Annotated in this window: 38 protein-coding genes; 23 read left to right on the forward strand and 15 right to left on the reverse strand. The window is 66.6% G+C overall.

The genetic code is table 11. The features are described 5' to 3' along the window. The first annotated feature begins 310 nt into the window (after positions 1-310). Positions 311-2,308, forward strand: coding sequence for an exodeoxyribonuclease V subunit alpha (gene recD, locus H9658_RS17935; protein ID WP_191826402.1), 1,998 nt, complete (start codon positions 311-313; stop codon positions 2,306-2,308). A gap of 74 nt (positions 2,309-2,382) precedes the next feature. Here the strand turns inward: recD and H9658_RS17940 are convergent, their stop codons facing one another. The 3 genes from H9658_RS17940 to H9658_RS17950 form a co-directional block, all read right to left on the reverse strand. Next, complete coding sequence (locus H9658_RS17940; RefSeq protein ID WP_003466273.1) at positions 2,383-2,691, reverse strand: type II toxin-antitoxin system RelE/ParE family toxin; 309 nt, start codon at positions 2,689-2,691, stop codon at positions 2,383-2,385. Then, positions 2,688-2,873, reverse strand: coding sequence for a hypothetical protein (locus H9658_RS17945; RefSeq protein ID WP_080627620.1), 186 nt, complete (start codon positions 2,871-2,873; stop codon positions 2,688-2,690). Before H9658_RS17945 ends, H9658_RS17940 begins: the two co-directional genes overlap by 4 nt. A gap of 197 nt (positions 2,874-3,070) precedes the next feature. Continuing rightward, entirely contained in the window at positions 3,071-3,403 is a 333-nt protein-coding gene (locus tag H9658_RS17950) for a hypothetical protein (protein WP_191826403.1), read from the reverse strand. 183 nt (positions 3,404-3,586) lie between these two features. On the opposite strand from H9658_RS17950, the gene H9658_RS17955 reads away from it, so the two are divergent. Further along, entirely contained in the window at positions 3,587-4,219 is a 633-nt protein-coding gene (locus H9658_RS17955; RefSeq protein ID WP_191826404.1) for a DUF805 domain-containing protein, read from the forward strand. Between the two features lie 225 nt (positions 4,220-4,444). On the opposite strand, the gene H9658_RS17960 is transcribed toward H9658_RS17955, so the two are convergent. Both H9658_RS17960 and H9658_RS17965 read right to left on the reverse strand, forming a co-directional pair. Further along, positions 4,445-6,283 carry a tetratricopeptide repeat protein gene (locus H9658_RS17960; protein WP_191826405.1) on the reverse strand — a complete coding sequence of 613 codons (1,839 nt, stop codon included), beginning with the start codon at positions 6,281-6,283 and terminating at the stop codon, positions 4,445-4,447. A 131-nt stretch (positions 6,284-6,414) separates the two neighbouring features. Further along, complete coding sequence (locus tag H9658_RS17965; protein ID WP_225210077.1) at positions 6,415-6,861, reverse strand: HIT family protein; 447 nt, start codon at positions 6,859-6,861, stop codon at positions 6,415-6,417. 257 nt (positions 6,862-7,118) lie between these two features. Between H9658_RS17965 and H9658_RS17970 the strand changes: the two genes are divergently transcribed. From H9658_RS17970 to H9658_RS17980, 3 genes are all read left to right on the forward strand, one after another. Beyond that, positions 7,119-7,583, forward strand: a complete 465-nt coding sequence (locus H9658_RS17970) for a hypothetical protein (RefSeq protein ID WP_191826406.1) — start codon at positions 7,119-7,121, stop codon at positions 7,581-7,583. A 35-nt stretch (positions 7,584-7,618) separates the two neighbouring features. Further along, positions 7,619-8,725: an N-acetylmuramoyl-L-alanine amidase gene (locus H9658_RS17975; RefSeq protein ID WP_225210088.1), complete on the forward strand. Its 1,107-nt coding sequence runs from the start codon at positions 7,619-7,621 to the stop codon at positions 8,723-8,725. A gap of 248 nt (positions 8,726-8,973) precedes the next feature. Further along, complete coding sequence (locus H9658_RS17980) at positions 8,974-9,954, forward strand: hypothetical protein (RefSeq protein WP_191826408.1); 981 nt, start codon at positions 8,974-8,976, stop codon at positions 9,952-9,954. Between the two features lie 103 nt (positions 9,955-10,057). Here H9658_RS17980 and H9658_RS17985 read toward each other — a convergent pair whose 3' ends face one another. Beyond that, a complete protein-coding gene (locus H9658_RS17985; protein WP_191826409.1) occupies positions 10,058-10,366 on the reverse strand; it encodes a type II toxin-antitoxin system RelE/ParE family toxin in 309 nt (102 codons plus the stop codon). Next, a complete protein-coding gene (locus H9658_RS17990; protein WP_191826410.1) occupies positions 10,363-10,617 on the reverse strand; it encodes an antitoxin in 255 nt (84 codons plus the stop codon). The genes H9658_RS17985 and H9658_RS17990 overlap by 4 nt, the downstream gene beginning before the upstream one ends. Positions 10,618-11,111: 494 nt before the next feature. Here H9658_RS17990 and H9658_RS17995 point away from each other — a divergent pair, with 494 nt between their 5' ends. Together H9658_RS17995 and H9658_RS18000 are read left to right on the forward strand one after the other, a co-directional pair. After that, complete coding sequence (locus H9658_RS17995) at positions 11,112-12,149, forward strand: hypothetical protein (protein WP_191826411.1); 1,038 nt, start codon at positions 11,112-11,114, stop codon at positions 12,147-12,149. Positions 12,150-12,404: 255 nt separating this feature from the next. Beyond that, positions 12,405-13,844 carry a J domain-containing protein gene (locus H9658_RS18000; RefSeq protein ID WP_191826412.1) on the forward strand — a complete coding sequence of 480 codons (1,440 nt, stop codon included), beginning with the start codon at positions 12,405-12,407 and terminating at the stop codon, positions 13,842-13,844. A gap of 112 nt (positions 13,845-13,956) precedes the next feature. Here H9658_RS18000 and H9658_RS18005 read toward each other — a convergent pair whose 3' ends face one another. Next, complete coding sequence (locus tag H9658_RS18005; RefSeq protein WP_191826413.1) at positions 13,957-17,811, reverse strand: hypothetical protein; 3,855 nt, start codon at positions 17,809-17,811, stop codon at positions 13,957-13,959. Positions 17,812-18,332: 521 nt separating this feature from the next. Here H9658_RS18005 and H9658_RS18010 point away from each other — a divergent pair. Next, positions 18,333-18,941 carry a hypothetical protein gene (locus tag H9658_RS18010; protein ID WP_225210078.1) on the forward strand — a complete coding sequence of 203 codons (609 nt, stop codon included), beginning with the start codon at positions 18,333-18,335 and terminating at the stop codon, positions 18,939-18,941. 101 nt (positions 18,942-19,042) lie between these two features. Here H9658_RS18010 and H9658_RS18015 read toward each other — a convergent pair whose 3' ends face one another. Further along, a complete protein-coding gene (locus H9658_RS18015; RefSeq protein WP_191826415.1) occupies positions 19,043-19,288 on the reverse strand; it encodes a helix-turn-helix domain-containing protein in 246 nt (81 codons plus the stop codon). A 111-nt stretch (positions 19,289-19,399) separates the two neighbouring features. Here H9658_RS18015 and H9658_RS18020 point away from each other — a divergent pair, with 111 nt between their 5' ends. Beyond that, complete coding sequence (locus H9658_RS18020; protein WP_191826416.1) at positions 19,400-19,729, forward strand: hypothetical protein; 330 nt, start codon at positions 19,400-19,402, stop codon at positions 19,727-19,729. Beyond that, positions 19,722-20,078, forward strand: a complete 357-nt coding sequence (locus H9658_RS18025; protein WP_191826417.1) for a SymE family type I addiction module toxin — start codon at positions 19,722-19,724, stop codon at positions 20,076-20,078. The genes H9658_RS18020 and H9658_RS18025 overlap by 8 nt, the downstream gene beginning before the upstream one ends. A gap of 272 nt (positions 20,079-20,350) precedes the next feature. On the opposite strand, the gene H9658_RS23040 is transcribed toward H9658_RS18025, so the two are convergent. Beyond that, on the reverse strand, positions 20,351-20,605 hold the full coding sequence (locus H9658_RS23040; RefSeq protein WP_225210079.1) for a hypothetical protein: 255 nt from the start codon (positions 20,603-20,605) through the stop codon (positions 20,351-20,353). A 331-nt stretch (positions 20,606-20,936) separates the two neighbouring features. Between H9658_RS23040 and H9658_RS18035 the strand changes: the two genes are divergently transcribed. Beyond that, positions 20,937-21,581 carry a DUF2306 domain-containing protein gene (locus H9658_RS18035; protein WP_225210089.1) on the forward strand — a complete coding sequence of 215 codons (645 nt, stop codon included), beginning with the start codon at positions 20,937-20,939 and terminating at the stop codon, positions 21,579-21,581. Positions 21,582-21,827: 246 nt separating this feature from the next. On the opposite strand, the gene H9658_RS18040 is transcribed toward H9658_RS18035, so the two are convergent. The 3 genes from H9658_RS18040 to H9658_RS18050 form a co-directional block, all read right to left on the reverse strand. Beyond that, positions 21,828-23,090 carry a lipase family protein gene (locus tag H9658_RS18040; protein WP_191826419.1) on the reverse strand — a complete coding sequence of 421 codons (1,263 nt, stop codon included), beginning with the start codon at positions 23,088-23,090 and terminating at the stop codon, positions 21,828-21,830. A 597-nt stretch (positions 23,091-23,687) separates the two neighbouring features. After that, positions 23,688-24,119 carry a hypothetical protein gene (locus tag H9658_RS18045; protein ID WP_191826442.1) on the reverse strand — a complete coding sequence of 144 codons (432 nt, stop codon included), beginning with the start codon at positions 24,117-24,119 and terminating at the stop codon, positions 23,688-23,690. 615 nt (positions 24,120-24,734) lie between these two features. Continuing rightward, positions 24,735-25,625 (reverse strand): type II toxin-antitoxin system RelE/ParE family toxin, encoded by an 891-nt coding sequence (locus tag H9658_RS18050; RefSeq protein ID WP_191826420.1) that lies wholly within the window; start codon positions 25,623-25,625, stop codon positions 24,735-24,737. Between the two features lie 298 nt (positions 25,626-25,923). On the opposite strand from H9658_RS18050, the gene H9658_RS18055 reads away from it, so the two are divergent. From H9658_RS18055 to H9658_RS18080, 6 genes are all read left to right on the forward strand, one after another. Further along, entirely contained in the window at positions 25,924-26,472 is a 549-nt protein-coding gene (locus H9658_RS18055) for a DUF1905 domain-containing protein (protein ID WP_191826421.1), read from the forward strand. A gap of 117 nt (positions 26,473-26,589) precedes the next feature. Beyond that, positions 26,590-27,972, forward strand: a complete 1,383-nt coding sequence (locus tag H9658_RS18060) for an MFS transporter (protein ID WP_191826422.1) — start codon at positions 26,590-26,592, stop codon at positions 27,970-27,972. Positions 27,973-28,111: 139 nt separating this feature from the next. After that, positions 28,112-28,714 (forward strand): GTP cyclohydrolase I FolE, encoded by a 603-nt coding sequence (gene folE / locus H9658_RS18065; protein ID WP_191826423.1) that lies wholly within the window; start codon positions 28,112-28,114, stop codon positions 28,712-28,714. Positions 28,715-28,745: 31 nt separating this feature from the next. Continuing rightward, complete coding sequence (locus H9658_RS18070; RefSeq protein WP_191826424.1) at positions 28,746-30,215, forward strand: DUF3375 domain-containing protein; 1,470 nt, start codon at positions 28,746-28,748, stop codon at positions 30,213-30,215. Further along, positions 30,202-30,888: a DUF4194 domain-containing protein gene (locus H9658_RS18075; protein ID WP_191826425.1), complete on the forward strand. Its 687-nt coding sequence runs from the start codon at positions 30,202-30,204 to the stop codon at positions 30,886-30,888. The genes H9658_RS18070 and H9658_RS18075 overlap by 14 nt, the downstream gene beginning before the upstream one ends. A gap of 112 nt (positions 30,889-31,000) precedes the next feature. Beyond that, the gene (locus H9658_RS18080) at positions 31,001-34,888 is read left to right on the forward strand and encodes an ATP-binding protein (RefSeq protein WP_191826426.1); all 3,888 of its coding nucleotides are present in this window, start codon (positions 31,001-31,003) and stop codon (positions 34,886-34,888) included. Positions 34,889-35,034: 146 nt separating this feature from the next. On the opposite strand, the gene H9658_RS18085 is transcribed toward H9658_RS18080, so the two are convergent. Next, positions 35,035-35,808: a sulfite exporter TauE/SafE family protein gene (locus H9658_RS18085; protein WP_179570522.1), complete on the reverse strand. Its 774-nt coding sequence runs from the start codon at positions 35,806-35,808 to the stop codon at positions 35,035-35,037. Between the two features lie 98 nt (positions 35,809-35,906). On the opposite strand from H9658_RS18085, the gene H9658_RS18090 reads away from it, so the two are divergent. The 6 genes from H9658_RS18090 to bphP all read left to right on the forward strand — a co-directional run bounded on the left by H9658_RS18090 (position 35,907) and on the right by bphP (position 45,079). Further along, positions 35,907-36,299 (forward strand): YchJ family metal-binding protein, encoded by a 393-nt coding sequence (locus H9658_RS18090; RefSeq protein ID WP_191826427.1) that lies wholly within the window; start codon positions 35,907-35,909, stop codon positions 36,297-36,299. A 78-nt stretch (positions 36,300-36,377) separates the two neighbouring features. Beyond that, complete coding sequence (locus tag H9658_RS18095) at positions 36,378-38,093, forward strand: GGDEF domain-containing protein (protein WP_191826428.1); 1,716 nt, start codon at positions 36,378-36,380, stop codon at positions 38,091-38,093. A gap of 264 nt (positions 38,094-38,357) precedes the next feature. Beyond that, positions 38,358-40,523, forward strand: a complete 2,166-nt coding sequence (locus H9658_RS18100; protein ID WP_191826443.1) for a lytic murein transglycosylase — start codon at positions 38,358-38,360, stop codon at positions 40,521-40,523. Positions 40,524-41,121: 598 nt separating this feature from the next. Continuing rightward, on the forward strand, positions 41,122-42,378 hold the full coding sequence (locus H9658_RS18105) for a TCR/Tet family MFS transporter (RefSeq protein WP_191826429.1): 1,257 nt from the start codon (positions 41,122-41,124) through the stop codon (positions 42,376-42,378). A 200-nt stretch (positions 42,379-42,578) separates the two neighbouring features. Beyond that, positions 42,579-43,178, forward strand: a complete 600-nt coding sequence (locus tag H9658_RS18110) for a biliverdin-producing heme oxygenase (RefSeq protein WP_191826430.1) — start codon at positions 42,579-42,581, stop codon at positions 43,176-43,178. Then, the gene (bphP, locus tag H9658_RS18115) at positions 43,175-45,079 is read left to right on the forward strand and encodes a bacteriophytochrome BphP (RefSeq protein WP_191826431.1); all 1,905 of its coding nucleotides are present in this window, start codon (positions 43,175-43,177) and stop codon (positions 45,077-45,079) included. Before H9658_RS18110 ends, bphP begins: the two co-directional genes overlap by 4 nt. 22 nt (positions 45,080-45,101) lie before the next feature. On the opposite strand, the gene H9658_RS18120 is transcribed toward bphP, so the two are convergent. Further along, a complete protein-coding gene (locus tag H9658_RS18120; protein ID WP_191826432.1) occupies positions 45,102-46,280 on the reverse strand; it encodes a benzoate/H(+) symporter BenE family transporter in 1,179 nt (392 codons plus the stop codon). Between the last annotated feature and the right edge of the window lie 453 nt (positions 46,281-46,733).

The raw sequence follows: 46,733 nt of genomic DNA on the forward strand, positions 1-46,733 counted from the left end.
CATCGCAGCGGCACGCTAAGTCCCCTCGACCACGCCTTCAAAGCCGTCGACGCCCTGTCCGCCGGCGCCGCGCTCGAACCCCTCTCCCCCCGGGAGAGGGGTTGGGGTGAGGGTACGTCCGCCCACGGAGCCCCCACCCCGTGAACCGACCCAAGCTCCTAGCCGCCCTCCATCGCAGCGGCACGCTAAGTCCCCTCGACCACGCCTTCAAAGCCGTCGACGCCCTGTCCGCCGGCGCCGCGCTCGAGCCCCTCTCCCCCCGGGAGAGGGGTTGGGGTGAGGGTACGTCCGCCCACGGAGCGCCCACCCCGTGAACCAGCCCAACCTCCTGGCCGCCCTCCACCGCAGCGGCACCCTGCGCACGCTCGACCACGCCTTCGCCCAAACCCTGAGCCGCCTGGACGCAGAAACCCCCGACCTGGTCCTGGCCGCCGCCGCCCTGGCCTCCCTGGCCGTCGCCAGCGGCCACGCCGGCCTGGACCCCGCCCACGCCAACGTCCTGCTGGACCCGCGCGACGGCCCGCCGCCGCAACTCCCGGACCCCACCGACTGGCACCGCGTCCTGGCCGCCTCGCGCTGGATCGCCCAGCCCGCGCCCGAAGAACCGGCGGCTGCCGACTGCCCGCTGGTGCTGGAACACGGCCTGCTCTACCTGCGCCGCTACCGCGAATACGAGCGCCGCCTGGCGCAGGGCCTGCGCCGCCTCGCCGCGCAACCGCTGCCGCCCTTCGACGTCGCCGCACTCGCCCCGCTGTTCGCACAGTTGTTCCCAAAGGCAGGTGTTTCCCCGCTCCCATCGGAAGAGGGTGCCCGAAGGGCGGGCGAGGGTACGTCCGCCCCCGACCACCCCACCGACCGCCAAGCCCAAGCCGCTGCACTCGCCCTGCGCCGCGCCCTGCTGCTGGTCACCGGCGGCCCCGGCACCGGCAAGACCACCACCATCGCCCGCCTGCTGCTGCTGCGCATCGCGCAGGCGAGCACGGCCACCGCCCCGCGCATCGCCCTGGCTGCCCCCACCGGCCGCGCCGCCGAACGCATGGCCGAGAGCCTGCGCGCGGCGGTGACACGCGCGCTCGACCACGGCATCGACCCGGCCCTGGCCGCCGCGCTACCCGCCGGCGCCAGCACCCTGCACCGCCTGCTCGGCGTGATCCCCGACCTGCCGCGTTTCCGCCACGACGCCGACAACCCGCTGCCGTTCGACCTGATCGTGGTCGACGAAGCCTCCATGGTCGACCTGCCGCTGATGTGCAAACTGGTCGAAGCCGTCGCCGACGGCACCCAACTGATCCTGCTCGGCGACGCCGACCAGCTGCCCTCGGTCGAAGCCGGCGACGTGCTCGCCGCCATCCTGCAGGCCGCCGGCCCCGGCGATGCCCTGCAGCCGGACGACGCGCAAGCGCTGCACCCGCTGCTCGGCCATACCCCCAGCGACACGCACAGCGGCGGCCTCGCCGGCCACCGCGTGCACCTGCTGCGCGGCTACCGCCAGGCGCAAGGCTTCGCACTCGCGCCACTGGCCGACGCCGTACGCGCCGGCGACACCGACACCGCGCTCGCCCTATTGCGCAGCGGCGAACTGGCCGGCGTGCACTTCCACGAAGACAGCGAGGACCCGCTCGCCACCCGCCGCGACGCCCTGCTCGCGCACTGGCGCGCCCTGGCCGACGCCGAAGATCCGGCCGCCGCCCTGCGCGACGCCGCCCGCCTGCGCCTGCTCACCGCCGTACGCGCCGGCGCGCACGGCGCGCGCGGCCTCAACGCCCGCATCGAACAACTGCTGGCCGACAGCGGCGCCGGCGCGCGCCGCCTGGGTGCGGCCTCGCCCTGGTTCCACGGCCGCCTGCTGCTGATCACCGAAAACAGCTACCGCCACGGCCTGTTCAACGGCGACGTCGGCATCTGCCTGCGCGACGCGCAAGGCGCCCTGGTGGCCTGGTTCGAAGGCGAGGGCGACGGCCAGGTCCGCGGCTTCCACCCCGCCGCGTTGCCCGCGCACGAAAGCGCCTTCGCCATGACCGTGCACAAGGCGCAAGGCAGCGAGTTCGACGACGTCTGGCTGCAACTGCCGAGCCGCGATGCGCGCGTGCTCAGCCGCGAACTGGTCTATACCGGCATCACCCGCGCGCGGCAGCGCCTGCACCTGGCCGCCAGCGAAACCGTGCTGCGCGCCGCGTTGGCACGGCACGCCGCGCGGATCTCGGGGTTGGCGTGGCGGTTGGGTAGGGTGGAACAGGTTTCTGCATCGCCGTCGTTAACACTTCAAACAGAAGGCCAGCCGTTCCCCGTCCAAGGCGCATTGTTCTAACCTATTCGGGTGAGCCACAACGTTGATCTGATCCGCGTGCCGCAAGCGTTATGGAAACACTCTCATCGCACAGATCAGCCGGCTTCCCACGGCGGACGGGGCATCAGCGACAGGTCGCGCGCGCCATGCACGATGGCGAGAATTTCGACAACTGCCGCGTGCGAGCGATAGATGATGCGGTAACTCTGGAAAAGCAACTCGCGCACTGCAGGGTTGCCGGCCTCAGGCACTTCTCGGCCGCGCTCGGGGAACGCTTGCAGCGACTCCGCTGCGTCGATGAGGCGATTGACGAAGAGGTCGGCGTAGAAAACGCTGTCGTGGGCGACATAGTCGCGGATGGCTTGCAGGGAATCGACGGCAGGTTCGGTCCAGACGATGTTCATCGGTCGAGAGCGAAGCGCCTTCTGACTTCATCATGCGGTACCACACGACCTTCTTCGGCTGCACGCAAGCCTTGTTCGATCTTCTGGCGAACGTAGATTTCGTACATCAGGTCGTCCCAACTGGCCTGTTCCGGCAGGCTGCGCACTAGCTGTTCGGCTTCGGTTTTCATGCTGTTGGGCATGGGTGTGCTCCGCTACAGGGACAGGCCTACTTTAGCGAAGAACGGCAGAGGGGAGAAATGGAGCCCCGGCGCAGTTAGCCGCGTTACCCGAGGCACACCCGTCGCACGGTGCTCCATCGCGACGCGTGGAGCCGCCGCGCCGGCCCTAGAGGCAGCGGCGCGGCGTTCTTTCCAGGCCTAGTGCCCGGGTGACGCGCTCACTTGCCCGGAACGCGCTGGTACTCGTCGCTGCCGGTGCGCAGGTGGCCATTGGCCTGGTCGATGGCGAAGTTCACCGTTTCGCCGTCGTTGGAGACCTGCAGCACGTCGTCCTTGTAGATGGCCGGGTAGCTCTCGGTCTTGGGCTTGCGGCTGAAGAACCGCGGCGTGGTGTTGCGCACCATGAAGGACTCGCCGTTGCGCTCGATGTCCATCGTGTCGTCCTGCGACTGCACGTTGACCCAGTGGCCGACGAACTTCTCGCCCTCCACCTTGGCGCAGCCGGTCATCAGCATCGCCGCGGCCAGCGCGGCACCCATCCACTTCGTCATTTCCAGCGCTCCGGTATTGAAGTCGGGGCAAGGATGCGCAGTGCTGGATGTATGGGAGGTCAAAATGCCGGGAGCACGCCGCCCGCCGCCCATGGCACTGTGCCGAACAGCAAGGCCGGCCGCCCTGCCATCCCGTCGGCCTCGTCCACGGCACGCCCGACGGCGCATTGTCGGGATCCTGTCGTGCCCGTGTCGCACCGCCGTCGTCACGGGAGGGCGCGATGCGGCAGGATGATGGCTGCACCCAAGCCCGATGCCGAGACGCCCATGTTCCTCGATGCTGCCCGACTGCGCGCGCTGCGCACCGCCCGCCACTGGTCGCAGGAGCAGCTGGCCACGCTGAGCGGCCTGAATCTACGCACCATCCAGCGGCTCGAATCGGGCGCCAAGGCCTCGGCCGAGTCGGTGCAGGCGTTGGCGGCCGTGTTCGAGGTGCCTGCGGAGCGCCTGCTGGCGGACCGCTCGACGCCTGGCCAACCGGCCCTCGGCGCGATCCGCGAGGGCGTACTGCGTGGTCTGGACTTCGGCGGCACCACCGCGCGGACGGATTTCTGGTGGTTCGCGCTTGCCGTGGCCATGCTGCTGGCCTTCGCGCAACTGCTCGCCGACGCGACCGGGCCGCTGCCGGCGCAGTTGGCCGGCCTGCTGGTCCTGCTGCCCTGGCTTGCGGCCTGCACCCGCCGCCTGCGCGACGCGGGACTCAGCCCGTGGTGGCAGCTGATCAGCCTGGCGCCGGTCGCAGGCATCCTGGTCCTTCTCTACCTGCTGACTTATCCGACCAAGCAGGGCGAACCAGGCAAGGCGGTGACGAACTGAGCCGGTATCGCCGGCAGATGGGCATCGCCACGTCGTGACCCGGGCGAGGTCGGCTGGTGGCGGGCGGTGAACCTGACCGGGCGTCGTCCCATCATCGCCCGATGCGTCCCGCGGGAATGGCGACCCCATGTGCCAGGCCGCGGATGGCCGGCGAGTTGGCGCTGATTGATCGCCATCGGCGCGCGGAGGAATGGCCTGCGTTTCCATTGCACCAGCGCGGCGCCTTCACTGCCGGGCTTGCTGGCGCGCCTCGATCAATTGCGGACGCTCGGGGCGGTCCGCGCGCTGCGCCATGGCCAGCAGCTTCTGGAAATAGACGTGGGCCTTGGCGCCGTCGCCCGCCTGCCTGGCCGACGCAGCCGCGCCGTACAGCGACCAGAAGCGGTTGGGCTCCTGCACGAGCGAGGCTTCGAACGCCGTCAGCGCTTCGGCCGGTTGATTCTGGGCCAGCAACATCTCGCCCAGCATTTCCCGGGCCGGTGCCAGCGGGCCGGGCGTGACCGAGGCCAACTGCGTCTTGTCCTCCAGATCGGCCGCCTGGCGCATGCCCGTCAGCGCGTCGGCGACATGCCCTTCCTGCAGCGCCAGGATCGCGGCCACTTCCCGCCGCTGAATATCCGTCTGCTCGGCCCAATAGTCCTCGCCCTGCTTGGCCAACGTGGCGTGGAGTTGGTCCAGCGACGCGATCGCCGCGCGTGCGCCGTCGCCGTCGTTCAGATGCGCCGCGCCCAGGCCGCGGGCGAAATAGGTGATCGAATCGGCATAGGGAAAGCGGCTCGGCACGGGTGCGAGTTTGGCCGCCTGCGCCCAATCGCGGCGCTCCAGTGCGTAGCGCGCCGGAATCGCGGCGCGGGCGAAATAGGCGGCCGAGGCCGGCGCCGCGCCGTTCGCCTTGGCCGGATCGAACCGCGCGAAGACCTGCGCCGACGCCTCGGCCAATTGCCCGGCGGCCCGATCCTGCCCGGTTTGCAGATAGCCATAGATCATGTAGTCGCTGGCATGCAGTTCGTCGGCCGGCTGGCCTGCGGCCCGCGCCGACGCGGCCGAGGCCCGATTGGTGTCGATGGACGCCTGCCAGTCGCCGATCCGGGTGAAGGTATGCGAGGGCATGTGCAGCGCGTGCGGCGTGGAGGGCGCGATCGCGCCGTAGCGCTTCGCGGCGGCGGCGGCGCGCGATGCCAGGGCCGGCTCGTCGTAGGCGTGGATGATGTAGTGGGCCAGGCCGGGATGATCGGGATACTTGGCGAACAGCGTCTCCAGGATTGCGCCGGCCTTCAGCTGTTTCGCATAGGTCTTGTCGGTGGGATCGGCGGCCGCTGCCAGCGCCAACGCGTAGAAAATGCGCGCTTCGATGTCCTTGGGGTAGGCGGCGGCCAGCCGCGCCATCGCCTGCTCGTAGGCCAGGGCGCGCGTGTCCTGGTCCAGACGGTCGGCGTCCACATACAGATGCGCCACCGCCTCCAGATAGGCCTGCTCGCGCGGGGTCTTGGCCTTCAGCGCCCGCCCCGCGTTGACCGCGTTCAACCCCTGCTGCAGTTGCGCGGGAGATTTGAACCCGGCGAACGGATTGCTCCAGCTACTCAACGCGATGCCCCAATAGGCGATGGCGCAGCCGGGGTCGGCCTCCAGCACCGCGCGATAACCCTCGATCGCCGGGCCGAACTGGAAGGAGTGCATCAACGCCACAGCACGATCGAACCGCGGCTGCGCCGCCGCATTGCACGAGGTCGCGAAGCTGACGCTGCCCAGCCGCTCCATCGCGGCATGGTCGTGTATGGGGTCGTGGGCCGATGCATCGGCCGCAACCACGATGGCCAGGAGGGATGCGACAACAAAGCGTTTGGCGCTCATGACACCTGGCCGTTGAGAGACGGAGCTCGCTGCATCTTTCCCCTGTCCTGTTCGAAAGTCCATCGCGATGCGCCTGGCAGGCAGCAGCGCCGACCCCGCAGTGCGCACATCGGGGGCGGAGCACCGGAGCGCGCGCAAAACCCGCTCCTGGCGCATTGCCATCACGTCGAAACTGGCGGCAACCGGCCACGGGAAGAGCGCGCTGCGGGACACGTGGCCCGCCGGTTACCGAGGAGGCACGCCCTGCGCGGCGTCAGCCGGCGAGCGGCGTCACCGCGTAGCCATGATGTTCCAGCACGCGCCGGCACAGCGACACGAAGTCCGGCACCACCAGGGCGGGCACGCTACGGCAAAGCAGCCCGGAGACGTGCGGCCAGCGCAATGCGTTGCTCGGTGGCGTAGCGCACTTTCTGCCCCCCATACAGCCCGTCGTTCGTGTAGCGCGGGAACACGTGCAGATGGTAGTGCCACACATCCTGATTGCCGGCCGGCCCGTTGTGTTGGCGCGTGGAGATGCCTTCGCAGCCGAAGGCCGCCAGCATCGCGTGCGCCAAGCGCCGCGTGGCGCGGAAGACTTCGCGGCCCAGCTCGTCCGGCATGTCCAACACGTTCTCGTAGTGGCCACGCGGGATCACCAGGCAGTTGCCTTGGATGCCGGCGTAGTGGTGCGTCGGCACCAAGGCGAACACGTTGGCATCCACCAGGACAACGGCCGATTCCGGCGCAGGCGAGGGCAGCGTGGCGGCGATACCGCAGAACGGACAGTCGTACCCGGGGGGAGCGTGCTGCATGAGGCGCAACGGCGAAGAGAACCCACTGTGGGGCGGGAGCGGATTCTGGGGCGCGACTTGGCGACGCGTCAATCGGGCAACGCGGTTTTGGAGGCTACAATAATTACGTAACGAATCACGCTTTCTGATCATGCGCTAGACACGACAGCATCTTCTACTTACTCTTTCAACCAAGGGTGGATCCAAAGCAAGGCATGGCTTAAAAAGTAAGTATCGGATGCCTCGCTTCTCAAGGAAGTTCTCAAGGAGAGTAAAAGATGAAACTCAGGACAAACCCGAACCGGCTTACATTTCTATTGACTGTCGCTCTTTCCTTACTGGCCGCCCCTGGAGCTTCGTTTGCACAACGATATGCACCAGCATCAGACGGAGTCAGCACATCGCAATTGAGCGCAATCGATAAAGCGGGTATTGAGAAGTCATTATCTGAGGAGCTCCAGAAAACGGCTGCGCAGGTTGCGAAGGTGCCAGGGCAGAAGAAGTTCAATATGTCCGCTCGACTTTCACCAAAGAAAAGCTTGCTTCAAATTGATCTTGGCAAAGATGCCATCCCGGATCAAAACGGGGCTGACTACGAAGAACAATGCAGCCTCTTCATCGAAGCTGCACGACCACTCCTGGTTGGAATTGTGAGTGTGGAAAGCTACGAGTGCACGTTCGGCGGAAAGGATATCTATTTTTATCATCCAGAGGCCAGCATTCCAGCCCCAAAAAAAAACTAACCGCTCCTAGCCAAGAAGATCCACTACCGCTCGTGATGCTCTCTGCAGGGCATGGTCTTTATCTAGACTACCCAGTTGGAAAGCCGACAGTTTGGCTTCCACAGCGCCCATTGCCGTCAAACGGGATCACTGAGGACTTCATTACACCCGGATACGTGAGTGAAATTAGCTCAGCACTTACCGAGCGTGGCTCTCAGGTAGCCATAGTCAAGCCAAGATCGGACTCCACGGCAATTCACACGCCTTCAGGTGAGCCTTGGTGGAAAGTCTCTGCGAAGTACAATTTACAGAGTATATTGCCTACTCACGGAGCCGACATTTGGGACACGCTCCCCTACGACACTTCTAAGCTGCGGGAGTACAATGAAGATATCCGGGCAAGACCACTTTACGCAAATTATCTAGGTGCTGATTATCTGGTCAGCATTCACACAAATGCCGGAACTAACACGGCATCTCGCGGAACTACCGGTTGGTATCACAACGGTGATTACGCAGAACCAAGTCGCTTATTGACCAGTAACATACTTTGCTCGATGAAGGAAATTATTCAGGCGAATTCAACGTATGCAAATTGGACCATCGATACTGTACCGCGCGGTGTGACAAATAAAGGTGAAAATACTCTTGCGCGCCTCCCTGCGACAATTATCGAAGTTGCATTTCATACAAACGCGGATGATGCAATTGCCCTGCAAGATGCAACATTCCGCACCTTGGCCGGTAAAGGCATCGCCAAGGGAATTGAAATCAACAAGGACGGAAAAACGTGTTCCAAGTTCAAGATTGATTCCATTCCGGCTTCAACTGGCCCCCAAGGCTCTCAGGTGCCATATAAAGTCAATTATTCTGGGAACCCCACATTTCCCGTGACCATGTACTTCGAGCCTGTTAAATGCGCTCCAGGTTGGACCTGCCAGACGGGTACGCGGACAACCACGTCTACATCATCGCCGCTCACTTTTCAGTTCAGTTGCGGAAGCGGTACTGATGCGTCGTCAACCTCAGTCTTTAAGCGCTGGCTGGTAGATGCCGATGGTGTAAAGACAGATCCTGTTGAGGCAACTCACACTTGTGTTAAGTCGAGTTCAAAGACAACGCCACTCATCAACGATGGCATGGCTGAGGCTACGCAACTCTAAGAGCTATTTTTTCTTATACCTACGTAAGATTTTCCTATAGCGACCTCTTCGCTGTAGGACGAAAGTGCACTTGGGATGTCTAGCCACCTTGTGTTGTCAGGGCGATGGCGGTTTCACCGCTCGGAAGCTATGTGCTGACACTCAAAAGCCGCCGGGCGCGCACCGGCGGCTTTTCTATTAGCCTGTATCCTTATGCCAGGGGGCTTCTACGCATTGGGCCAGTAGGAAGTGAAGGCTAGAATCGCCAGATGGCCACATTGCATCAGCTTCCAAAGCCCGAGATTGCGCATCCGTTTGTCTGGCGTCCTGGCGACGGGCTGAATTCCGGCTGTGTCCAACGCATGCGCCATCAGGTGCGCCGCCCTGCACATCCGATGGGCGAAGCGTGGTTCATGGGTGAAGAGCGGCGCATGTTCGATTTCCTTCTGGCTGATCTTGAATGCTTCTCGCTCGAGGAGCTGCGCGTACCGCTTGAGGAAATCGCTTCCGGAAATTCCAGCTTCGGCCCCAGGGACGAGTGGACCAATTGGTATCGCTACTTGTTGGCTCGGCTCGTTCCCCGCCACTTGGAACAGTCGTTCGACAGCTTATATCAGCACCTCGTCACGGCGTTCATGGCCGTGCATCCGCGCGGTATCGATGAGCCATACCCTGGGTTCGCCGACGATGCGAGGCAGACGTTGGGCCGCTGTCTGATGGACCCCGCTCGCTGGGCAGGAGAGCGGCTGGCGGTCTCTGCGCCGGAGGATCCGTTCACGGGTGGGGAGCGCATGGCGTGGAGCGTGGCGTGTGGCGACTTCTCGGCAGGCATGTTCTTCTGTGCGAAGTACTTGGCCAACCACGAACTCGCTGACTGGCTCGATTCGGTATTCGCCATCCGTTGCCCGCTATGGACCACGCAGTTGTATGGCTGGTTATTAGCCGCCCATCCTTTACTGTCGGGGCGTGTGGTGGAACTGGCCGATCTAGATTCCGGTACGCCAGCAGAGGTTCTGTGGCATGGAGCGCACACGTTGAAGGGCGATTTCTCGGGCGTCTACGAGCCAGAGCCGCCACCACTGCCATTCTTGTCACCGGATCGCTGTCAGGCGGTACTGGCCGGTGTGCGCAGGCACGTGTCGGAGGCAAGCTATTTCGCCTGGCTCGATGCGATCAAGCCCTACGTCTACTTGGACGCGCTGCTTGGCAGCATGCCGAGTCGCTTTGCCGAAACTTTCGATATCGACTAGAAGCTCCGCTTCTGTCCGAAGCGGAGCGGGGCAACGGCCACAGGACGTGAACTTGACCCCGTTTACCCGGCCTGGATGGCCCGACGGTGGCCTGGAAGTGGAACTACAGCCTATCGGCCAGGCGAGCCATCAAGTCCATGCGTTCGTGAAAGATCGCCACGATCAACGCCGGGGCGTTCTCACGTGGCAAGCAGAAGACGTAGTGGTGTGCGCAGTGCGCCACCCGCAGCGCCGGGTAGAGCGCGCCAAGCTCCTTGAAAGGTCCGTCACCCTCTGCGAGGCGAGCAATGCCCTGTTCCAGGTCTGCGACGTACCGCCGCACCTGTGGTTCGCCCCAGCGTTGCATCGTGTAGCGGACCACCCCACGCAGATCGGCCTCCGCCGCCTCGGTGAGGACGTAGCGCTTGCTCAAACGCGGCGGCCCTCGGCCAGTTCCTCATCGAGAATGTCGCCGACGCTCTTGGCGGATACCTTGCCCGCAAGTCCCTCGTCGATGCGCGCTCCCAACACGGCTTTCAATTCCTGCCACGTCTGATCGGCGTCCACATCGCCGGGGAACAAGCGTTCGAGCGCGTATTGCTTGATGGTCTTGCCCTGCAAAGCGGCCAGCGCCTTGAGGCTCTGGTGCTGCTGATCGCTGAGATCGATGGTCAACCGGCTCATGGAGGCCTCCAAAAACACACAAACCCACATTAGCACATGGGGGTTCAGTACCTATCGACAACCACCCTGCTGCTGGCCGACAGGCTCTGGTGGCCCATCGCCGGGGCACTGGCCATCGCCTTCCTGTCGTCGCATGCATCCGCGGCTTCCAGCGGCACTATCTGAATGCGTTCCACCAGCCCGTGATGCAGGGCGGCACTTGGTTCGGCAGCCTAAGCGTGCGACTCGATCTGCATAGCGGACTGGCAGCTGAAAGTGGTGGGGTCGTTTGCGTAAGCGCATTCTGACCCCCGTGTGTCAGTTAGTTCTGGGCCAGGTGTTGATAGTGCATGCGCAACTCCACTTGGTGATGTAGCAGCTCAGGCTACGACAGCTGACCCGCTACCGTTTGGGAACATCGCGCCTCACGGGAAAATTCACCTGGGCTCAAGATAATTTTTGAACCGCCGCTAACGTTCTGTTGATCCAGTATTTGCATAATCCACGAGATTTAAATGAATAAGACTATACACAGCGTGTACCTGGTATTGGTAACGACATTTTTGATGCTGGCCACCGTTGAGGCAGCAGAAGCACCTTTAGACCTGCAGCAAAAAGCACGCTTGCGTCTCTTTGCATCCAGCGATACCCGCATAAGTCTGCGGACAAACGCAAGCAAGTCTGGAGCGGGTGAGCTGGTTACATTAGAGGACCCAAGAGCCAGGGGAAATCGCTGGTTTATGCATCAAGAGGAAAATGTATCAATTGGTATGCCCGAAACGCTGGCCACTCAGCAGTTGGATGAAAGCGTTCGTGTCAAACCTTACTACCGCGAGTTCTGGCTTGCACCAGGCCAACTCGTCAACGTATACGCGGATCTCAATGGGCACGCGAAGTGCGTGCCTGCCGAGCAAGCCCGCTTACCGGAGAGGGAGAGAAAAATCTCTTTGCCGCCCAATGTTGGCTGGACTCCAGAGCCAGGAATTGACTATGAGATGGAATTGATAGTCGAGGGCGGCCGGTGCAAAGTGGATGTAAGGCAAGTCTTGCAGGGCGGGCGCACGATACCTCTGCCCCGCGAGATTGAACGTGAGCGCTTACGCGAGAACGACTATAAAGTAGTAGGGCCGCACTTATTCGTGTTCCTACTCAAGCCCGGTAGCGTCTTCTATCGCGTTGTGGGCGAGTCGAAAGACTTGCAAATGATGGTAGATGGTCCTAAAGACGCTGACTTCTTTGAGACGAGCATGCGTGAAGTCGCGACAAAAGGTGCGCAGGCCTGCATCGTGCTACCAAGCTACGACTACGAGAGTCCACTACTTGCACGGCTTAAGCACGTAATGGACGAAGGTGGCGACACGTTTCCCGCTATCTACGAAAGAGAGGCTGGTTTGCGTCAGGCTATGAAGATGGAGGACGACATGCCAACGACGTTTGCGGCGGCAGCATCCTATTGCCAAATAGCAGCACTTGTCGCTTTTCGCCAACTGCCTCCCCAGATTCCTGGAAAAGTTACACCGCAGTCATCGCAAGGTGACGTGCCAACCCATTGAGATGAGCAACGGGGATGGGTTGAGCCACGCCGGTTTTGTGGCAAATGGGGGGCGAGCGCCAGAGATGGATGCATGGAACGCCCAAACCCTGGATGTGCAACCAGCGCTATGCCAGCATGTCCATGCGGGATTCACATCCAATAGCCAGGCAGGGGGCATGGCGATGCAGCAGGACAGGGAGCGTTGCGGCCGGTGCCGGCAGCGGGGGTGCACCGTGGCGCGCCATGGCGCCGGCCGGTGCGGGCGGAGTGGCGCATGAACCGCACGCAGCTCGCCGCGCTGGAGCGGCTCGGCGTGGCGCAGGACGCCGACGAATCCGCGATCAAGCGGGCCTATGCGCGCCTGTTGAAGCTGCACCGTCCGGATACCGACCCGGCCGGATTCCAGGCGCTGCACGAGGCCTATCAACATGCCCTGGCGTGGCGCCGCCAATCCGGCGGCAGCGTGGAGCCGCGCGACGCCGTCGCGGTGATCCAGGCACCTGCCGTGCTGGAACAGGCACCACCGCCGCGCGACGCCATGGGCGAGGTGCCGCTGCCACTCGCGCCATCGCCACCGGCGCCACCGCGTGCGCAGGCACCCCGAGAGATGCCGCTGCCCGCGGCGCCACCACCCCGGGAGGCGCCCTGCGATCCGCACGCAGTAGCCCTGGAGGTCGTCTCGCACGCCGTCGACGGCACCGCGGCCGCGCTGCAGCACTGGCTCGAGCAACATCCCGTGATGTGGTCGCTGGGCGACAAGGTGCGCGTGGGCCAGGCCGCGTTCGGCCTGCTGGAGCAGGAGCCCCGGCCCATCGAGAACACCCGGTTCGACGTGCTGCAGCGGTTCTTCGAGTGGGATGCGATCGGCGGCAACGTGCACCCGCTCCAATTGGAAGATGTACGGCACAAAGCCCATGTTTCCTGGAAGCTGAACTCGCCGGCATCGAACAATGCCCACAGCTGGAGGTTGAACAAAGATCTCCAGCACCTGTCGCGCCCGTTCAAATGGCGCAGCGCACTGTTCAATGCGCTGCCGATGGGCGAGGCGGATCGAATCTGCAGCTTGCTGGACATAACGCTGGCTGTGCCAGATGGAACGCCGGTTCCCCCCATCGACGAACGCAACCAGGAATTCTGGCGGGCTGCCGCCGATCCCAGCCGGTTCACCCTCGACAGGACGATGGTCTACGCCGCGCGCTGCGTGTTGGTCACCGCCATTTTCTCGACGCTGGTCGTCCCAATACTGGTCATCCGTGCCGCGCCGTCCACCTTGTTGGATGTCGCGCTGCACGCCGTGCTGGCGTGGCTCTATGTGAGCGCCGCCGTGGTCGCCTGTGCGGCTGCCGTCGAGCTATGCCAATGGCAGATGTTGCCGGATGCCGCCGTGCGGCATGGGCGCTGGGCGCATCGGCTGTGCATTCCCATCCTGTCGGTAACCACGCTACTACTGGCCGACAAGCTCTGGTGGCCCTTCGCTTGGGGACTGGCGATCACCTTGCTGATCGCCTCGTGTATCCGCGGCTTCTATCGGCACTATCTGCACCCTTTTCATCAACCCGTCTGGCGAGCCGCGCCGTTCCTGCTACTGGCCTGCTTTGTCTCGGTGAATTCGCGCGTGATCGAAATTCCGTTGGTCGTGGCGATGCTGTACTGGCTGTTGGATGTCGGGCGGCAGGTGGTTCGGCAGCGCAAGCGTTTGGCGCGATCCGCCTAGCGGGCGGCTAGTTGAAAGTGGCGAATGTCGCCCGCGTAAGTGCACACTGACCCCAGCTTTCGCCGGAGAGAAGTGCACTCTGACCCGGCCTCCAGATCCTGGCTTCCGCCGGCTACAAGGAAATTCGATCTTCTGCTGCTCGCTGGTCGTGCCACTCTGCATGGCGAATCCACTGCTTTGCATTAGCTCGAAGTAAGCGGGCTGTGCGAGGCCACATCGAAGCTAGTTGCTTCGCAGCCTCTTCGGACGCCGCCGCCAACTCTCGCTCCGGGCTTCCGCTTCCATCCGAGGGTCGCCAATGCGCGCCCCGCTTATTGAATAGCTCGAGAACGATACCCGACTCCATTTCCTCGTTCTCCAACTTCTCAATCACCAAGCGCACCTGCCGACACGGCCAGATACCATCATCACGATCTTCAGGCGCATATGCCAAAAGCTTACCTATCTCGCTGGCCGCAACCTTGCCTCTGCGCACCTCCTGGGCAGCATCCAATACAGCACCGACCCAGTTCAGAATAGCTTCCGCATCTAGCTCTCCATCGCTGTTCTTCCAAGGAAGCACGCGCCAGGAATCCAGAAGCTTATAGGCGCTAGAAGCTTTAGCGCGCGCGAGCTCAAGCTCCCCAGCGCCCTTAGCGTGCTGAGCATCTTCAGACTCGTCCACCCCAATTTTTGCTTCGGAACGATACAGATCGCTCAAGACCTCGACAAAGAAGGCGGGTGACTCCGCCATGTATTGATGAAGCGCAAGCTCTTGTGTCGCTCCGTGGCTATGCAAGGCTGGGAGCCAGCTATACTCCAGTTGTAGAAGACGATTACGGTCGGCATCTTCGCGATCACGGAGCTCGTTGAACACTTCCCGCAGCCAGTAGCTGCTTAGTAGGCCTGCATTTCCGGGTTTCGTGGCAATGCTTTCCAAGGCGCCAGCAAGTAGATCAAGCAGCAAAGCAGTCTCGAATTTACTTCGACGGCCGCCGACGAATTCGATCAGCGAAACGCTTCTACCGTGTCGCATGAGTTCGCACACAAAATCGCGTACTAGATCATCGTCCGGTGTACGCACATACACGTCTCTATGGCACCAATATTCGGCCTGAACGTCTTCCGGCAACTCGTTTACTAGATCAAGAAGCTCTCGCGTGTCCCCCCAAGGCACCACTAGTGAAGCGACCTGAGCCGCGCTTGCTCCACCTTCCTTGGCGAACTGAAGGATCTCAAGTCCCCAAAGGGTGCCTAGGCTGCTAACGCTATTGGCTAAAACACAAGCACCCAGCCACGCAACGGCACTACTTCTATCAAGCGAAGTCAATGCGATCTGGCGCCATTGATCCGCATTGCACACCCGCATGATTGAAGGGAGCATGGTCTGCGGAAACTGAACTCGTGTAGCAAAGTCGATCAGCTCCTCTACACCCAAGGCCACAACATCGCGAATAGCAGCGTCACGCTCGGCCAATACACGCTCTTGAAGTGAATCAAATGTTTCGTCCGGCCGTTGTCTTTCCGGCATGTGCTGTTCGAAAAGGGCTTGATGTAGAACCAACGGGTCTGACGGCGCAAACAAGTCAGCGACCCGATCTATAGGATCAAGAGCTTCACTTGGCATGGCCCATTCTGCGTCCGCATATGACCTGTGCTTGTCCACGAGGCTGCGTAGCCCTCGCCAAAGCGCATGGCCAGTACCTGCCTCAAAAAACGCTTCTCGACGCGATTCAACGAGATTGATGTACTTGCTGGAGGCCTGTGGAGGCATGGATTTCGTGGCCGCCTCAATAACAGCTACCCACTTTGAAGGATCTATACCGGCCTCTTGTGATGCCATGTCTATGATGAACTCATGATCCCGCCGAATCGAACCGTAAGTCGTGACAGCGCGCTCCGATGCCCCGAAGTCTCTCCACTCAGGCTCAGAAGTGCCAAACGAAATGTCCTCCTCTCCGGGTAGTAGCTTGCTGATAAGAGCCCATGCGACATCTGGAACCATCTTGCAAACTCTATCTAGCACCCGATGACGAATCGCGGATGCCGCGTTTGTGTGTAAACTCCAGGGCAAGAAAATTTGAACGAGCGACTCAATGGGTCGATTCGATAGCCTGCCACCCGGATCGATCGCCGCCAATCGTGCCAGCAGCAAGGCCACACGCGACAATCTCTCTGGATCCCACGCAAGAACTTCGAGCGCTCGTAACATGCCCAAGTAATAGACGTGCCCAAACATTGCATCGTCTCCGCCCTCAAAGATGGGCAACAACAGCGACGGATCAGTCGCTAGCAAGCCTTCGAGAGCTGACAGAAAAGGATCTGGCGCAGCTTCTGCGAGGGCCGGCAGAAGCGGGTCCAAACTCGCAAGCATTTTGTAGTCGTCTGCGAGGCCGGGAATTTTCCTCAAGACGTCATTTACGAAATTCTGCGCCGAGAAGTCAGTAATGTAATTAAGGTTATCTTCATTAATTGCGATCAGTCGTAATATCTCTGAAAGGCCTGAGCGAAGAGATTGCGACCAAGCTCGCGACTTGCCATAAATGTTCGCGTAAGCCCGCTGATCTAAAGGCATGTCAAGCGCGGGATCTAGCTCCGAGAGAACTCTGACGGCGGCATCGCTAAAGCGGTTTAGCTCAATCTTACCGATGGCGCGATGTTCGATGCTCAACTGCCAGATGTCAGCTGGCGCACTGAGCGCCGTCACCGAACCTTCTCTTAAAACGGGTGCATCGTCGATCCGGAGCACATCCAAGATCGCGTCATCAACATTCTGATAGTCAGAAGCGCCCGCCAATTCCTTCAAAATATCTTGATCATGAACATTGTCGTGCGCGTATGCTCCCGCGAGAATGATTCCTGAGAGGTTCTTCAGGGTCGTTCGACTTGCCCAAACAGGCTGTTCCGAATGTGCTCCATCATTCTGGCGACGGAAGATCGAGACGCTAGAGTGGCACGCAGCTGCCAGCTTCTTGGCACGAGCCTCATCCATATCATTTGCAACGAGGATATCGACAAAACTTTGTCTTGATGCGCGTGGAAGCGCGATCAACTGACTATTGCCCGACTTCGCATGTGATGTCCCATAACAGGTAATTACAGCATGGCCATAATTAGAAAGCTCCTGCGCGACATCATTCGCGGCATTAACGGTCACAACAACAAGCTTCAGACCTTTTACTAGGAGTTGCGATTTAGAGCTTGGATCGGCGATCACGACAGTCTTTGCTAGCAACGCGCCTCTCATTGGATCGCCTTCATTCATGCCGAGCAGCGCAGCTGCCACAAACGAAACAGCCTCCCTTGGGCTATCAGCTTTAACCCGCGTCAACTCTGCGCTCAATGCTGCTTTCCGAACCTTCTCGGCCGCCGCGTCACGATTAGCTAGCAGTAAATCAACGGGAATGACGGGAGATGCACTGTTCAGAAAGCTGGCTAATGTCCCCTCAACGTCTCTCATGTCCGCTGAGGCCTTATACATCTTTAAAGCTAGCCAACTTCGAACAGACGGCTGACTATCCAGCCAGTCCTCAAGGGAGTCGGCATCGAGAATTTTAACATCCCTCCACACTCCTCTATCGCGTAGCGAAGATTCCAGCTGGGCGATGCTTCCAGCTTTCGTTGCATTGACCCTACGAAGGCTCACCGCAACATAGACGATTTCAGCGCGCACCTGGCCTGCATAGTCGTCGTGGTCGCTTGGCCCACTGCGCTTGTCGAAGTCTGAGCGTATCTTCTGTGCAGCTTGGTCATTAGTGCCCACCTCCCACAGTGAGAGACCGGCAGGAATGTAAGGGGGCATGGGGGCAGCTTGCACAATCCCATCAACGCCCGGCCGGAAAGTTGACTCTCCGCTTGGGAAGTAGACGCCGGTCACCTCAGGACTTGTCGCACGAATCAGCCTTCGCAACAGCTCTGGCAGCAAGTCCCTTGCTAGATGTGTGTTCGCGAACTGCTCCAACTCTTCCGCTGTGATCTTCACTGCCATCTCTTCGCCTATATTTTTGCTGTCGTGTCATCCGCATTGATTGAAACTGTGAAATCAACCAGCAACTGATGCGAATTGGCTATCCCGGCCCACTACGCTTCGAGAACTAGCTACACCCCCACGAAGCCTCACTAGCTAGCTGATTGGTCTTACAGACTAATGGTCCATGCCCAGTGCATGACCGCTTGACACCCTTCGTGCCGCTTGATCTTAGTCCCGCTACGCCAAGCTAACAACAGGTCGTAGAACGGACCCAAAGCGGCCACGGCAGTGTCGCGGGACACGCTGGTGCGAGCGAGGTCGGCTTGGATCAAGAGCCATCGCTCATGCTTACTGGATGAATCGACAGACGGCAGCGCCACAGGCACTATATGTGGATGGATCTCCGTCAGCAGCATCTCAAACGGTACCTCCGCGATATCCTGGGCGATGACCAAGTAGATCTGTTCCGATTCAGCCTAAGATCCCTGTGCGATCGGATTGACTACGCTCAGTACCACCTCGATGAGGCGATGAGGTTGATGTCGCCTTATACCTTAGGCGACGGCCCTCAGCCCGGCGATGACCCTCAGCCCTTCAAGACGGCCATTACGCAAACTGCTGCTCATGTGCTTGGCTGCCTACAAAGTCTCCATGCCTGCGCAGACATATGCGCGCACGTCGCATACTTCGGTCTCGGTCTAAACCTTGAGCTAAAGCCAATCGAAGAGCACCGCATTAGTATGCGTACCATTTTAGTGCGGATCGCGGACGATGCGGTTTCTCAGGCGCTACGGAATCTGGTGGAGAATTCTGAGTTCGAATATCTGGAAGCAATAGTGAACCGTTCGAAGCACCGATCCGTAATTTACACTGCTTATACCTTCGAACACAGGAGTTTGGCGGACGAGCAATCTTGGCACGGCGTCGTGCTTTGGCGCTTTGAGCGGCTCGGGAAGGCCTACCCAGTGCGACGTTCGGAAGAATTTCTAACTGCAGAACTCGACCGTCAGCGCTCTGCACTAATTGTGGTCTCCGCGGCCCTTGAGGAACACCTGCATGCCAAGTGGAATGAGCAGAAAGAGCTCCACGAAGCAAGAGGCGAGCGATGGCCTCCAACAAGGAAAGCGAACGATGGTGAGAATGCCTGATCCCAGGCGGCCATTAAGAGATGTCAGCTATCGCTCATAGGCGGACGTGTTGGCACATGCAGAAACGGTCAGCTCGTTACGATCTGCGCGTGGGGCGGCTGTTAGTGCACTTCCCGTTCGAATTGAGCGACGAACGTCGTGAGCGTTGATCCGCAGGCATTGCAGAAATCCCGCAACTGGAGAAGATCCATCCGGCGCTCGCCTCGCTCGACGTCACTGACATAGGACTGCGGACGGCCCAACGCCGCGCTCAGACCAACTTGGGTCAGCCCGGCAGAAAGACGAAGGTCGCGCAGCATTTGCAGCAAAACCGCATAGTCCTTCTTGTGAATCGACTTGGTTGGCATGTCTGCAAGCTTTGAGGCCCGCAACAAATCTATATCCCCTTTTCAAATATCCGAAAACGGGATATTCTGGAGCTGCGGACACCCCGTTCGCCCACGTCGAGGACGGATGCCATGACGACTTCGAAAGCCCGCACCACCGCCGCATTGCGGCACACCGCGCCAGCGGCCACGCTGCCCAAGCAGGAAGAGCCCTTCACCTTCGGCGTCACCCTGCAGCAACTCGACCAGTTCCACGCGCTGTTGCGCACCATCACCGCGCAGAGCGACATGGTGGCGGTGTGCAGCGGGGCGCCGCTGGACGACAAGAGCGTGTCGATCCTGGGCGAGAGCATCTTCACGGCCGCCCGCGCGGTGCGCGGGATCGTGGACGAGATCCACGCACAGCGGCTGTGCGGCGATGGCCTGGCGCCGGTGTCGCACGGGGAGCCGCGCCATGCGTAAGCCGCCTTCCCGCACAGCCGCCTCCTCGCGCAAGCGTGCGCCGCGCCAGACAGCGCAATTTCGCGACTGGACCATCGTGGAGCCGACGCTCACGCCGATGCTGACGCCCGAGCAGATCGCCGCCGAACTTGCCGCCGAGGAGGCCCGCACGCCGCGCGCGCCCCGTCGCCGGCGCCCGCCGCAGCGCTGCAAGATGGGCTACGGCTATTACCCGGCCAGCAACCAGGTGGTGCCGTCGCTGCGCCTGCGTGGGCGCTGGCTGGAACAGTTGGGCTTTGCCATCGGCAGCACGCTACGCATCGAGGTGCGCGCCGGCGAACTGGTGGTGCGGGTGAATGGTGCGGAGTGACGCGGTAGGCGGCCAGCGCATGCGAGGCCGCTGCAGGGTTTGCAGGATGGGCTTGGGGAGCGGGGTTGCCGCTGCTCCTCCGTGCCTCGCCCTTCCCTACCGTTTGCGTTGCGCTTCTGAACGGCCAACGCCGTTCATCCTCGCGCTAAGGAGCCCGCTCCGCCATCAGATCAGGGACGGGGCCACGACGCTGACTGTATGCCCAAGCGCCAGTTCGCTGATTGACCGCTGTTCAAGGAAGTCCATCCTTTCACACGCGATGCATAACGCAGTCAACGTGTGCCTTCTATCCGCTGGATGGCAAGCCTGATGGACTTTTGACTCGTGTCATTGCCGATCATTGTCGTGGCGCCAGCCTCGGCTTCTGCGGCATGCAAACTTGGCAGCGCTATCGTGGCCCGCTTCCCCATCGCGCCAAGAATCCGAACTGCCCTGAATCTTTTTGCATATTTCTCGTTTTTCAACAGTTCCGCGATTGCCAAGATCGCGCTGTCATCGATCTTTTCCGATAGTTCGGATTCGTCCATTTCATAAATTTTGTCAAAATAATCATCTAGTCTTTCGTAGCACGACGTTTCGGGGTTGCGAGGCTTCTCGCAGAAACTTGCAGAAGTGGCCAAGAGGTCCGCGAAGACAGGGGTGGAACTTCTTTCGGAAGCGCCAGCGCTTCCCGAGACGATCAAGGCAAGTAGAACTAGATGGACTGTCATTGCTCTCATGGCCAGCTCAGGCAAAGGTGCAATCGACATGCTAGCGTTTCTATGCCGAGAGCAGGCAGGCCGAAGGAGCGGGGAAATGCGGGTCGATCCGATACGCGAGGGTGTCGCGGTGCCGCGCGGCAGGCCTGCCGCCCGCGTGATGTGGGCGCTGCTGTGGCTGGCGCTGGCCGCGTTCGCGGCCGAGTTCGTCCGTCACGTGTATCTGAAATATGCAGCGCTGGATTCGCCGGCCTATGCGATGTTCCTGACCCGCCGCGGCTGGCTGTGGTGCCACCTGGGGGGCGGCGCGGTCGGCCTGTTGCTCGGCGCGCTGCAGTTCGCGACGCAGCGTTGGCGGCGTTGGCCGCGGCTGCACCGCTGGGTGGGGCGGGTCTACTTCGCCGGTATGGCGGTGGCGATGGTCGGGGCGGTCGGCTTGATCGCCACGTCGCCGGCGCCGCTGTCGATCCGGCTGGCGTTTTCCGTGACGGCGCTGGTGTGGCTGGTCACCGCGTCGATGGGGTTGCTGGCGATCTTGCGCGGCCAGGTGCTGCGCCACCAGCGCTGGATGGTGCGCGCCTATCTGGCGACGCTGGCCCCTGTGCTGTTCCGGCTGGCGCTTCCCACGGCCATCGGGTTGGGCATGACGCCATCGCCCGGCCTGATCGCGCTGTTGCTGTGGGCCAGTTGGATGGTGCCGTTGCTGTTGTATGCGGTTGGTGGTGCGGTGGTGCATGTGCTGCGCGGTGGCATGCAGGCAGCGCCGGTTGCGGGAGCTGCCCGCATCGGGGGCGATGCCGGTTGATCGAGGCGCGCGTGCTGGGAGTGCGGTGGTGCGTCGTGCTTGCGCGGAAGGTCCGCGCCTTGTTGGTCCGCTTTCGCGACACGCCGGTTCGGCCACACCCGCTAGCCGCGATGCGCGATCGCCGCATTCCGCGCGGCCATCGCCCCGGACGCTGCCGCGCCGATGATCAGGCGCGGCAGCGTTCGCTCGCTGGCGATCGCAAGGGCATGGGGGAGGAGGCTGCCCCTGCGATCCTCTGCGGCGAACTCAGCGGCGCTTGTCGAACAGCTGCTGGCGCACGGCGACGGTGCAGGCGTCTTCTGTCAGCAGGTGCTCGACGGCGCTGTTGTCGCTGGGCTTGCCGCTGCCCAGGTCGAGCACGGACACCTGGTTGCTGCCGCGGGCCTTGAACGCGGCGACGGCGGTGGTGGCGTTCTTCAGCGGCACGGTGGCGTCGTTGTCCGAGCCGCACAGCAGGGTCGGGGTGCGCGGCGCCCAGTCGAGCAGGTCGTTGCGCTCCAGGTCGCGCAGGAACGGGTCGTTGGCGTTGCTGGCGAAGTCCTTGTAGAAGCCGAGCTGGAAGTACTGGCGGATCTTGTCGACGCCGGGCAGGGTGTCGCCGAGCACCAGGTCGGTCAGGCTCTGCGTGCCGGGGAACAGCGCTTCGACCTGTTTGGCCCACGGATCCTGGAACACCTGCGCCGGGTCGAGGTAGAGGTTGTGGTAGGTGTGCTGCATGCCGACGATGGCGTAGCTGGCCAGCACGATGCCGAAGGTGTTCTCACCCACGGCGCTGTGGCCGCTCCAGCCGTCGCGGAAGGTCTGGCTGAGCGCGTACGGGCCGGAGATCGGCGCGCTGGCGACCAGGTGGAATTCGTTGGACAGGTGCGCTTCGATCTCGCGCTGGGTGGCCATGGCGGCATGCCCGCCCTGCGAGAAGCCGGTCAGCATGACCTTGCCCGACAGGGGGGTGTTGAGCCGCTGCAGCACCTGGCGCGCGGCGCGCAGGGCGTCGATGGTGGCGCTGGCCTCGGACGCGGCGTGCAGGTAGGGATGGAACGGATAGTTGGACTGGCCGATGCCGAGGTAGTCGCTGCTGACCACCACGTAGCCCTGGGTGGCGAGGTGGGTGACCATGGTGTCGTCGCCCTTGGCATCGCGGATCTCCTTGGCCTGCTCGGCGCGGCGCAGCGACTCGGTCCCCTGGCTGTAGCTCAGCAGCGGGAACGGCCCGGTGCATTGGCTGCCGCCCGGTACCAGCAGCGCTGCGGAGGCGGTGGCGGGCTCGCCGTCGACGCCGATGGTGGCGTAGGTGAACTCGGCGACGCGCACGTCGCACTTGGCCTGGTCGGTGGACTGGTCGTTGGCCAGCAGGGTTCCGATCGCCTGGTGGGTGTAGCTGGTCAGCACATTGCTCTTGAGCAGCGTGCCGCGCGCCGGTGCGGCCGATGCGGCCAGGGGCAGCAGCGCGCCCGCAACGCCGATGGTGGACAGTACGCGCAGCGCCAGCCGATTCCGCAGTGTGACCATGAACAACGTCCTCGCAATTGAATCCCGGTTGCACGGGACGGTGGGGTGGGGCCAAACGCTACTACGGCGCTTCGACTGTTTTTCTGACAATGCGCGGCAATGTTTATCTGCAGTATGGATTCGCGCGGCAATCGTGCGAATATCGAGACACGCAGCGAAAATAAATCCTGTAGCGCGTATGTATGACAGCGTGCGGAGCGGCACACTGGCGCAGAAATTCGCTTGAAATCCGCATGCTTTCGATGGATTTCTGCCTGTTTCGCCAATGGCGGGAAAATCAGATGGCGTCGCGCTTCATTCAAAAATGGATCTTTCGGTATTCGATAATCTCGAGATAAAGGTGATCGCCACGCGTTGAAAGATAATCCGGCATGCCTTGCATGTCGGGAATGGGCCATCGCATCGATTGGGTGGCGCGAAGCGGCAAGGCAGCGGCGTCGGGGGGCGCCTGGTTTCGCCGTAGGTCATGGCGCATGCCGCGCGCGTGGAGGCGTCCAGCAGCGCGCGCGGCTTAGACGAAAAAAAGCCGGCTGCCCCATCAGGGCATGCCGGCCGGGTGTAGCGGCCGGCGCGGCGGCGCCGGCCGGACGCAGCGGATCAGCGCACCTTGTACAGCACCGCCGCACCGGGCTTCGGTTCGAACATGGGCACGGTCTGCTGCTTGAGTGCGTTGCCGTTGGCGTCCCACACCAGGGTCTCGGCGGGGTATTCCTCGTTGCGGGTCATAGCGCCGATCTGCTTGACGATCACCGTCGAGCCGGCCTTCACTTCGGGGTTCCAGGCGAACACGCCGAGCCTGCCGTAGAACACGGCCGGCGCGTCGGCGTCGAGGCGGCGGTCGGGGCACATGACCAGGCCGCGATCGAGCATCACGCGCAACGCGCCAACGGGGACGACTTTCACGGTGGGCGCAGTGCGGTCGGTGCTGTGGCCGGGGCAGACGTTGGCCGAGCGGAGCAGCATGTCCTCGACCACTTGCCGGTCGGGCTGGGCGAAGGCCGGCAGGGCGGCGGCGGACAGGGCGAGCATTGCGACAGTGGACTTCCAGTGCACGTGACACCTCCTATTGAATGAATTGCTCCGGCGTCGCGGTCGGCCACGTTGCACAGGTGGGCCGCCCGCCAGGGACGCGCGGCGACTCTATCAACAAGGCCGATGGGCAATTGCAAATGAAGCGTGATGGCGCGTGACCTCGTGCACGCTTCCATTCACGTTGCATGTGCTGATCGATGGCGGCGGCGAAAAGCACTGGCCCAGTGGCGGTAGGTATGCGGGGAGCGCGGCGACACGCGCGTGCGCATTGCCTGGCGCGCTCACGTGTCGGCATCGCTGCGGAAGGTGAGCGAACGTTTCGAGCTGCTGCACTGCGCATCGGGGCGGAAGCGCTGTCGTCTCTGTGCAGCCACGCCGGATGCAGGGACGGGCGAAGCCTTGCGTATCCAACTCCGCGAGACGCTTTCGCGCCGGACCCTCACCCCAACCCCTCTCCCAGGGGGAGAGGGGCTTTGGCTGTTCCTTCTCCCACCGGGAGAAGGTGGCCCGCAGGGCCGGATGAGGGTACGGGCGCAGCCTCGCGCGCCCGAACTCCGCGAGACGCTTCGCGCCGTACCCTCACCCCAACCCCTCTCCCGGGGGGAGAGGGGCTTATTTGTACGGCCCCGGGCCGCGCCAGACCAGTTCGCCCTGCTTGTAGACCTGCAGCATGGTGATGACCTCGCGGGCGTCGCCGATGGCCTTCAGTTCCGGGGAGTCCGGCGGCAGCGCGCGGCATTTGCCGGAGCCGCGCTTCATCGCGATCTCCAGCGGGCAGGCCATGCGGTACTGGGTGCCGGGCAGCAGGATGAAGAATTCCTTCATGCCCTGGTCCATCCACGCGCGCAGCAGGGTTTCGCTGCGCAGGTCGTAATAGACCAGGTAGCCGCCCAGTTCCATGCTGGGGCCGGCGTCGCTGGGGTCGCCGCGGCGCCCGCCGCGGCCGCCGCCGTCGCGCACCAGCCCGGCTTCGTTGGGGCCCAGGTCCTGGTCGATCGCGCCCGGCGGCCGCCCGGTCCAGGTCTCGCGGCGCTGGGTCGGTTCGGGTTCGCTGGCGGCGGCCTGGGCCTGCTGCTGCGTGGCGGGGTCCGGCTGCGGCGGCGCCGGTTGCTCGGCGGGGGCGGGCGCGGGCGGCGCCGGGGTGCTGGCCGTGGCGGCCGGATCGGGCGGCGGCACCGGATGGTCGGACTGCGCGACCAGCGTGGATTGCACCGGCGAAGTGGCGCGCCGTTTCTTGGCCGCCACTGGCTTCTGCGCGGGGGTGGGCGAGGGCGGCGTCTTGGCCGGATGCACCGGCTGGCGGGTGGCGCCGATGAAGTCCACCTTGGTCCGGCCGCCGCTGGCCGCGCCTTGCGGCGTGCTCATGGTGGGCGGGTCGGCCAGCAGCAACAGCAGCAACATCAGCAGATGCAGCACGGCGCTGACGATGGCGGCAATCCACGGGTCCAGGCGTTCGACCCAGGATTTGGCCCGGGGGTCCGCGCGATGCGACGCGTTGCTCATGCCGCCGCGGCTGCGTCGGGAGTGCGGGCCTTCATGGGGGGTCTGCAGGGTGCGGCCGGTGGGGGCGCCATCGTAACGCGTGCGAGGGCCGGTTCATTTGTCGGGCCACACCACGCTTAGGGTCTGTTGCTGTTGGCGGGACAGGGGATGCGTCCAGGCCGCGCCTGCCTGTGGTCGACGGCGTACAGCATCAGCGGGAACTGCGCGCGGATCGGGCGGCCACTCCGGCGGGACGCTCGGCACGGGGATGTGCCCGCGTGCAGGCAGGGCGCCGCCGCCCAGTGCTATCGTCCGCGCCATGTCCAAGGCCACCGCCACCCTCCGCTTCGAGGCGACGTTGCTGCGGCCGGCGACGCCGCCGGACGCGGCCTGGACGTTCCTGGTGCTGCCCGCCGAGGCCAGCGCCAAGCTGCCGACGCGCAGCATGGTCAGCGTGGACGGCACGTTCGCCGGGCAGCCGTTCCAAGCCACGCTGGAACCGGACGGGCAGGGCAGCCATTGGCTGAAGGTTGAAGCAGCGCTGCGGGTGGCGGCCGGGGTCGCCGCGGGCGACAAGGTCGCGCTGGCGATCGCGCCGATGGCGGTGGAGCCGGAGCCGGTGTTGCCGCCCGACCTGGGCGCGGCGCTGGCCGCGCATCCGGCCGCGCGTGTGACCTGGGACGCCATCACCGCGCTGGCGCGGCGCGACTGGATCTTCTGGATCGTCTCGGGCAAGAAGGCCGACACGCGCGCCAAGCGCATCGCCAGCGCCTGCGACATGCTCGCCTCGGGCAAGCGCCGCGCCTGTTGCTTCGACCGCTCGGGCATGTACAGCCAGTCGCTCGGCGCGCCGAAGGCGGCGCAATGACGCGCCGCAATACGTTGCAGCGCTAGCGCAGCGCGAGGGCCGCCGCTGCCGCGACATCGTCCTCGCAAACCGCCACCTATACTCCGGCGGTGTCCATCTGCTGAAGGGTCTCATCGCATGAGCGCACCCGCATCCCCGACCACCGCCGCTTCCGGCGCCGCACCCGGCAGCCTGCGCCGCTCGGTGTCCAATACGCTCAAGGGCTCGGCCGGCAACCTGGTCGAGTGGTACGACGTCTACGTCTACTCGGTGTTCGCCACCTATTTCGAATCGCAGTTCTTCTCCAAGGAAGACAATAACGCCACGATGTTCGTGTGGGCGATCTTCGCGATGACCTTCCTGATGCGGCCGATCGGCGCGTGGTACTTCGGCCGCTTCGCCGACCGCTTCGGCCGCCGCCTGGCGCTGACCATCTCGGTGTCGCTGATGGCGCTGTGTTCGTTCGTGATCGCGGTGACGCCGACGGTGGCCACGATCGGCATCGCCGCGCCGATCGTGCTGCTGCTGGCGCGGCTGCTGCAGGGCTTCGCCACCGGCGGCGAGTACGGCACCAGCGCCACCTACATGTCCGAGGCGGCGATCCCGGGCCGGCGCGGCTTCCTGTCCTCGTTCCACTACGTGACCCTGGTCGGCGGCCATGTGCTGGCGCAGACCACGCTGCTGCTGATGCTGCATTTCGCCGACAAGGGCTGGGTGTCCGAATGGGGCTGGCGCCTGGCGTTCGGCCTGGGCGGCATCGGCGCGCTGGTGGTGTTCTGGCTGCGCCGCACGATGGACGAGTCGCTGGGCTCGGACTCCATCGCCGAAGCCAAGAAGGGCGGGGCGCGCTCGGCCGGTTCGCTGCACGAGCTGTTCGTGCACCAGTGGCGGCCGCTGCTGCTGTGCTTCCTGGTGACCGCGGGCGGCACCATCGCCTTCTACACCTATTCGGTCACCGGGCCGAAGATGATCCAGACCGCGTTCGCCGGCGACGACGTGATGGCCGGCACCATCATCAACCTGGTCGCGCTGACCGTGCTGATGCTGATGCAGCCGGTCGGCGGCTGGCTGTCGGACATCATCGGGCGCAAGACCCTGCTGGTGTTCTTCGGCATCGGCGGCGTGCTCTACACCTGGTTCCTGGTGCTGGAGCTGCCCAAGCAGAGCGATTGGCTGACCGCGTTCGCGATCTTGACCGGCGGCTTCGTGATCCTGACCGGCTACACCTCGATCAACGCGGTGGTCAAGGCGGAGCTGTTCCCGACCCACATCCGCGCGCTGGGCGTGGGCCTGGGCTATGCATTGGCGAACTCGGCCTTCGGCGGCACCGCGCCACTGCTGTACCAGGCCTCGCTGAAGACCGGCCATGTGACCACCTTCGTCTGGTACGCCACGGCGGTGATCGCGGTGTCGCTGGTGGTGTACATGTTCTTCCTGACCAACAAGGGCGCGAACTGGCTGGACGACGAGCGCGCGATGCGCGAGCGCAAGGCCGCGAAGGCGGCGGCCGGGCGCGGCTGAGGCCGGCGGCGGCACGGGCGCGACCACCGCGCCCGTGCCGCGGCAAGCGCCGCGCTCCCGGCGGGGCGTCGGCCTGCGGGTTCGGCGGCGCGCGTGCGACTCGGGTACCATGCAGCCCCCCTCACGGGCGTTTTCGCTCATGGCCGACTCCAAGAAGACCCCCGAATCCCCTGTGACCCAGGACCAGGCCGAAGCCGCCGTGCGCACCCTGCTGCGCTGGGCCGGCGAGGACCCGGACCGCGAAGGCCTGCTGGACACGCCGCGGCGCGTGGCCGAGGCCTATGGCGACTGGTTCAGCGGCTACAAGGCCGATCCGCGCGAGTACATGCTGCGCACCTTCGAGGAAGTGGCCGGCTACGACGAGCTGATCGTGCTGCGCGACATCGAATACGAAAGCCATTGCGAGCACCACATGGCGCCGATCATCGGCAAGGTCCATGTGGGCTACCTGCCGCGCGGCAAGGTGGTGGGCATCAGCAAGCTGGCGCGCGTGGTCGAGGCCTATGCGCGGCGCTTCCAGGTGCAGGAGAAGATGACCGCGCAGATCGCGCAGTGCATCCAGGACGTGCTGCAGCCGCTGGGCGTGGGCGTGGTGGTGGAAGGCGCGCACGAGTGCATGACCACCCGCGGCATCCACAAGCGCGGCGTCAGCATGGTCACCTCGAAGATGCTCGGCACCTTCCGCGAGGATGCGCGCACCCGCGCCGAGTTCCTGCGCTTCATCGACGGCGGCGTGCGCTGAGCGTGCGGATGGGGCGGTCGTCGGTTCCTGCATGAAGCACCGTGTCCGGATCGCCGGCTATCGCCAGTTGCGCGAACAGCCGTTGTGGAAGCTGCTCGCCGCCGACCATGCGCCGGAACTGATCGGCCTGCTGCAGACCCTGCTGGGCGATGCGCAGCGGCGGTTGCCGTCGTCGGTGCTGCACGAGCGCCTGCAGCGCCAGCTGGATGCGCTGAAGGACGACGAGCTGTCGCGCGAGTTGCCGCGCACCGCGCAGGCCTACCTGGCGCACTGGCTGGCGCAGGGCTGGCTGGAACGGCGCCTGCCCGAAGGCGATGCCGAGGAAGAGTACGAGCTGTCGCGCCAGGCCGCGCAGGCGATCCGCTTCATCGCCGGGGTGCAGGGCAGCGCCAGCGTCGCCACCGAGAGCCGCTTGTCGCTGGTGATCGAGCAGCTGGTGCAGCTGGCCGGGCAGACCGAGACCGATCCGGACGCGCGGCTGGCCGCGCTGCGCGCCGAACGCGCGCGCCTGGACGCGGAGATCGAGCGCGTGGCCGCCGGCAAGCTGGCCGCACTGGACGGCAAGCGCGCGCTGGAGCGCACCCGCGACATCATCCGCCTGTCCGACGACCTGGCCGAGGATTTTCGCCGCGTTCGCGACGATTTCGAACAGCTCAACCGCGATTTCCGCGAGCGTATCATCGACGACGAGGGTGCGCGCGGCGACGTGCTGGAGAAGCTGTTCGCCGGCATCGACGTGATCGGCGAGAGCGACGCCGGGCGCAGCTTCCAGGCGTTCTGGAGCCTGCTCAACGACGCCGAACAGAGCGTGCAGCTGGACGCGGCGCTGGACACGCTGCTGGCGCGCGGGTTCGCGCGCCGGCTCGACCGCCAGGAACGCGCGTTCCTGCGCGGACTCACCGGCACCCTGCTCGAGCGCGGCGGCCAGGTGCACGAGGTCATGCAGCATTTCGCGCGCAGCCTGCGCGGCTTCGTGCAGAGCCGCGGCTACCTGGAGCAGCGCCGGCTCAACCAGTTGCTGAAGCAGGCGCAGGGCGAGGCGCTGCAGTTGCGCGACCGGCTGCACGCCACCGCCGCCACCGGCTACACGCTGCCGCTGAGCAGCGCGCGGCTGCGTTCGCTGTCGCAGTGGCGGCTGCACGACCCGCGCAGCCAGCAGGTCGATGGCCGGGTGCAGGCGGCGGAGGCGGCGACGATCTCGCTGGACAGCGTCGGCGACCTGGTCGCGCAGTCGGAGATCGACCTGCGCGGCCTGCGCGAGGACCTGCACGCGCTGCTCGGCCAGCAGCCGCAGCTGACCATCGGCGAGGCCTTGCGGCAGCGTCCGGCGCAGCAGGGGCTGGGCAGCGTGATCGGCTACCTGGCGCTGGGCACGCGCCACGGCGTGGTGGTCGCGGACGAATGGGAGGCGGTGCAGTGGGAAGGCAACGATGGCCAGCTGCGGCGCGCCCGCATCCCGCTGGTGTGGTTCACCAAGGAAAAACGCAATGAACTGGTCTGACGATGTGCCCGGCGGCGACGCCGACGGCTTCGACCCCGCGGCCGCCGCCGCGACCCAGGCCGACGGCCGCAGCGAGCTGTTCGCCGGCGACACCGGCACCCTGCCGCTGGAGGCGCGCCGCGCGCTGTGCCAGCTGCTGTCCGGGCCGAGCATCGACGCCTACCGCCACGGACCGCTGTGGCCGGCGCTGCTGCGCCACGAGGCCGCGGTGCGCCGGGTGCTGTGCGAACTGTTCCTGGAGCTGGTGCTGGACCGCGACGGCGGCGTGGCCTTCGCCCGCCAGGCCGAGACCGCCGAGCTGGAGACCCCGGCGCTGCTGCGCACCGCGCCGCTGACCTTCATCGAGTCGGTGCTGCTGCTGTTCCTGCGCCAGCAGCTGGCCGAAGCCGATACCCGCGGCGAACGCGCGGTGGTGCAGGAGGCGCAGCTGCTGGAAGTGCTGTCGGTGTACGAGAAGAACGTGTCCACCGACCGTGCCGGCTTTGCGCGACGGGTGCTGGCGGCGATCGCGAAGATGCGCGACAACCACCTGCTGTCCAAGCTGCGCGGCAGCGAGGACCGCTACGAGGTGTCGCCGGCGCTGAAACTGCTGTTCTCCGCGGAGGACGTGCAGGCGCTGGCTGCCGCCTACCGCGGCCTGCGCGAGGGCGCGGCGGCGGATGCGCCGCCGTGAGCGCCGCAGCCCCCGCTTTTCTGTAGGAGGGGCTTCAGCCCCGACACAGCGCCGGCCCGCCCCAGTCCCCCGCCAGGCGCCCTGGCGATCTCGATTTTCCGATGAGCACCCGATGACCTCCCTGTCCGATCCGTCCGCATCCGCATCCGTCCCCGCGCCGTCGCTGTTCGCCGACACGCTGGCCGAGCAGCGCGCGCAGCAATACCGCATGCGCCGCCTGCAGGTGCACAACTGGGGCACCTTCAACGGCCTGACCGATGTGCCGGTCGCCGACAAGGGCTTCCTGTTCGTCGGCCGCTCCGGCTCCGGCAAGTCCACGCTGCTCGATGCGATGTCGGCGCTGCTGACCCCGCCGAGTATCGTCGACTTCAATGCCGCCGCGCGCGAGGCCGAGCGCAGCGGCCGCGACCGCAGCCTGGTGTCGTACGTGCGCGGCGCCTGGGCCGACCAGCAGGACAGCGCCTCGGGCGAGATCGCCACCCAGTACCTGCGCAAGGGCGCGACCTGGTCGGCGCTGGCGCTGGAATACCGCAACGCGCACGGCCAGGCGGTGAGCCTGGTGCGCCTGTTCTGGATCGCCGGCAGCGGCACCGCCGCGGCCGACGTGCGCAAGCACTACATGGTGGCGCCGCGCGGCTTCGACGTGGCCGCCGAGCTGGACGGCTTCGACCTGGACCTGCGCCGGCTCAAGCAGCGCCTGGGCGAGGAGGTGCACCATTTCGACAGCTTCGCCGGTTATGCCGAGCGCTTCCGCCACCTGCTCGGCATCGGCAACGAGATGGCGCTGCGGCTGCTGCACAAGACCCAGTCGGCGAAGAACCTGGGCGATCTCAATGCGTTCCTGCGCAGCTTCATGCTCGACGAGCCGCGCACCTTCGAGGCCGCCGACCGCCTGGTCGACGACTTCGCCGAACTCGACGGCGCCCACCATGCGGTAGTGACCGCGCGGCGCCAGGTGGAGACGCTGGTCCCGGCGCGGCAGCACTATGCCGAGTTGATGGCCTTGCGCCGCAGTGTCGGCGAGTTGCGCGAGCTGCAGTTGGGCATCGACGGCTACCGCGAGCAGCGCCGGCTGGCGCTGCTGGACGCGCGCCTGCAGGAACTGGACACGCAGGACCGCGGCCTGGCCGGCGAGGAAGGGCAACGCCGCGAGGCGCTGGACAACCACGAGCAGAAGCTGGCCGAACGCGAGACCGAGCAGCGCGCGCAAGGCGGCGAGCGGGTCGAGGCGCTGGAGCGCGAACGCGGCCGGGTCGAGCGCGAACGCGACGAACGCATGCGCCGGCGCAGCCAGGTCGAGCAGGCCTGCCGCCAGCTCGGCATGGGCCTGGCCGGCAGCGCCGTCGGCTTCGCCGAGCAGGTGGCGCAGGCGCGTGCGCTGCGCGAGGGCGGGGCCGGCGACGCCAGCGCGCTGGACGAGGCGATCGCCGAGCGCATGGCCGAGCGCCGCGAGGACGAGCGCCGCTTCGCCGCGATCCGCACCGAGATCGACGCGCTGCACAAGGCACCGTCGAGCATTCCCGCGCCGATGCAGGCGCTGCGCGCGCGGCTGTGCGCCGACACCGGCCTGGCCGAGGCGGCGCTGCCGTTCGTCGGCGAGCTGATGCAGGTGGACGAGGCGCAGGCCGCCTGGCGCGGCGCGATCGAGCGCGTGCTGCACGGCTTCGCGCAGTCGCTGCTGGTCGACGACCGCCACCACGCCACGGTCGCCGAGTGGGTCAACAAGACTCAGCTCGGCATCCGCCTGGTCTATTTCCGGGTGCGCCACAACGACGCCCTGCACAGCCGCGAGCCGGAGGCGCAATCGCTGCTGCGCAAGCTGCAGTTGCGCGACCACCCCTACGCGGCATGGCTACGCCACGAACTGGCCCGGCGCTTCGACTACGCCTGCGTCGACAGCGCCGCGCAGCTGCGCAACGCCGAGCGCGCGATCACCCGCGAAGGCCAGCTCAAGCATCCCGGCGACCGCTACGAGAAGGACGACCGCCACGCCGTCGGCGACCGCAAGCGCTGGCTGCTCGGCTACGACAACCGCGACAAGCTCAAGGTGTACGAGCGCGAGGGCCAGGCCCTGGCGCAGCGCATCGCCGCCTGCGACGCCGACGTCGCCGCGTTGCGCAAGCAGCGCGAGCTCGACCAGGGCCGCCAGCTGGCCGCGCACACCCTGGCCGAGCGCGACTGGGACGAGATCGACGTGGCGCCCAAGCTGCAGCGCCTGAGCGATATCGCCGAGCAGCTGCTGCAGCTGCGCGAAGGCGACACTGCGCTGCGCGCGCTGGGCGAGCAGATCGCCGTGGCGCGTGCGTTGCGCGACCAGGCGCGGCGCACCTACGAGGACGTGCGCCTGGAGCGCGCGCAGCTGGGCCGCGAGCGCAGCCGGCTGCAGGCGCAGCGCGAGACCTGCGCCGCGCGCGTGGCGACCGCGGCGATCACGCCGGCGCAGGCGCAGGGACTGGACGCGCGCCTGGCGGCGTTGCCGCCGCTGAGCCTGGACAACCTGGAGGCGCACCTGCGCAGCATCGAGCGCGGCCTCGGCGAGCAGCTGGCGCAGAGCCAGGGCCAGGACGCGCGGCTGGGCCAGCAGCTGCTCGACTGCTTCCGCCGCTATTGCCAGCAATGGCCGGAGGACAGCGGCGACTTCACCGTCAGCCTGGCCAGCGCCGACGATTTCCTGGCGCGCCTGCAGCGGCTGGAGAGCGACGGCCTGCCGCGCCACGAGGGCCGCTTCTTCGACCTGCTGCAGACCCAGAGCAAGAACAACCTGCTGGCCCTGCAACGGCACACCGCCGAGGCGCACAAGGCGATCAAGCAGCGCATGGACGAGGTCAACGCCAGCCTCGAACAGGTGCCGTTCAACCGCGGCACCCTGCTGACCATCGAGGTCAGCGACCGCCGGCTGCTCGAGGTGCAGGAATTCCAGCAGCAACTGCGCGAGGTGCTGGGCCACCAGCAGACCGAGGACCGCGCGCTGGCCGAGGCGCAGTTCGCCACCTTGCGCACGCTGGTGCAGCGGCTCGGCGCGCAGGACGCGGAACTGCGGCGCTGGCGCGAACAGGTGCTGGACGTGCGCCAGCACGTGGAGTTCGTCGGCGTGGAGCTGGATGCGCACAGCCGCGCGCAGGTGGAGATCTATCGCAGCGGCGCCGGCAAGTCCGGCGGCCAGCGGCAGAAGCTGGCCACCACCTGCCTGGCCGCGGCGCTGCGCTACCAGCTCGGCGGCGAGGACGGCGAACTGCCGCGCTACGCCGCGGTGGTGCTGGACGAGGCGTTCGACAAGGCCGACAACGAGTTCACCGCGCTGGCGATGAACATCTTCGAGAACTTCGGTTTCCAGATGGTGGTGGCCACGCCGCTGAAGTCGGTGATGACGCTGGAGCCGTTCATCGGCGGCGCCTGTTTCGTCGAGATCAGCGGCCGCCACACCTCCGGCGTGCTGCTGATCGAGTACGACGAGCAGCAGCACCGGCTCAAGTTGCCGGAACGCACGCGCGGCGACGAGCCAGCGCTGCACGATGTGGCGCCGGCGCAGGAGCCGCACGCGAAGACGGTACCGGCTGCGCCGATGGTTGCGAAGGGCGCTGCCACTGCGGTTGCGCGTGCCGCTGCGAATGTCGGAAGCGTCGCTTCCGTGCCCGCGGCGACCGACATCGCCGATGCCGTGCACGCTCCCCACGGCGACAAGCGCCCGGCCGCGAAGCGCGGCACCGCTGCTGCCGTCGCGGCGGCCGGTGCCAAACCCGCGAAACCGGCGCGTTCTGCCAAGCCTGCCCCCAGCGGCACGCCGGCAAAGAGCGGCAAGGCGGCAACCTCGGCCAAGCCGGTACCGGCGAGAGCAGTTGCCAAGCCCGCAAAGGCGACCGCGGCGACCAAGCCTGCTGCAGCCAAGCCTTCCGCCGCCAAGCGCACGGCACTGGAGCGCGCGGCACCGCCCGTGAAGGCAACGCCGCCGGCATCCAAGACCAAGCCCCCGGCCTCGCCCAAGGCGCGCAGCCGCCGCTGAGCGCGACCGGCCGCACAGGGCCGGCGCGTCCGGCCGGTCGCGCTCACGAACGGCGTGGCCGCCGCGCGGGTGCCCGCCCGCGCCGACACCGATCGCGGCAGCGGCTCGGCGACGGCCGCAATCGAGGTTGGCGCGGCCGCATGGCCTCAGCGCAACAGATCCCAGCCCATCTTGCCGATCAGCACCACCACCAGCACCAGGAACAGCTGCCGGATCAACGGCGTGCCGCCGCGCAGCGCCAGCCGCGTGCCGGCCACCGCGCCGGCGATGTTGGCCACGGCCATCGGCACCGCCACCGCCAGCAGTACCTGGCCGCTGGGCACGAAGAAGCACAGCGCGGCCAGGTTGGTGGCTAGGTTCACCACCTTGGAGGCGGCCGAGGCGCGCAGGAAGTCCAGGCCGAAGAAGCGGATGAACAGGAAGATCAGGAAGCTGCCGGTCCCCGGCCCGAAGAAGCCGTCGTAGAAACCGATCGCCGCACCCATCGCCAGCGCGATGGCCAGCTCGCGGCGGCCGATGTGGCGCGGCCGGTGCAGCGCGCCGAAGTCCTTCTTGATCAGCGTATAGACCAGCATCGCGATCAGCAGCGCCAGGATCAGCGGCCGCACCGCCTGTTTCGGCAGCAGGCTGACCGCGGTGGCGCCGAGGAAGGAGAACGCGAACGCGGCCGCGGTGGCGTACAGCACCGGCCGCCACGGAAAGCGCACGTTGCGCGCATAGCGCCAGGCCGACGCGCCGGTGCCGGCCATCGCGCTGAACTTGTTGGTGCCCAGCAGTACCGCCGGCGCCTGCTGCGGCAGGGTCGCGAACAGCCCCGGCAACTGGATCAGGCCGCCGCCGCCCACCGCCGCATCCACCAGCCCGGCGACGAAGGCGATGCACAGCAGCCACGGCAGCTCGGTCGGGATCAGTTCCAGCAAGGCGGCGCTCCGTGCGATGGGCGCGCAAGCATAGCCGGGGCCGCGGCGCAGGGCAGCGCAGGCGTGCGCCGCGGCCCAGCAGCCGGCACAATCGGTGCATGTCCCCGTCCGCTCCGCGCCTTGCCGATCCCTGTCCCTGCGGCCGTCCTCGCGATTACGCGCAGTGCTGCGGGCTTTACCACGCCGGCGCCGCCGCGCCCGACGCCGAAACGCTGATGCGTTCGCGCTACAGCGCCTACGTGCGCCGCGACGCCGACTACCTGCGCGCCAGCTGGCACCCGTCCACGCGCCCGGCGGAACTGGAACTGGATGCGCACACCGCCTGGCTCGGCCTGACCGTGCAGCGGGTCGTCGCCAGCGGCGCCGACCGCGCCGAGGTCGCGTTCCTGGCGCGTTATCGCATCGGCGGCGGCAGCGCCGTGCGCATGACCGAGCACAGCCGTTTCGTGCGCGAGGACGGCCGTTGGTACTACCTGGACGCGCTGGACTGAACCGATGGACAGGCCCGGCATCAGGTTTGCGCGGCGCTGGCCGATGATGTTGCAGTGTCCGCCGTCCCTGCAGTCGTGATGTCCTTCGTGTTTGCCGCGCTCTTCGCCCGGTTGCGCCGTTGGCGCAGCCATGGCCGTGCGTTGCTGTGGTGCTGCCTGCTGCTCGCCTGCGACGGCGCCGCGGCGGCGCCCGCGCCCATGCCGGCGTTGGAAGGCGCCTGGCGCCCGGTCGCCGCCGCCGACCGCGGGGTGCCGCCCTCGCGCGCCGATCCCGCGCTGCGTCGTTTCGATCCGGCCCGGCTGACCAAGTTGCGTGGCGGCGAGACCGGCGCCTGGGTGCTGCTGTGGCCGGCGCAGGAGCGGTGGCCATCGGGGCCGTGGGTGCTGGAGGTGCCAAGTCCGGCGCTGCAGCGGGTCACGCTGTTGCCGCCGGTCGCTGGCGCGGCGCCGCAGCAGCGCTGGCTGATGCGCGACGACCCGCAGGCGCTGCCCGGCAACGGCCGCGTCGGCTTCCGCATCGACGTCGCGCCGGCGGCCGGGCAACCGCTGCGGCTGTGGCTGGACCAGCGCGGGGTCATGCCCGCTTCGCTGCGCTTCCAGCTGCGCAGCGAGTCCGACTACCTGCGCCAGGACAGCCGTTGGCTGGTGGTCGCCAGCCTGAGCTTCGCGATCATGCTGAGCATGGCGGCGATGGCGCTGGTGTTCGCCTGGCGCCTGCGCGAGGCGACATTCCTGTACTACGCCATCTACGTGCTCGGCTACGGCCTGGTGATGGCGCTTGAGACCGGCTACGTGGTGCATCCGCTGGGACTGGAGGCGATCGGCCAGGCAGCACGATTCTGGGGCCGCCTGGGCACCACCACCTCGATCGTGGCCGCGGTGCTGTTCCTGGAGCGCTTCGCCGACCTGGCGCAGTACCTGCCGCGCGCGCGACGCTGGCTGCGCGGCTATGCAGCCCTGGTCCTGCTGATCGGGCTGCCGGCGCTGCTGCCGCTGCCGTGGTTGGATGCGCTCGGCCGGGCCCTGGTCAACCCGCTGCTGATCCTCGGCGGGCCGCTGCTGCTCGGCATCGCGGCGGCGGCGGCGTGGCGCGGTTCGCGCTATGCCGGGCTGTTCCTGCTCGGCTGGACGCCGCTGTTGCTGGTCACCGTCGTCGGCAGCCTGCAGGGCTTCGGCATGGCTGCGGGTTGGACCTGGAGCGACGAGGCCGCGCTGGCGGCCGGCGCGTTCGAGGCGCTGGTGCTGTCGCTGGGCCTGGCCGAGCGCAGCACCTCGCTGCGCCGCGACCGCGACCAGGCGCGGCAGTTGGCCGACCTGGATCCGCTGACTGGCCTGCTCAATCGCCGCGCCTGGCACGAGCGCGTGACCGCGCTGAAGCAGGTCACCCGGCGCCGGCGGCAACCGTTGGCGCTGATGTTCCTGGACGTGGACCACTTCAAGCGGCTCAACGACCGCTACGGCCACCGCGCCGGCGACGACGGCCTGCGTGCGCTGGCCCAGGCGCTGCGCGAGGAACTGCGCGGCGACGACCTGATCGGCCGCTACGGCGGCGAGGAATTCGTGATCGCGCTGCCCGGCATCGATGCGGCGCAGGCCACCCCGATCGCCGAACGCATCCGCGAACGCTTCCGCGCGCAGGCCGCGCTGGCCTTTCCCGACCTGCAGCCGACCGTGAGCATCGGCGTGGTCCAACTGCGCCCCGGCGACGACGCCAACGGCCTGGTGCAGCGCGCCGACGAGGCGCTGTACGCGGCCAAGAGCGGCGGCCGCGACCGCGTGGTCGCCGTGCACTGAGCGGGCGACAACAAGCCGCCCGGAACCCCTGTAGGAGCGCCTTCAGCCGCGACAGGATCTATCGGTAAAGCCTGTCGCGGCTGAAGCCGCTCCTACAAAAGCGCCGGACTCCCGCGACCCCGCCACCCCGCGTGAGCAGCCATTACCGACGGTTGTTTATGATGTCCGGCCTGCTGTTGGCGAGGAATTCCGATGATGCGTTTCGCCTGGGCCCTGCTGCTGGCCGTGCCCTGCGCCGCCGCGCAGACCCCGCCCGCGCCGCCCATGGCGCCGGACCCCGCGTTCGTCGGTTGCCTGTCCACGTTGCGCACTGCCGCCGCCAAGAGCGGCGTGACCGCCACCGCGTTCGACCGCTTCACCGCCGGCGTGCAGCCGGACATGAGCGTGCTGCCGTTGCTCGACGCGCAGCCCGAATTCACCACGCCGATCTGGGACTACCTGGCCGGGCTGGTGGATACGCAGCGCGTCGCCGACGGCCGCGCGATGCTGGTCACCCACCGCGAGTTGCTCGCGCGGGTGGCGCAGCAGTACGGCGTGGACGCGGCGACCGTGGTCGCGGTGTGGGGCGTGGAGAGCGACTACGGCCGCGTCTCCGGCAAGCGTCCGCTGCTGGTGTCGTTGCTGACCCTGTCGTGCAACGGCCGCCGCCAGCCGTTCTTCCGCGGCGAACTGTTCGCGCTGCTGAAACTGCTGCAGGCCGGCGACCTGCAGCCCGACGGCCTGACCGGTTCCTGGGCCGGCGCGTTCGGGCACACCCAGTTCATGCCCAGCACCTATGCCCGCGTCGCCGTGGACGGCGATGGCGACGGCCGCCGCGACCTGGTCGCCAGCATCCCCGATGCGCTGGCCTCCACCGCCAACTACCTGAAGCTGGCAGGCTGGCAGAGCGGGCAGCCGTGGGGCATGGAGGTCAAATTGCCGGCCGGGTTCGACCCGGCCCTGGCCGGCCGCACCCAGCGCCGGCCGCTGTCCGACTGGCGCACGCGCGGTGTGACCGCCATCGACGGCAGCGCGCTCGACCTGCCTGCGCTGGCGCCGCAGACGCCGGCCGCGGTGCTGATCCCGGCCGGCACCAACGGCCCGGCGTTCCTGGTGTTCCGCAACTACGACGCGATCTACGCCTACAACGCCGCCGAAAGCTATGCGCTGGCGATCGCGCTGCTGTCCGACCAACTGCGCGGCAAGCCCGGCCTGGTCACCGCCTGGCCCACCGACGATCCCGGCCTGGGCCGTCCGGAGCGGCGCGAACTGCAGACCCTGCTGCTGGCGCGCGGCCACGACATCGGCCAGGCCGACGGCATGATCGGCAGCGCCAGCCGCCGCGCGATCCAGGCCGAGCAGCTGCGCCTGGGCCTGCAGCCGGCCGACGGCCGCGCCGGGCAGCGCATCCTCGATGCGCTGCGCCGCGAGGCGTCTGGGGCTCCGGCCACTGCACCCGCGGCGCCGACCACGCCCACACCCGCGCCATCCACGCCGTTCGGCGGCAAGCCCGCGACCGCGTTCCGCGTGCCGGCGCGCTACCCGGCCTTCGTCCAATCCCCCGCGCCACGGAGCATCACCCCCATGTCCGAGATCCCCGGCCTGAGCACAGGCGATTTCCACGGTTACCCCTCGCTGTTGGTGGAAACTCCGCACTCCACCGCCGCGATCAGCCTGTTCGGCGGCCAGTTGCTGTCGTTCGTGCCCAAGGGCGGCACCGAGGTGATGTGGCTGTCGCCGAGCGCGCAGCCCACGCCCACCCCGATCCGCGGCGGCACCCCGGTGTGCTGGCCGTACTTCGGCCGCCAGGACCAGAGCGCCGATGTGCCGGCGCACGGCTTCGTGCGCACCGTGCCGTGGCAGCTGCAGGACGCGCGTCGCGAGGCCGACGGCAGCATGTTGCTGACCCTGGCGCCGCCGGACTTCGACGACCTGCCGCTGCGCCTGCGCATGCAGCTGCGCATCGGCGCGACCCTGGAGCAGCGTTTGATCACCGACAACGTCGGCCGCGAACCGGCGCGCTTCACCCAGGCGCTGCACAACTATTTCCACGTCGCCGACGCCACCCAGGTGCGGGTGCAGGGCCTGGACGGGCTCGACTACCTGGACAAGTTCGAAAACTACGCCACGCCGCACCGCCAGCACGGCGACTGGAGCCTGCAGGATCCGCGCGATCCCGGCCGCAGCGACCGCATCTACACCGGCGCCGGCGGCCGCTACACGCTGCTCGATCCCGGCCTGCAGCGCCGCATCGAGATCGCCACCGCCGGCAGCCGCACCCTGGTGGCCTGGAATCCGGGCGAAGCCGGCGCGCAGAAGATGGTCGACGTCGGCGCCCACTGGCGCCAGTTCGTGTGCCTGGAAGCGGCCAACGCCGGCCCCGAGGTGATCGAACTGGCCGCCGGCGCGCAGCACGTGCTGCAGCAGACCATCGCGGTCGCGCCGCTGTAACGGCGCGCGCTGCCGCGAGGGTTCGCCGCGGATAGGCGGCGGCCTCAGGCCATCAGTCGCAACCGCGTAGTCGACCGCTACCAGATCGACCGGCACTAGAAGGAGTAGACGGCCCAGGCCGATCCGCTCCCCTGTGGGAGGGACTTCAGTCCCGACGCGCTGTACCGACAATGCGTCGGAGCCCATCTTCGCCGCCGCGCTCGCACCCTTCGCAAAGACGCTCTGCGGGTGGCGCGTCCAGGTGGGGGCTTCGGCGGTTTCAGGCCATCGGCCCCAGCCGCTCTATCGACCAGGCATCAGGCCGCCTCGACCCACCTGTGGGAGGGACTTCAGTCCCGACGCGCTCTACCGACGCGGCGTCGGGACCGAACCTTCCCGCATTCTTCGCACGCCTGCACCTGCGGGTCCGCGGCAACGACGGCTGACACCATCGGGATCAATGAGCCCTGCGCCATCGGCGCCGGTCCAAGGTCCTGGCGCCGGGCCATCGCCCGTCTCCCGGTCGCCACCGCCGCCATTCGCGCCGCCACAGGTCCAGCCCCATCCCGAAATCCCACCCCTGCCGATTACACTGCCGCCTCCACCGGGAGACCATGCCGTGCATTCATCGCCCCCTGCCGCGCCCCCTGCCGCGCGCACGCGCAACGCCGCCCTGGTCTTCATCTTCATCACCCTGCTGATCGACGTGCTGGCCTTCGGCGTCATCATTCCGGTGCTGCCGGGGCTGGTGCGCGGCTTCACCGGCGGCGATTTCGCCGCGGCGGCGAAGTGGGTCGGCTGGTTCGGCTTCCTGTTCGCCGCGCTGCAGTTCGTCAGCTCGCCGCTGCAGGGCGCGCTGTCCGACCGCTACGGCCGGCGCCCGGTGATCCTGGCCTCGTGCCTGGGCCTGGGCGTGGACTTCGTGGTGATGGCGCTGGCGCAGAGCCTGCCGCTGCTGCTGCTGGCGCGGGTGGTGTCGGGCGTGTTCTCGGCCAGCTTCACCACCGCCAACGCCTACATCGCCGACATCACCACGCCGGACAAGCGCGCCCAGGCCTACGGCATGATCGGCGCCGCGTTCGGGCTCGGCTTCGTGATCGGGCCGCTGCTCGGCGGCTGGCTCGGCAGCTACCACCTGCGCGCGCCGTTCTGGTTCGCCGCGGCGCTGGCGCTGCTCAATTTCCTTTATGGCCTGTGGGTGCTGCCCGAATCGCTGGCGCCGGAGCGGCGCACCCCGCGCCTGGACTGGAAGCACGCCAATCCGTTCGGCGCGCTGCGGCTGCTGCGCAGCTACCCGCAGGTGTTCGCGCTGGCCGCGGTGATCTTCCTGGCCAACCTGGCGCACTACGTGTATCCGAGCATCTTCGTGCTGTTCGCCGAGTACCAGTACCAGTGGGGACCGAAGCAGGTCAGCTGGGTGCTGGCCCTGGTCGGGGTGTGCAGCATCGTGGTCAACGCCTTGCTGGTCGCGCGCGTGGTGCGCCGGCTCGGCGAACGCGGGGCGCTGCTGTTCGGGCTGGGCTGCGGCGTGGCCGGCTTCGCCATCTACAGCGTCGCCGGCAGCGGCGCGATGTTCCTGCTCGGGGTGCCGGTCAGCGCGCTGTGGGCGGTGGCGTCGCCGTCCGCGCAGGCCATCGTCACCCGTCACGTCGGTGCCGATGCGCAAGGCCGCGTGCAGGGCGCGCTGATGAGCCTGGTCAGCCTGGCCGGCATCGTCGGGCCGCTGCTGTACACGTGGGTGTTCGCGCTGTTCATCGGCACGCATGCGCCGGCGCATCTGCCCGGCGCGCCGTGGCTGCTGGCCGCGCTGTTGCTGGCTGCCGGCTGGGTCGTGGCCTGGCGCCGCGCGCGCCTGCCCGACGGCGCCACCGCTTAGCACGCCGCACCGCGCTGCGGCGGACCGCTGCCCGCCTGGAGGGCGTGGCGCCCGCCGCTGGCGGATGAATTGCTCAGCTTGAACCGGCGCGCAGCCGCGCGTGGCCGCCTTGTCGCCCGGTGCCACGCGTCCACGATGCTACGCTGTACGGCCTATCCGCCGTCGCGGCCGGTCCGGCTGCTGTAGACCGCACGCCCTCCATGATGTCGCCCCCCGACGGTTCCGCCGCGCCCCTCACCGCCTCGCGCCTGTTGCGCGAAGCCACCGCGCAACAGCATCTGGCCGTCGAACAATTGCCGGCGATGCGCGCGCTGATGCGCGATTCCCTGTCCGTGCACGACTACGTCCAGGTGCTGCGCCGCCATCACGCCGCACTGGCCGGCTGGGAGCAGCGCGAGAGCGCCTGGCTGCACGCCATTGGCGACGCCACCTGGCGCTACCAGCTGCGCAGTCCGCTGCTGGAACAGGATCTGGCCGCGCTGCGGGCCACGCCGCCGCTGCCGGCGCCAGCGCCGCCAGCGCCCGACGCCGACAGCCGCTGGGGCATGCTGTACGTGGTCGAAGGCTCGCGCCTGGGCGGGCGCCTGATCGCCCGGCAACTGCGGCAGAGCCTCGCCGCCGCCGCCCCGGCGCTGACCTATTTCGAGCTCGGCCATGCCGATCCGGCCTGCTGGCGGCGTTTCCAGCAACGCCTGGAGCAGGCCCTGCCGACGCCGCAATCGCGGCAGGCCGCCGTCGCTGGCGCACGCGCGATGTTCGCGCACTTCCACACCCACTTCGCCCTGGAGACAGTCGCATGAGCGAGACCGCCGTGCCCTTGGACATGGACGCCTGCGCGCGCGAGCCGATCCATATTCCCGGATCGATCCAGCCGCACGGCGCGCTGCTGGTGATCGAACCCGGCGACCGCCGCATCGTGCAGGCCAGCACCAGCGCCGCCGACCTGCTCGGCGTGCCGCTGGCGGAGCTGGTCGGACAGCGCTACGACGCGCTGCTGACGCTGCAGGAACCGCGCCTGTCGGCGGACGCCTCCGAACGCACCCAGCTCGCGTACGTCGACGTCGGTTTCCCGCGCCGCGCCACGGCTCCGCGCCAGCGCTGGGTCGGCGCCTGGCATCTGTACCCGGAGCAATGGCTGCTGGAACTGGAGCCGCGCGATGCGCCGCTGGCCGACGCCACCTTGCGCGAGGCATTGCCGTTGCTGCGCCGGCTCGAGACCGACAACAGCATCGACGAAGCCTGCCAGCGCGCGGCCAAGAGCCTGCGCACGCTGATCGGCTACGACCGGGTGATGATCTACCGCTTCGACGACGAGTGGAACGGCGACGTCGTGGCCGAGGCGCGCACGCCCGAGCTGGAGTCCTATCTGGGCCTGCACTATCCGGCCAGCGACATCCCGGTGCAGGCGCGCACGCTGTACCTGCGCAACCGCGTGCGCCAGATCGCCGACGTCGGCTATGTTCCCTCGCCGATCCAGCCGACCCTGCATCCGCGACTGCGCGCGCCGGTGGACCTGAGCGACGTCAGCCTGCGCAGCGTCTCCCCGGTGCACCTGGAATACCTGGCCAACATGGGCGTCACCGCCACCCTGGTGGCCTCGATCGTGGTCAACGACGCGCTGTGGGGGCTGATCGCCTGCCACCACTACCGCCCGTACTTCTGCAACCACGAGATGCGCGACGTCACCGACGCGGTCAGCCGCGCCCTGGCCGGGCGCATCGGCGCGCTGACCGCGGTGTCGCGCGCGCGCGTGGAAACGGTGCTGCTGACCGTGCGCGAGAAGCTGATCACCAACTTCAACGAAGCCGAGACGCTGACCGGCGACATGCTCGACGACATGGCGTCGGACCTGCTCGACGTGGTCGATGCCGACGGCGTGGCGGTGTTCCACGGCGACCACGTCACCCGCCACGGCACCGTGCCGAGCGCCGCCGAACTTGCCCGGATCCGCGAACAGATCGAGTCCAGCCATCATGAAGCGCTGCGCCACGACGCGGTCGGCGCCTTGCATACCGACCAGATCGGCGCGACCTTCCCGGAACTGGCCGACCTGGCGCCGCTGGCCGCCGGCTTCATCTTCGTGCCGCTGATGCCGCAGGCGCGCAGCGCGCTGCTGTGGACGCGGCGCGAGCAGGTGCGCACGGTCAACTGGGCCGGCAACCCGCAGCTGTCCAAGCTGCAGGACATTCCCAACTCGCGCCTGTCGCCGCGCAAGAGCTTCGACCTGTGGCAGGAAACCGTGCGCGGCCGCGCGCGGCCGTGGTCGCCGCTGAGCCTGGAGTCGGCGCGCAGCCTGCGGGTGCTGATCGAACTGATGGAGCGCAAGCGCTTCCAGCAGGATTTCGCGCTGCTGGAGGCCTCGTTGTCGCGGCTGCGCGAACCGGTGGCGATCATCGAGCGCGGCAGCGACGGCCGCCCCAGCCGGCTGGCGTTCGTCAACGACGCCTTCGCGGTGCTGTACCAACGCGAGGTCGCCGAGCTGATCGGCTGCGAACTGGATCAGCTGTACGCCAGCGACGCCGCGCCCGCCGAAATCCAGCGCATCGCCACCTTGCTGCGCCAGGGCCGCGCCGCCTACGTGACCTTGCCGCTGCGCATCGAAGCCGCCGCGCCCGTGCATCGCCAGTTCGATTTCGAACCCTTGCCCAGTCCGTCCGGCGTCTCCACCCACTGGCTGCTGCAGCTGCGCGATCCGCGCTGAGCGAATCCGTGGCGGCGTACGCTCAGCGCGTGCGCCGCCACAGCAGCGACGTCGCCGCGCCGGCCAGCAGGCCCCAGAACGCGGCGCCGATGCCGAACAGCGACAGCCCCGAGGCGGTGACCAGGAAGGTGATCAGCGCCGGCTCGCGTTCGCCCTCGTCCTTCAGCGCCATCGCCAGGCTGTTGCCGATGGTGCCGAACAGCGCGATGCCGGCGATCGCCATCACCAGTTCCTTCGGGAATGCGGCGAACAGCGCGGCCACGGTCGCGCCGAACAGGCCGATCAGCAGATAGAACAGGCCGGCGAACACCGCGGCCACGTAGCGCCGCTGCGGATCCTCCTGCGCTTCGCGGCCCATGCAGATCGCCGCGGTGATCGCCGCCAGGTTCAGGCCATAGGCGCCGAACGGCGCCAGCAGCGTATTGACCACGCCGATCCAGCCGATCGTCGGCGAGATCGGCACCGCATAGCCGGACGCGCGGATCACCGCCACCCCGGGCAGGTTCTGCGAGGCCATCGTCACCACGAACAACGGCAGCGCGATGCCGAACAGCGCCTGCCACGACAGTGTCGGCCACACGAACACCGGCCGCGCCAGGCTCAGCTGCGCGGTCTCCAGATGCAGCGTGCCGCTGCCGGCGGCGATCGCGATGCCCACCGCCAGCGTCGCGATCACCGCATAGCGCGGGAATGCGCGGCGCCCCAGCAGATAGACCGCGAACATCGCCAGCGCCATGCCCAGCCGGCTCTGCATCGCCACGAACACGTCCAGGCCGAAGCGCAACAGCACCCCGGCCAGCATCGCCGACGCCAGCGACACCGGGATGCGCCGGATCATCCGCTCGAAGACGCCGGAAAATCCGGCTGCGGTACCGAGCAGCGCCGCCACCACGAACGCGCCGATCGCATCGGACAGCGGCAAGCCGCCGCCGCTGATCAGCATCGCCGCGCCGGGGGTGGACCAGGCCGTCACCACCGGCATCCGGTAGCGCAGCGACAGGCCGATGCAGGTGACGCCCATGCCCAGCCCCAGCGCCCACATCCACGAGGCGATCTCCGCCTGCGAGGCGCCCAGCGTGCGCGCGGCCTGGAACACGATCACCGCCGAACTGGCGAAGCCGACCAGGACAGTGACGAAGCCGGCGACCAGCGCCGGCAGCGAGGCGTCGCGCCATAGGGAGCGTCCGGCAGTGGAGGGCATTGCGAGATCCTGCAGGGGGTGAACCCGCATTCTCGGCGAAGCGGCCGCCAACGGCAGCAGCGGCATGGGGTCGCCGCCGCGCGCGGACGCGGCGCGTGCGCGTTCTACTGATGGGAACGCTGCCGGAAGCGCCTGCAATGGCCGCATACGCACCGCGGGCAAGAAAGCGGTTGACGTTTTTTCCTGGCCCGGTAGACTGCGCGGCCCGCTACGCAGCTGCCGATCTTCGGCTCGACAGAAGCGAAACGGGCCGGAAACACCTAGCGAACATCGGGTGTTGACGGCGTGAAAAAAACGGCTAATATGGCCGGCTCGCTTCAACGAAAAGACCTCAGGGTCTTCCGCAAGAAGCGGCGTCAACCTCCTGATAAATCAGGGTATTGACGGCAACAAAAAAGCCGCTATGATGGGCGGCTCGGTTCAGCGAAAAGCCTTCGGGGTTTGAGCGGAACC

This window comes from Xanthomonas bonasiae, from assembly GCF_014836395.1.
In the GTDB taxonomy this organism is placed as follows: domain Bacteria; phylum Pseudomonadota; class Gammaproteobacteria; order Xanthomonadales; family Xanthomonadaceae; genus Xanthomonas_A; species Xanthomonas_A bonasiae.

Bases quoted from the DNA above. Each gene is read 5' to 3' on its own strand.
- H9658_RS17940 (WP_003466273.1), bottom strand. From the start codon at position 2,691: ATGAACATCGTCTGGACCGAACCTGCCGTCGATTCCCTGCAAGCCATC.
- H9658_RS17945 (WP_080627620.1), bottom strand. From the start codon at position 2,873: ATGCCCAACAGCATGAAAACCGAAGCCGAACAGCTAGTGCGCAGCCTG.
- H9658_RS17950 (WP_191826403.1), bottom strand. From the start codon at position 3,403: ATGACGAAGTGGATGGGTGCCGCGCTGGCCGCGGCGATGCTGATGACC.
- H9658_RS17965 (WP_225210077.1), bottom strand. From the start codon at position 6,861: ATGCAGCACGCTCCCCCCGGGTACGACTGTCCGTTCTGCGGTATCGCC.
- H9658_RS17970 (WP_191826406.1), top strand. From the start codon at position 7,119: ATGAAACTCAGGACAAACCCGAACCGGCTTACATTTCTATTGACTGTC.
- H9658_RS17975 (WP_225210088.1), top strand. From the start codon at position 7,619: ATGCTCTCTGCAGGGCATGGTCTTTATCTAGACTACCCAGTTGGAAAG.
- H9658_RS17980 (WP_191826408.1), top strand. From the start codon at position 8,974: ATGGCCACATTGCATCAGCTTCCAAAGCCCGAGATTGCGCATCCGTTT.
- H9658_RS17990 (WP_191826410.1), bottom strand. From the start codon at position 10,617: ATGAGCCGGTTGACCATCGATCTCAGCGATCAGCAGCACCAGAGCCTC.
- H9658_RS17995 (WP_191826411.1), top strand. From the start codon at position 11,112: ATGAATAAGACTATACACAGCGTGTACCTGGTATTGGTAACGACATTT.
- H9658_RS18000 (WP_191826412.1), top strand. From the start codon at position 12,405: ATGAACCGCACGCAGCTCGCCGCGCTGGAGCGGCTCGGCGTGGCGCAG.
- H9658_RS18005 (WP_191826413.1), bottom strand. From the start codon at position 17,811: ATGGCAGTGAAGATCACAGCGGAAGAGTTGGAGCAGTTCGCGAACACA.
- H9658_RS18010 (WP_225210078.1), top strand. From the start codon at position 18,333: ATGTCGCCTTATACCTTAGGCGACGGCCCTCAGCCCGGCGATGACCCT.
- H9658_RS18015 (WP_191826415.1), bottom strand. From the start codon at position 19,288: ATGCCAACCAAGTCGATTCACAAGAAGGACTATGCGGTTTTGCTGCAA.
- H9658_RS18020 (WP_191826416.1), top strand. From the start codon at position 19,400: ATGACGACTTCGAAAGCCCGCACCACCGCCGCATTGCGGCACACCGCG.
- H9658_RS18025 (WP_191826417.1), top strand. From the start codon at position 19,722: ATGCGTAAGCCGCCTTCCCGCACAGCCGCCTCCTCGCGCAAGCGTGCG.
- H9658_RS23040 (WP_225210079.1), bottom strand. From the start codon at position 20,605: ATGGACGAATCCGAACTATCGGAAAAGATCGATGACAGCGCGATCTTG.
- H9658_RS18035 (WP_225210089.1), top strand. From the start codon at position 20,937: ATGTGGGCGCTGCTGTGGCTGGCGCTGGCCGCGTTCGCGGCCGAGTTC.
- H9658_RS18040 (WP_191826419.1), bottom strand. From the start codon at position 23,090: ATGGTCACACTGCGGAATCGGCTGGCGCTGCGCGTACTGTCCACCATC.
- H9658_RS18045 (WP_191826442.1), bottom strand. From the start codon at position 24,119: ATGCTCGCCCTGTCCGCCGCCGCCCTGCCGGCCTTCGCCCAGCCCGAC.
- H9658_RS18050 (WP_191826420.1), bottom strand. From the start codon at position 25,625: ATGAGCAACGCGTCGCATCGCGCGGACCCCCGGGCCAAATCCTGGGTC.
- H9658_RS18055 (WP_191826421.1), top strand. From the start codon at position 25,924: ATGTCCAAGGCCACCGCCACCCTCCGCTTCGAGGCGACGTTGCTGCGG.
- H9658_RS18060 (WP_191826422.1), top strand. From the start codon at position 26,590: ATGAGCGCACCCGCATCCCCGACCACCGCCGCTTCCGGCGCCGCACCC.
- folE (WP_191826423.1), top strand. From the start codon at position 28,112: ATGGCCGACTCCAAGAAGACCCCCGAATCCCCTGTGACCCAGGACCAG.
- H9658_RS18070 (WP_191826424.1), top strand. From the start codon at position 28,746: ATGAAGCACCGTGTCCGGATCGCCGGCTATCGCCAGTTGCGCGAACAG.
- H9658_RS18075 (WP_191826425.1), top strand. From the start codon at position 30,202: ATGAACTGGTCTGACGATGTGCCCGGCGGCGACGCCGACGGCTTCGAC.
- H9658_RS18080 (WP_191826426.1), top strand. From the start codon at position 31,001: ATGACCTCCCTGTCCGATCCGTCCGCATCCGCATCCGTCCCCGCGCCG.
- H9658_RS18090 (WP_191826427.1), top strand. From the start codon at position 35,907: ATGTCCCCGTCCGCTCCGCGCCTTGCCGATCCCTGTCCCTGCGGCCGT.
- H9658_RS18095 (WP_191826428.1), top strand. From the start codon at position 36,378: ATGTCCTTCGTGTTTGCCGCGCTCTTCGCCCGGTTGCGCCGTTGGCGC.
- H9658_RS18100 (WP_191826443.1), top strand. From the start codon at position 38,358: ATGGCGCCGGACCCCGCGTTCGTCGGTTGCCTGTCCACGTTGCGCACT.
- H9658_RS18110 (WP_191826430.1), top strand. From the start codon at position 42,579: ATGATGTCGCCCCCCGACGGTTCCGCCGCGCCCCTCACCGCCTCGCGC.
- bphP (WP_191826431.1), top strand. From the start codon at position 43,175: ATGAGCGAGACCGCCGTGCCCTTGGACATGGACGCCTGCGCGCGCGAG.
- H9658_RS18120 (WP_191826432.1), bottom strand. From the start codon at position 46,280: ATGCCCTCCACTGCCGGACGCTCCCTATGGCGCGACGCCTCGCTGCCG.